The sequence below is a fragment of the Planococcus glaciei genome, assembly GCF_900099655.1.
Classification (GTDB): Bacteria; Bacillota; Bacilli; order Bacillales_A; family Planococcaceae; genus Planococcus; species Planococcus glaciei.
Window position 1 is genome coordinate 1 of record NZ_FNDC01000011.1, and the last position, 57,671, is coordinate 57,671.

Consider the following 57,671-nt stretch of genomic DNA (forward strand, 5'->3'; position numbering starts at 1 on the left):
CAATCGGAAACCATCGTTCCCCATTTTTCTTCGTACATCATGCCTTTTTTCGGTTTGATGATCGAAGATGGGAGTTCACTTTCATCGCCATACTTTTTGGCCGTCCGCCAGTTAATTTGAAGGGTATTCGCAATTCGATCGATGCTCAACCCTTTTTCATTTCGTAAGTGTTTGATACAATTGATATCGGACATTGTAAGCATTCCTTTCTAACCTCCACCTGTTATGAGTTCGCACTTTAACAGTAGAGGTTGACTTGGGCGGCTTGCAAGTCCATTTTTATTTGCATGAATTTCTCATGCAGAACTCTGTACAAATTCGTTGCAAAGTTCTGTACTTCTATTTTGCATTACACAAGTTTCAATAGTTTGATACATTCTAAGCCATTATCTATTTAACATAACATAAGTGGTAAAATTTTCAAATGAAATAATTGGCCGGAAAAGGCACTCGAAAAAAGTTTTTATTTGAGAGATGGGAATGTAACTTAATAGCAAGTAAGTTACATTCAGTACCTTGATTCCATTGTTTTCATCAGAAAACCATACCGAACTGGTTTTTTTAGAAAAAAAGATACTTTCCAAATCATTGTTTTGTAAAGCTTTAGAGATTGAATCTTAAAAAGATCTAGGTTTACATATCAGCAAGTTATCGGTAGTAGTAATCATGCTAATAGAACAATCTAAAGAAGAGCGGGGCTTATTTAACCCGGCTCTTCTTTGGATTGTAAGAAAAACGTTGCAGTTAAGAAAAACCACCTTCCTTAAATTCCTGAAAAACTTTCATTTTTTCAAATGGAAAGGAACGGTGGTGACAATAACGTTTTTCCGGTACAGCAGGGTGGTGCGAATCAGCAAGCCGGATTGGTTGTGCAGAAAGTTGTGCCAGCCTTTTTTCGGGATGAATTGCGGAATGAGGACGGTCACCTGGTAATTGGCTTCTTTGGCTTTCCGTTCCACTGAATCCACAAACCGATTCAAGGGGATGGAGATGCTTCGGTAGGGCGAGAAAAGCGTAACCAATCGGACATCCGGATGCCACTTCGCCCATTTTTCTTCAATTTTTTTCTCATCCTCCCGCTCAAAGGGAATGTAGACGGCGATAATCTGATCGGCTGAAAGCGAACGGGCATAGGTGATGGAGTGTTCGACGACCTGTGTGATGCCAGCAATCGGGATGATGAAGACATTGCCTTCGATGGGTACTGCAGTCGCTTTGTCTTGAATCCGCAATTGGTCTGCGACGGCATCGTAATGCTTCTTGATGCGGTAGAACAGAAAAATGATGGCGGGCAGAAAAACCAGCACGGGCCAGACCTGTGTGAATTTCGTTAAAAAGAACACCACGGTCACCGTCAAGCTGATCAAGGCCCCCGTTGCGTTAATGAATAGCTTCGTTTGCCAGCCTTTCGGCTTTTCCCGGAGCCATTTCACAATCATGCCGCTCTGTGACAGGGTAAAGGGAATGAAAACACCTACGGCATACAACGGAATCAATTGTTCGGTATGGCCGTTGAATGCCACAATCAACAAGATAGAGGCGAATCCCAAAATGACGATGCCATTGGAATAGCCCAATCGGTCACCCCGAACTGTAAACATCCGCGGGATGAATTTGTCTTTCGCCAAGTTGACAGCCAGCAGCGGGAAGGCAGAATAGCCGGTATTGGCTGCCAGGATCAAAATCAATGCGGTGGTACCCTGCACGAAGTAGTACAGGACGTTCCGGCCGAACGTTTCCTCTGCAATTAGGGACACGACCGTCGCTTCTGCTTGGGGCACGATGCCGTAGTAATATGCCAGAAAGACGATGCCTGAAAACATGGTGGCTAACAGAATGCCCATGGCTGTCAGCGTTTTCGCGGCGTTGGAGGAAGCCGGTTCCTTGAAGTTTGGGATGGCATTGGAAATCGCTTCGATGCCTGTTAAAGCGGAACTGCCGGAGGCAAAAGCCCGCAGCAGCAAGAACAAGCTAATGCCAGCGATCGGCGTGCCAACCGGCGTATGTAGATCCGAAGAAACTGTGCCTGTCAGGATATTGAATAAGCCAACACCGATTAAGAGAAACAAAGCCAGTACAAACAGGTAAACAGGATAGGCCAAAATCGAAGCAGATTCGGTTACTCCCCGCAGATTCAATAGCGTCAGAAGGATAACGAATGTCACCGCGATGGCCACATTGTGATCGTGCAAGGCCGGAAACGCAGAGGTGATGGCATCGGTGCCGGCCGACACACTGACGGCAACCGTGAGAATGTAATCCACCAGTAACGAGCCTCCCGCCAGCAATCCGGGATTGATGCCAAGATTTTCTTTCGAGACCACATAAGCGCCTCCGCCGTGCGGATAGGCATAGATGATCTGACGATAAGACAAGATGAGCGCCGTCAGCAGGAACAAGACCGCACAGGCAATGGGAAGCGAATACCAAAACGCGGCGGTACTTACCGTAATTAATACAATGAGGATTTGTTCCGGACCATAGGCGACGGAAGAAAGGGCGTCTGAAGAAAGAATCGCCAATGCCTTCTTTTTGTTGAGTTTCTGTTCTCCTAGCTGATCCGATTTTAATGGACGGCCAATCAACAGCTGTTTAAGAAAATTGAACATGGACTCCACCATCCCTAAAGTACGGCTTTTGATAAATCTAGCATAGTCCGATTTCCTTAAAATGCAAGCGAAATGAAGTTAACCGATTCACTAAAAAAACGCATTTTAACCACTATTCATTTACACTAAAAACATTGACATCCTTCAAGAATCAGCGTAATTTAGATTTGTCCAAAATATAAAAACCTACCTTTTAATCGCTGAATCAATTTGAACGGGGGACCCACAATCGATGAAATTCGTTTTCATCCGGGGTGAATCTTACTTGGTAAGAAGGGATACTCTCCATCCCTAATCCGGCAGCTAACCCCGTAAGCGTTACTTTGTAAGTTGAGAGAAGGGCCATAGGCAACGCCTAAGACCAGTCTATTTGTGCTGGTCTTTTTATTATGCAAATTTATCCGGGAAAGAGGAAGAAGGATGGAAAAACAATTTGTGGTCATCGGATTGGGGCGGTTTGGCAGCAGTGTCTGCCAGGAACTGTATGCGCTAGGGCACGAAATACTGGCAATGGACCGGAATGAGGAACGGGTGATCGCCATGTCGGATTACGCGACCCATACCGTCATTACCAACGGGACCGACGAGCGCGATCTGAAGGCCCTCGGCGTGCGGAATTTCGAGCACGCGATTGTCGCATTCAGCAATGATTTGCAGGCGAGCGTCCTGTGTACGCTCATGCTCAAGGAAATGGGAGTGCCCCATGTGTGGGTCAAAGCAGCCAATCAGCAGCATCAACTGATCTTGGAGAAAGTCGGCGCCGATCGCGTCATCCAGCCCGAAAAGGAAATGGGGGTTCGCATCGCGCATCATCTCGATTCCGACAAGGTGGTCGATTACATTGACTTATCCAACGACTACAGCATCGTTGAGTTGATCGCATCGTCCGCCATATCCGGGAAAACCTTGGTGCAACTGGATATCCGGGCCAAATACAATTGCACGGTATTGGGCATCAAACGGTTTGATGAGGTCAATATTGCGCCGTTGCCGGATGATGAAATCGTAAAAGGGGATATCCTGATCATGATGGGCCACAAGAAGGATTTGAAGAAATTCGAAGACAAAGGGCTTTAAGATCTTGCACTGCTTCCTGCACTTCCAATGTGACGAGCGAAACCTGTTCGTTCAACAACAGATTTACGATATATTTCTAAAAAAATGACCGAATTCATTTTTCAGACTAAGAGGTGTACACAATGAAGTTGATAAAAAAGAAAGGGAAATCCATCTCGCCTCCTTTCTTAATTGCCGGAAGTTTTCTGTTCCTGATCCTTCTTGGCACACTGTTACTAAAACTGCCGATTGCTACGACCGTTCCAATTACTTGGGCAGATGCGTTGTTTACGGCGACTTCTGCCACGACAGTGACCGGTTTAAGCGTCTTTGATCCCGGCACTACACTGACGGCATTCGGAGAAGTCGTGTTGCTGGTGTTGATCCAGTTTGGCGGCATCGGATTGATGACCTTTGCAACCGCCTTGCTGTTGTTATTCCGCAAGCGAATCGGGCTGCAGAATCGCCTGTACCTGCAAGAGTCTTTTTCCCAGAACTCCGTAGGCGGCATCATCCGGCTGGTAAGAACCATCCTGGCTTTTGTGGCCATTGTTGAAACGATAGGGATTTTGGCGCTTACGCTGTACTGGCTTCCTGACTATGGCTTCGAAGAAGCGTTGAACCTGAGCATCTTTCATGTTATTTCGGCCTTCAACAATGCCGGGTTCTCTTTGTTTCCAGACAATTTGATGAGCTTTGCAGGGGATCCGTTTGTGACGCTCCTCTTATCCAGCCTTTTTATCCTAGGGGGATTGGGGTTCACTGTCGTCATGGACATCTATCAAAAGAAATCGTTCCGCCAGTGGTCGCTACATACCAAATTGATGATTATAGGCACGGGCGTAATGAATCTGCTGGCAACATTGACCGTCTTGGTTCTGGAATACGGCAATCCGCAAACCATCGGGAACTTTTCTTTGTGGGATAAACTCACTGCCGCCTATTTTATGGGTGTCACTCCACGAACTGCAGGGTTTAACGTCGTGGACTACGGAGTCATGGAAGACCCAACGCTATTGTTTACCATGGCTTTAATGTTCATCGGTGCCGGAACGGCTTCGACGGCTTCCGGCATTAAGCTCAGCACGTTCATTGTGGTGGTGCTTGCCTCGATCGCTTTTTTGCAGACACGCAAAGAGCCGAATATTTTTGGCCGGTCCATCCGGCTGGAAGCCATCATCCGTTCACTAGCTGTCACGACCATCAGCATGCTTCTGGTGCTGTTGTTTATGTTCCTGTTGATGTCAGTAGAGAAGATCCCGTTCCTGCCACTGGCATTTGAAGTGGTTTCGGCATTTGGAACAGTTGGCTTGTCGATGGGAATTACCGCTGATTTGAGCAGCGTAGGCGAAGTGCTTCTTTGCATGGTGATGTTCATTGGGCGCATTGGACCATTGACCCTTTTCCTGATTTTGCTGAAACCGAAAAAAGAACATTACCGCTATCCGTACGATCAAGTGTATACCGGATGAATCAGTGGGTGTATGGGCGTTAGCCGATACATCCTTCTGTTTCGACTGGTAACTATTTATAGTTAAGAGGACTGATAAATATGTTTATCAGTTTACATATCATGCGGGTATCAGTAGCTTTTTAAGAATGCCCCTAAAATTAGAAAGGAAGTACTAGTAATGCCAAATATAAAGACTGACAGATTGACGTTAATTACTTTTACTATTGATATGATGAAAGCAGCCATTTCAAATAAAGAGCATTTGGAAAAAATAACGACTTATCGAGTTGCCGATCAATATCCGTCGGAAATGTATAAAGAAATACTTCCTTATAAAGTGCAACGGTTCAGCCAATATCCTGACGAAAATGACTGGGAGGGAATCATCATACACACTAAAGATCATACCATCATAGGCGACATGGGCATCAGAAGTAGTACTGAAGATCCAAAAGAGCTAGAGTTGGGTTATAGCATCGTTCCCCGCTACCAGGGGTATGGATATGCGACCGAAATGGCAAAAGCGATGGTGAAGTGCGGGCTGGAACAGCCTGGTATAGAGAGGATTATAGCGGGGTGTGATAACGATAACTTTGCTTCGATTCGAGTATTAGAAAAAGCTGGGTTAAAACGGTTTGAAGAAAAAGAGAATAAAATTCACTGGTCTACGTAAAGGGAATTAATTGCTAAAAATTCTAGTTTACATATGAGGGATTATCAGAAGTAGTAATTACTTTAATAGCAACATACAAAGGGGGGAGAGCACTTCTAATCAGCAATGCTTTTCCCCTTTTGTCTGCAAAAGTATACTTTTATGAATGGTATTATTTCCAAAATTAACTAGCTATTTCTTTTGTCGCTACGTATATTTAAAGAAATAGCCTTACTATACAAGTGAGGGGTATGGGATCAACAAGAAGGTATTAAGGAGATAGATATTAAAATGAAACGCAATAACAATTTAAAAGATCCTTCAAAAAGATATATAGATTTAGTAAATGAAGGTTATCCTTCACTTGGATTATTTCCGAAGAAGAAAAGATTGAGAGCGATAGAGTTCTTTAAAAGTAAACTAAATGAAGAAGAGTTTGTGATAGAAGAATTGGCTAGTGGCTTTATCTTAATCGGTTATTTATATCAGGAAATTAAAGACTATGAAAATGCTTCATTTTATTTTGATAAAGGCTACAGCTTGGGAAAAGATATTTTATTTTCTTACGATTCTGGTTTGAAAAAAACACTAAAAACTTATTTAAAAGCGAACCGAAAAGATTTATATGATTATTGGCGCGCAGATTTCTTAAAACGAGGTCAGTACGATAAAAAGTTTAATAGATTGTTGAACTCATAATTACTAACACTAATCGAATGTAATGATGCTGACTATAATGGCAAGTAAATTATAGCAATAGTTTTTAAGCAACTGCAGAACGCTCTGGAGGAAATGAAGAAAGCTTAGTCATATTGTAAATGGAAATTTCAAGATAAAGACTAGGGTTTGAATGTAACTTAAGTGCAGTTAATGAAGTTATAACTATCAAAATGTACAGGAATAAACAGAAAACAAGTATTTCCTATATTGTAGGGAGGAAACCATGATGAAGAAAAATAAAAGAAATATATTAGGAAATTTATCAATAATTGCAGCCATAGCGAGTATGATTTTCTTCTTTTTACCTATAGACGATGAAATAGATGCAATGATCATTGGTTTAATTTCGTTATTAGGGATAGGGTTTGCTTTAGGATCTAAAGAAATATGGTATGTCCTTATTGGCACTCTATCAAATATTGCAATGTTCGGCATGGCATATCTTTTATTAATTGGGACAGAATTTAGTTAGCTCCAATGTAGAAACTCAGACCGATAAAATCATGGGAAGTGCGTTCATATTAGAAGCCGCGAGTTTTGAAGAAGCAATCCGAGTGGCTTCTCTACATCCGACTGTGCAGGTAAGTTTAGCAGAACAGCTGGGATGGGAAATAGAGATCCGCGCAATCGACTCCTTCGACATGAAAGAATAGAGGGTTTACAGCTGCAATCCCTTAATTCTTTCATGTTTACTATGTTTTACAAGTAGAATACGCGTCTGCTATGAGGTATGAAGATTTGTTGCATACAATAGGCGAATACTCCGATGTTTATGTTGTGGGCAAAGGCTTTAAATGAACCTATGTGATTCCTTATGAAGAAGATTGGAGTCCACACTTTTATAGAAAAATCCAAGGGGATTTAAAAGATTGTATTAAATTGACGTTAAGAAGAGAGTATCCCGTTAAAAAGGCTTATAGAAAATTTAGTTTACATTTCCTGAGTTATTGGTGGAGAAGAAGCTTGCATCAGAGCCTCTTCTTTTTTTGTTCTAAAAAGTATACTTCTCAATATCCTTATTTCCCGATTTATTGTTAGCGCTAATTTCAGCTATTTTATGGTGGGAATTATTGTTAATATTGATGTACCAAGAATTTAATATTTCTTTTAAGATCTGCTGGTTAATCTATTTCAACAAAAAGTTAATGTCTCATGAGAAGGTACTTGATCGATAGGCACCTTCGCTTTTTTATTTTGAAGGAAAAGGATTATTAAGGAGATGTTCAATTGATTTTAGAGACAGAAAGATTTGAGGTTACTTCAGAAACAGAAAGACTAATCATACGACCGCTAAAAAAACAGGATTATCAAGAATGGCTAAGGGGATTTGAACAGCGAGCTCATTCCCAAAACCGGCATGACCAAGGAAAAATAGATATGAGCGAATATACACAGGACTGGTTTGAAGACTTGGTGAATAAACACCAGAAATTGGCCATAAACGACACGGCACACGTTTTTGGCATTTTCCGAAAAGAAGATGGAAAGCACTTAGGAATGGTTGATTTTTCTACCTTGGCTAGAAGCAGCTTTCAATGGGGAAGACTCGGTTATACCATTCACAATCAATACTGGAAAAAAGGATATGGCAAAGAAGCTGTAAAAGAAGCGTTGCATTTGGCTTTTACACAACTTGGATTTCATCGCATAGAAGCACATATCAATCTGGATAATCTTCCGTCCATGAAATTGGCAGAGAGCGCCGGGATGAAATTTGAATGTAAAAGGGAAGGGTTTCTCTTTGAGAACGGAGAGTGGACGGATCATTTGGTTTACTTTGCGAATCGGAAGGGGTAACTTCCTCTCCTGCTACGAGAGTAGACAGTCATCATTCAGTAGATGCAGTTTATAGCTGAAAGATTGGTAATGAATTTGGGAAATCGATGAATCAATGTATTGTTATTTTTTGATAGGAGTGGTTGGAGATTAGTGAAAAAAATAGTTCGGTTAAAGTAATCCCTCGCCTTATCCATATGGAAACTTTTCTTAAAGCATTAGCCTCACATCCAGAAACCAGCAGAAAAGATTTATTCCTAGAAATATTTAATCTTACAGAAGAGGAATTAGAAACGATATCATTCTTCGGCATACTTAATTTAGAGAGTTAGATAGGAATACTTGAAACGCAATTAAATATGTTGCAGAACCTTGCTTATGAAGACTTTATAAAGGATGAATTAACGCTTCTCCAAAAAGAATTCCCTGTTTCAAAAGCGATTGAATTTGAGTTGTTCATTCTTGATGAACAGGATCAATTTGTCAGAGAAAAGCTTGGAGGTGTTTCAGCATTCACTGACTGGAGTGGCAAGATATTTTTCGCAGTGCTTCCTGACGCTCAAGTTCGTTCAACCCTAAGATCAGTCATTAACCACGAATATCATCATCATTGGCGAACACATGCCTTAAATATCACCGAACAGAATCAAACATTAATGGACCGATTGATACTAGAAGGTTTAGCAGAACATTTTGTAAGAATCAGATTGGGCGATGTCTATATTGGTCCTTATAAAGATGCACTAACCGAAGAGCAAGCCAAAGATTTATGGGAAAGTACATACAAATCATGTCGCAACGAACTAGGTGAAAGAACCAACGTCTACATGTTCGGAAGCAAAGAAGAAAACTTGCCTTTCTGGGGCGGTTATTCCCTTGGATATTATTTAGTGAAATGGTATTTAGAGAAAAACGAAGGCAGCTCTATTGAATACATGACATCCTTGTCTAGTGAAAAATTTTCATTTTAAGCTTTAACTTCTGCACATTTAAATTCCTAAAAAACGCAAGAACAGAAATTGCGAGAAAAAATGGTACAATCAAAATTCTGCTCGATCAGGTTTTTAAGCTCGGTTTCCAAAAGGATGCAGGTTTATATAGCAGCACTTATCGGAAGGGAGGAAGCTAGCAGAGCTTTTTCCCTCCTTTTTATCCAGAAACGCGTATTTTTACGAACGTTACTTCTTAAAAAAATTCTTGCTATTTGTTATGGGAATTGAAAAAATGGCAGAATGCTTTGTTTTGAGAGCTTTCCTATCTTTGTCCTTCTATATGGATAAATATCGAAATGATTAATCATCAGTTGAAAAAGGGGCTGCTTTAGCACCGGCTTTAAATAATAAGGGGATAAGTGCCAATAAAGTCATTCCTACAATCAATGTAGCGAGTATTAACTCTTTCCAGATAATCAAATCTTCTACAAACATGTGATGAATAATCAAGGAATTTATTGGAATGTTAAGCAATAAGCCCGTAAGAAGCCCGGGTGCATATTTTTTCATCAGTATAGTTGCCATAAGATGGGGGAAGATAGCGTTCAAAATCATGGACCCTAAAAAGCCGATAAAAATCCATTTAGTTAAGGTTAATTCTGGTCTATAGACATAACCAAAGGCCGATAAATAAGCAAAAGCAGTTATAACAATAACCGCAAAATGAAATTCACTTGTGGTAACTGACTTTTGAAATTTGGAAGGTTGTTGAGACCATTTAGGCAGCCAAATTGCCTCTTCAATATTATGCAATGTAATAGCAAAACAAAAGAATAATGCGAGATACTCCATTTATCTGTTCCTCCTTTACGCAGCAGTGTACAAGATTTGTTCAATGAGGCCTTAACAATAAAATAAGTAATATTAAACCAACTCTATCATGTTACTTACCAAAAGCTACAATCTACTTATTAGATTCAAGTTTGCATATGAGGGATTATCGATAGAGGAGAAGAGCAATCTTCTTCTCTTTTTATCTAAAGAAGTGAAATTTTCCAAACGATTTTCTGTATGATTTAATATCGACAAAAAGAACCGAAAAAGTTCTTTTGCTTAGTCCTTATTTTATTATGCCCTTAAATCTTGCTCGTTTATAAATATTTATTTTTAATGAACTATCTATATTAAGGTCAATAGATAATTTGCCGTTCACATGTTTGCTGTATTTAACTAAGAATGCCTGCAATACTTTATCAGATGCAGATTAACGATTTCATTTGAGATGATTGCAACTACTTCGGAAAAATATTTGTTGGTAAGGATACATTGTTTCTGGTTTTTAAACGAAGATATAATTCTATGGGATAAAAATCTTTAAGAAGAAGTGAGCGCATACACTTCCTAAGATTATCTGGAAAGAGGATTAGGGATAAGAAAAAGATAATACTCAATACAGATGCATGATAAACTGTGGATAAATCAGACAAACAACGAGCAACCGTTAATGAATGAGGTGATAAAGTGAAGCTGTTTCGTAGAGGAAGAAACGAAAAGCCTGAACAGGATGAAAAAAATAACGAGATGAAAAAACTGACACGGGCTTCGCTTGAAAAACTTATGCTCCAGGCAGACAAAGAGATTGTTTTCTTATGCGTCGGATCGGATCTGGCCATTGTCGATTCAGTAGGGCCGTTAACTGGAACCTTGTTAGAAGAAAACAATCTTCCATATCGTGTATACGGCACCCTGAAAGCTCCGGTTCATGCACTGAATTTGGAAACTACCTTAAAGGAAATCCATCAGGGGCTTGGTGAGCATTTGCTAATTGTATTGGATGCCTGTATCGGCCAAGAAGAAGAAATCGGACAGGTCTTTCTGAAAACCGGTCCCCTATATCCAGGAAAAGCGATAGGTAACCCATTGCCTCCAGTTGGGGATTTTCATTTAATCGCCGTTGTAAATTGCCATGATCGAGACACATATGAGCATTATTTAACGGATACAAGACTTTTTACGATTTATGATATGGCGAAAAGAACATCAGAACTTATCCTCACCGCTGCTCGGAGCATTCAGGAAAAGCAGTTTAAAACCGATTAGGCTGTTTGTTGTGCAACGTCAAATCCTTGAGGTGTTCAGACGCTTTGATGAGAAAGTCAGGTTCACCAAAACTGCCCGATTTAAGACAATAAGCATGTATCTGCCAACAGCGAGTCCTGAAGGTACGCCGGTTGCAATTCTTTCTAAAATGAAGTTCCGCTGGATGACCGATTTTCTACTAACCGACTCGAAGCATCTCCCACGGCATTTACCAGTTTCTTTAAGTCCTCTTTATTGCTCGCTTGAACAGTGATATCAGTTAAAAGAAAGGAAACCATTTTGCTGATGGTCAATGGATCAATTTGCCGCGCTTCGCCAATCTGTATTGTCTGCAGAACTGCATCGGGATTGTTGTCGGTCATACCAACACGTCGCTGTTGCTTTTCAGCTTATTCAAAACTTCTACGCTATAATGAGTTTGAGGAATTGCTGAGGTAACCCAATTACTATTAGAAAAGAGCCAGAAAAATGACCGGAATAAATAAGATTCCTTTACAAACCAAAATATTAGGGCTGATCAGTGCACTGGTCTTTTTTATCGTGATTCTTCTCGCTGGCATATTTGCTTATCTGGAATCCATTGATACAAGAGCGCAAGTGGAACAATTGGCTTTGCAAACGGCAAAGACGATTGCTCTCATGCCCGAACTCCGGGAAGGCATTGAACAGAAAGATATAGATAGCCGTTTCCGGCCAATTGCCGAGCAAGTAAAAGACCAGGTCAATGCGGTGGATATCGTGATTGAGAATCGTGAAGAAATCATTTATTCACATGTGGACTCCACATTGATAAGCCAAAAGAGCATGGATCCCGCCAATTACCAAACATTGATTTTTGGGGGATCAAATAATTTTGAAGTGGCACGGAAGCAAGGTTCCGTGTTGACTGGAAAAGTTCCGGTTATTGCAGATTACGGCGAATATACGCAAATCATTGGAACGGTTTCCGTCGAATTTTTGGAACGGGATATTTACCAGAGCATTACTGAACGCATTAAAATGATTGGCCTTGCCTCATTGGCCGTGGTTCTGCTCGGGATCATTGGCGGAGTTTTATTAGCCAAAAGTATCAGAAACGATACGCTGGGACTTGAACCGCATGAAATTGCTTCGCTATATCGTGAAAGGAATGCCATTCTTTTATCCGTTAAAGAAGGAATTATAGCGATCGATGGAAAGGGATTCATCACCTTAATTAATCATTCTGCAAAATCCATGCTGAATCTGGATTCGGAAAACCTTCTCGGCCAGCCTATCAAGCATTTTCTGCATCATATAAAAATAGATGATGTACTGCGGACAGAAAAAGCGGTTACCAATGCCGAGGTTCCGATTAATGAAAAAACATTTATCTTTAATATCATTCCAATTATTGAAAACGGGACAGTGGCAGGAGCAGTTTCAAGTTTCCGGGATAAAACGGAATTGAAAAGTCTGATGAATACCATCACAGAAGTTCGCGAATATTCAGATGGCCTACGTGCACAAACACACGAGTACGCCAATAAATTATTTTTATTATCCGGGTTGTTGCAGCTGGATCGGCATCAGGAAGCTTTGGAATTTATTCAAAAAGAGTCTGTTATCCATCAGCAACAAAACCAGGTCCTTTTCAATCAAATTCACGATACACACGTCCAGGCTGTTTTGTTGGGAAAAATCAGCAAGGCATCTGAAAAGAAAATACTTTTTGAAATCGATGCCGAAAGTTATGTAGATCCGTTTCCAGTTCATATAGAGGCAGCGGATATTGCCATTATTATCGGCAATCTGCTCGACAATGCATTTGATGCGGTGGAGCATCAACTAGAGAAAAAAGTAGCTTTTTCAATTACTGGCGTAGGCAGCGAGATTATAATAGAAGTAACAGACAATGGAAAAGGAATCTCAAGCGAAGCACTAACGTCTTTGTTTACGTTGGGGTACTCCTCTAAGGGAGACAAAAGGGGATACGGTTTGTTCAATGTGAAACGTATTGTCGAATCATTAGGTGGGACGGTTGAAGTAAACAACGTGCGGGAAGGAAGAACTATTTTTACCGTCTATCTTCCTAAAAAACGAGAGGGTCAGCAAGGAGCGAAAATGAATGATTAAGGTTGTTATAGCAGAAGATGATTTTCGGATTGCTCAAGTACAGGAGCAGTTTTTGCAAAAGGTAACAGATGTGGAATTGGTAGGGAAAGCATTAAATGCAAAAGAAACGTTGGAACTTTTAAGTAAGCATGAAGTGGATCTGCTGCTGCTCGACATTTATATGCCGGATGAATTAGGTACGGAGTTATTGCCAAAAATCAGAGAAAACCATCCGCTGGTTGATATTATTATGGTGACGGCTGCAACGGAAAGAATGATGCTTGAGAAGGCGGTCAAATATGGCGTTTTTAACTACCTATTAAAGCCGGTGACTATGAAAAAATTTGTTGAGACGATTGAGGATTACAAAAGAAAGAAAAAATTGCTCAGCGCTGCAGAAGACGTGGATCAAATAATGATTGACCGATACTTTGGAAGTATGAATCAATCGGCCGCTATACAAAAAGATCTTCCTACAGGTGTCGATCGCCATACATTGGACAAAGTGAAAGATGTAGTGAAAAAGCTTAAAGGTGTTTCAATCGATGAAATGAGCGAAGAATTGGGGGTATCCCGGACAACTGCCAGAAGGTATTTGGAGTATCTCGTATTGATAGACGTCTGTGTAGCAAAACACGATTATGGCATTGTCGGAAGGCCTCAGAGAAAGTATTACCTTTTAGAATAAGGAACTGGAATTTATTTTTTCAAATTAATGAGGGATAAACATTGAGAAGAAAACACATAATAATTTCCGCTCTTTTTGCTATCTTATTGGCTGGATGTTCACAAGAAGAACCGGATATCAGCCTGGATGAAGTTACGCTTGTGGCTGGTTCGATTGGCGGAGGATGGGACATAACAGCGCAGATGATACGAGACAGTTTACTCAGTGAAAACTTGATTGACGGAGAAATTCAAGTCGTTAATCATCTCGGAGCAGGAGGAGAATTAGGCTGGAAATACACGCAGCAGCAAAAAGGGCCAGTATTAGCCGTCAATTCAAGCTTGCTCATTACAAATCATTTATTAGGGCAAAGCCAGTTGACCTATAAAGATTTTACACCACTCGCCATTTTGGCGACAGAATGGGAAGTGGTGGTTGTATCGAAGGATTCAAGCATAAAAAGTGCAAATAGCTTAATAGAGAATCTGAAAGATGCACCGCAGAATTTTAAAATCGGCGTTTCGCCAAGACTTGGGAATGACGATCAACTGTCATTCGTGTTGGCGAGCGAACAAGCTGGAGCAAAGCCGGAAGAACTTGACTTTCATATCTACGAAAATAGTGCCCAAGTAGTGGAAGCGTTGTTGGAAAAGCAGATAGACGTTGCGTCGATGACCTTATCGGAAGCAAAGAAATATTACGATCTGGACCAAGTAAAAATACTTGTGATTTCATCTGATGAAAGATTAAAAGAACTTCCGGAAATCCCCACATGGACGGAAGAAGGCATTGAAGTTGTTTTTGAACATTGGCGAGGCATTATGGGGCCGCCGAATATGGCAAAAGATGAAATTCAGTTTTGGGATGAGACATTTGGGGAAATGGTGCAAACAGAAGAATGGCAACAAACCATCGAACAGTATATGTGGAAAGATTTTTATATGAATAGCAGTGAAACAACAGAGTTTTTGGAAGAGCAAAGTAAGATGTATGAAGAATTGATGAAGGGCAGCGGCAAATAAGACAGCTTCTCACAAAGTTATAGAAGGAATAGTTGCAATGAAATAAAGCTTTGCAGCGGCTCTTGCCTCTTTTATAGCTAAAGTGATTAGAAACTTACTCCCGGCCGTATCTACAAATAATTTTCATGTCGAAATCAGCCTATTACTAAGGGCTTCAGTTTAAGGCATTAATACGCCTTAAGCTGAAGCCTTTTTGTGTTATTTTTTTACATTAAATCAGCTGGAATTTCAAGCTCTCAGGTATGATTCAACGCACTTTAATGTTTTGCTAACGCCATTGAATAAAAACGCGAATACTCCGACGATGGTTTTTATGTACGAAAAGAATTCAAAGGATTTAAATGACAAAAATTTGTAAACGTTTACATAGAGAATTCCATCCTCTATATTTATAAACAATATCTAATTGGCGAATTATTTCACAAGTTTAATGACTGACAATTTCGAAAAAATTTAAGGGGGAATAAATATGTTAGCTCTTTTGGGTTATTCAATGATCGCTGTATTTATGTTTTTGATCATCACAAAACGGATGTCTGCATTGGTTGCGCTGGTAACTATACCGACGTTGTTCGCTTTGCTTGGAGGTTTTGGTGCTGGGCTTGGCGATATGATGATGGAAGGGATCAAGCAAGTTGCTCCAACCGGGGTTATGTTGATGTTCGCTATACTTTACTTTGGCATTATGATTGACGCAGGCTTGTTCGATCCACTTGTCTCAAAAATTTTAGCGATTGTTAAGGGAGATCCATTGAAAATTGTTTTAGGGACGGCTATCCTGGCGATGCTTGTAGCACTTGATGGCGATGGCACCACTACTTATATGATCACCGTATCAGCCATGCTGCCGCTTTATAAGCGGATTGGCATGAACCCGCTAGTATTGACTTGTGTCGCGATGCTTTCATTCGGCGTCATGAACATGATGCCTTGGGGCGGACCGACAGCAAGAGCAGTAGCGGCACTGCAGCTGGATATGGCAGATGTATTTACGCCGCTCATCCCTGTAATGGCAGCCGGGATCTTATGGACTTTGTTTACGGCATTTGTCCTTGGAAGAAAAGAGCGGAAAAGATTGGGCGTTGCTGAGATTCAATATTCTGTGAAAGAGACACTTGCGTTAAGTGAAGTAAGCGCAGCCGCTATTCCGAATGACACGAAACGGCCAAAGTTGATATGGATAAATCTTATTTTGACCATTGCCTTGATAGTCTGTTTGGTTGCTTCTGTCTTGCCGTTGGCTACGCTGTTCATGATTGCTTTTGTCATCGCGCTGATGATCAACTACCCAAACCTGGATGATCAGAAGAAAAGAATTTCCAGCCATGCAGGAAATGTCCTTGCCGTTGTGGGATTGGTTTTTGCTTCTGGTATTTTTACAGGGATTTTATCTGGAACAGAAATGGTCGATGCGATGGCTAACAGTTTAGTAGCAGTGATTCCGGAATCGCTAGGCTCGTATTTTGCTGTTATTACCGCTGTCACCAGTATTCCATTCACTTACTTTATGGCAAATGATCCTTATTATTTCGGCGTACTGCCAATTTTAGCTGAAACGGCAGCAGCTTATGGCGTGGATCCGGTTGAAATTGCACGTGCATCCTTATTGGGCCAGCCAATCCATGCGATGAGCCCCTTGATGGCTTCTGCTTACTTGCTTGTCGGTATGGCGGGTGTGGAGTTCGGAGACCATCAAAAATTCATTTTTAAATGGGCGTTGGGGTCATGCTTTGTAATGATTTTCTTTTCGATTGCTATCGGCGTCATTACGTTATAAGCTCCCATACTAGAGAATGTCTCTGTAGAAAATATCAAGATACTCATCAGCTTCTGCGTTTGAATACATGCATCTCCCGGCCGATGAACTGGACTCGAAATGATAGACACTTTTAAAAGTGGCTCCATTTCGAGTTTTTTCTGTTTCTTAAGCATCGGTATACTATATTCGTCTGGTTGGCAGGAATATTTTTATAGGAGACAGTTTGTCTAATCAAGTACAACACTTCATCCATGAATACTTCGCCGTTCGCCGCTTCAGTCATTTCCGTGTCCGTTCATTGATCAGCCGTAGAGCCTCGTTTAATTCACTTTCATTGACGGTGGCGACACAGGCATTGCTCCTTCCGCCGCATTAAACCTGGACCAACCCTTCATGAAAGATGTCCATGAAGTGCATAAAGCGGCACCAAAAGCGACAATCTTCGCTGTTCGCATGGAAGTGGTCAACCACTGGAACCTCTCAAGTGCAGATTTGAAAAGATTTGCGGAAGAAAAAGGCATGGCTTCGAATGTAGTTATTCCAAATGATGGCGATTGCTATTATTATTAGCGGTAATTTCAGCTATTTTATGGTGGGAATTATTGTTAATATTGATGTACCAAGAATTTAATATTTCTTTTAAGATCTGCTGATTGATCTATTTCAACAAAAGGTTAATGTCTCATGAGAAGGTACTTAATCGATAGTCACCTAGCATCAAAAGATTGGAAAAAGCGCCGAAAAATGTTCAAGAACTATTGGACCCAGCCGTTCCTCTCCAATCTGTAAATAAGGATGGGGAAATGACCTATATCATTTATCAGGCAACAGATGAGGTAACTGCTTCTCTTGAAAAACAAGGAGATAAATTGAACGTGAAATTGAAAGCCATGCCCAAAGAGGATGGCGAAATTGAACAACATGTATTTAAGTTGAAAGTAGACAAGGATACGGAAATGATTGACATACTCATAAATGGTAAATCAACTCCCATTGCTATAATCACTGGTTCATAAAAACTTAGTTTTTGAAAGAATAAAATTTTACATTCTGGTAGTTATGTTGCATTCAGTTACTTGTATTATCTAAATTAAATTCAAAGAACTTCAACAAAAAAGGCGGCCTAACTCTAGTATGGAAAAAGCTCTGCAGCATGACCACTATGTTCAAGTAGCCATTTACTTATAAGTTTTAGGCAGTCAGGAGGCCCTAATGAACAAGAACGAATTTATGGAAGAGTTAAAGGAGATTGTTGAAGATCCATTGTTTATTGGAAATTCGATTGAGGATCTTACTGACGAAGCGGCGGAAAACACTTGGTCTATTTCGATGGGACAGGAGTTGGCAAATGATTTTACTATGGAAGAACTGGTTTCATTCTTTACCCAAGTTCAAACCAATAGAAAAGAGCAGATCGTCCATACTAGTGACCATCCCATGATTTTTTATGCATGGTTTGACTGGCAGACATCAAGCCTCAGATTCAGCTTGATGTCTGCATTTCAAGAAAAGTTGCCGTTTGGCAGCAAGTATAAAACGATTGCAAGTATAGAACCCATCATCGTTGAATTTCTACAATTTCAGTTTCACGATGGCTTCCCTTTTACCGAGATTCACGATGAGGTTCCTACCGAGACGGAAGAGAAAGAAAAAGTGAATGAACCGTTCAATGTTTATGTAGTAATACTTTCTAATGATAGAGAAACTTTGTAACTTGGCTCAATCTGAATGCAACTCATTGCTAATTAAATTGCATTCAAAATAGGGGAAAGCGACATCAAATTTCCTGAAATCGAAACATGAAGGAGATCTGGTTTTTGTCGTAAAAGGCTAAAACACAAGTAATTATGAAAGGAGAAAATCATGCTAGACGTTCATTTTAATGACTGGAGAAAAAATCGTACCCCGGAAGACAAAAAACGAAAGCACGAAATGAATATTTTTGAATTGATTTTTTCTAGGAAGGCTACAGAATTGGGACTGACCATAGAGGGGCATGAGTTGATCAATATTTTTTGTGTAGGAAATGAACGAAGTCCCTATTCTCTAAGCAAACGGACAGAAATTATGGAGATTGAAGTGAAGGTGCCTTATAATTTTCTGGAATTTCTTTGCTTGGAATCCACTGAAGCGAAATTCAAGGAATTTAAGCGCTTGATTCATTTATATGTAGTGCCAGTTTTACTGGAATATTCCCCTTTACCAAAGGATGTCATTTTGGAACTAGTGGACCGTTCACTTAATCAAATTCCGAATCAAAATTACGAAGCCGTGTTTTTAGCAGGAAAAACTCCGAAAAAGAGTCCTAGCCGGAAAAGAGTAGCGTTATTAAAAGGTGTGCATCGCGTCGAAGGGTTTCAATTGTATTGTGAAGTTTATGATGCAAGAGGGATGCGAATTGTAAACAAGCTTTTGGTGGAAGAGATAGGAGAACCAAATGCCTATTCCAGATTTTTAGGGAAACTGAAATGGCAAAGCGAATCGTTGATCGTTGTCAAATCTCCATACAGCAGCTGGCAGGCTACTATCGAAATTTAGACTATTTAATAAACCCTGTAAAAACGTTTTTTTAGTTTTGGATGTAATTTATTGGGAATTAAGTTACATTCAATCAAATACTCAAGGTAGGTGGTGAAGCCTTGTGATGGATTGGCAATGGCCGGAAGTGGATGCTTTAGAAAGTCAGGAAAAGTGGAATGAAGCAAAATCGTTCTTACTAAAGAACTGGCAGCAAGATCCGACTGACGTAAAAGTGACCATTCGACTGGGGTTCTTTTGTTGGTATCTCTTAGTCGAAGAGGTGCCTCTAGGAGTCGGAAATGTAGACTTGGATGAGTTAGCGACCATATTAATCCAAGCTACGAATTTTGGATTAGCTAATTTGAAGGATCATGAAGAGTTCCTTTGGATTTTCGGCTATATGATTTCACTATTTCCGTATTACTTTGGTGATTATGAAGATTGGGAAGAAAAAGGTAAATTGATGTTGAGACGTGCTCATGAACTATGCCCAGACGAGCCCGTGTATCAGTATTCTTACATAAGTTCCCTCACTTCCGATGATGTAGAGCTGAAGAACGGATTTCAACAATTAAAAACTGTGCTTGAAGACAGGTTTCAAGGAAAAGGGTTATTGTCCGAGTACTTCACAAGTATATGGCAAAACTGGCAAGGGATTTGAACCAGTCAAAAAGTTCACATCTAAAGAAGATATATGGAATTCGGATGGTTTTCTTGCATTCATATTCAAATTACTTGGTTATTATCAATTCTAATACTTTATTATGTTGACGCTGAAAGTGAGGAGAATTCTAAATGCGCGAGAAAAAAATCCGTGGGATTAAACGGAAGACGGAAAATATGGTCGGCCGGATCGAAGAAAACACACTGGCGTTCCCAACAGAATACTACAACGGCAACTGGCATATGCACTTACCGGTTGGCCAAGGTTTTATCAGCTCCGGTAAAACTCCGCGGAAGGTCAAGCGATTGTGCATGCAGACGTTAGTGGATCGAGCAGAATATCTAAAAGGGCTGCAGCCGCATAATGAAGAAAGATATCGGGTTGCTGTCTTATTTACCTTGCCCAGTCTATGGAATTCGCAAATTATCATCTTCAAAGGGGAAGATGATTTTAAAGATTTCTTTAACAGGGATAGCGATTATTATAAGTGGATTCCTCTCACAGATAACGGAAACATTCAAACTGACTGGAAGTTAACTATTCCGGACGATTTAGACATATCCGGTTTTAAAGAAGTTATTGATGACGAGGATGGTTATTATGAAAGTGAAATTTGGTTATAGGAGACATTAAATGACGAGCTTTTTAATGTAACATGATGCGAATTAAGTTACATTCAATAGAGCTTAAATTAGTAAGGGTAAATAAGAGAAATAGGATGGGAGGGAATCAACATGAAGAAGGAGATGGAAGAACTGATTGTGAAATCGTTCTTCGAAAAAAACGTTCAAGAAAGAGTGCTCCACGAATTGTTTACACCAAAGAAAAGGGATCATGCTTTAAATCGGCTTTGCCACGAATATCAGAGGATGTTGAAGGGGAAATACATGATCGAAATTCCACCTCCTAATTCGGATCCAGATGACATTTATGAGCTACTCATGAAAAACGGAGCTGAAAAGATGTGCTATTCCCTGTCTCACAGTGAAAAGGTAGATGGAAAAGAACTGCCTCTTCAAGAAGTTTTGGAACATGCTGTAGGCTTTGGTTTTCCGTCTATCATTTCGTGTATTCCGGGTGAATTAGCCTACTTTGAAGCGGAACAAGCAAATGGATCTCCACCCAGATTTATCTTAAAGCGTCCTAAAATGAATTGAAATGATAGCCTACAATCTTTCCGAGAAGCTAACCAGTCCTACTTGGGAAATCTTTTTTTCTTAGAAGAGTTGTAAGTGGCAAATGCAACAAATAAGAGAACCGCAATCCTTCCGTATGTCATTGCGGGCCTTAAAGGAACAATTCCAGTAATAGAAGCAAATAAACTTGATTGGAGTTGAGACAAATAGAAAGTTATTTTTAGAATATGACGCTAGGAAGATTTAAAGCGGGGGGAAGAAGTACCGTATACATCATGCAGGAATGAATTAGGCAGCAAAGCTTTATAGAGAGGGGGAGTTATATGCCGAAGATTGATAATATGCTGGCAATTATATGGATGCTTCGTTCGGGTGAAAAAATTACTGCAAAACAAATTTCAGAAAAGCTAGAGATGAATATAAGGACAGTTTATCGTTACATTGATACAATTTCAACAAGTGGCGTACCGATCATTTCAGAACCAGGTCATAACGGTGGCTACACTTTAATGAACAATTTTATTGAAGCACCACTTTTTTTTGATTTTGAGGAGCAAACTTCCCTAATCCATGCGGCAGTTTTTGCAGAAGAAGCTGGATATTATGGCGGTGAAGCACTAAATAGGGCCATTTCAAAACTTAGTAATTACTCAAATCAAGAGCAGAAAACAAAGGTAAACCAAAATTTAACCAGCCTTGAAGTAATCAATCGATCAAGTCCATTCTCTATAGAACCTTTTTTAAAAGAGCTGGAACAGGCCGTAGCTGACGGGTACTCAGTTAAAATTCGCTACCAGAAAAGCGGCGAAAAGCAATCAAATGATAGATTAGTCGATCCATACAGAATTCTTTATTGGAACAATAAGTGGTATGTCATTGGATTTTGTCATCTTAGGAATGAGATTCGTAGTTTTAGAGTAAATCGAATTGAAAGACTAATGCTAACCCAAAATGAGTTTAATCAGCCAGAAAAGTTTTCAGCGCATGACTTTTTTTTAGAAAATCTTCTTCCAGCCATAGAAGGTAAGAAGGGGATGACTTCTTTGGTTGTTCAGGGACATAAAACTGTATTAGATGATTTCTGCCAACATTGGTTTTTAGGACATTATTTACAGCAACGGACTTCAACTCAAGCAGTTTTTCTTCTGGAAAAAGATGTGATCCATACATATGTGCCTTATTTACTTTTACCGTATAATCAATCGATTAAGGTCATTGAACCAACAAGTCTTAAGAAACGACTGGTTGAAGTTCTGGCGGAACTAATAAAATTTCATGAAATATGATGACTTCCCTGACGCTAGATGTCAGGGAAGTTATTTTATACTAGCTCTATTAATTGGAATTGGAGTGATATGGAATGCTAACAAAAAAAGCTTTTCTCTATGTATTTGATACAATGTCGGACTGGGAGTATGGATATTTAATTGCTGAACTAAACTCGGGAAGATATTTTAAAAAAGATATAGCTCCTTTAAAAGTAATTACTGTAGGAGCCAATAAAGAAATAATAACGACGATGGGAGGGGTGGGCATTAAGCCAGATATTTCACTTAATGAATGTATTCTTGGAAGTAAAGATCTTTTAATTTTACCAGGAGGAACGACGTGGAATGAAGAGATTCATCAACCTGTCTTGGAAAGAGTCGGCGAAGCATTAAAGCAGGGCACTATTGTGGCCGCAATTTGCGGTGCAATCGAAGGCCTTGCGAATTTAGGATATTTAGATGTTAGAAAGCATACAAGTAACAACTTAGAGTATACCAAAATGGTATGTCCTAATTATAAAGGAGAAGAGTTCTATGAAGCGGAATCTGCGGTATCAGATGCAAATTTAGTTACTTCCTCTGGAATAGCTCCACTGGAATTTGCGGTGGAAGTGCTGGAAAAATTAGATGTTTTTGCAAAAGATGCATTGCGTTCTTGGTACAGCCTGAATAAGGCCCATCAATCCGAAGACTTCTTCCAATTAATGAATTCAATAAAAAAATAAATAAAGCAGCTGGAAAGCTCAATTCACTATTATGATTTGCAAGAAAGCTAGGTTTTATTTTTTAAATTCCTTATCGGTGTAAATTCACATTTAATTGATGCGCTCTCTGTTCTATCTTTAGTAATGAAAAATTCTAGTCAAAAAATACTGGATGACAAAGCAAATTCCAGTCAGTCACAAGTTTATATCTCTTCACTTATTGGTAGATGATATTTGAATGGCCAAGATAAGAAAAGCAGAGGAGTCACTCTCTTTTTAAGAGCAGTCCTCCGCTTTTGTAATCCCTTTATTTAATAAACCGACTCATTATCCAGGTTTTTTATCCGTTCTTTTTACGGAAATGGCGTTGGACAATGGCGGGATACCAAATGTTAAGGGCAAAATAATTAATTTAGCAAATAGAAAAAGATCTCAAATCGGCGGCTGAAAAGGAAGATGTGCAGCCACAGCAAGTATTCGTCTGGCGTCGGTAATTCCGTAAAATGGAAAATGAGGACCACTGCGATTTCGATATTTTTGATCCAGATTGAATTAATAAAGAGAACAGAAAGGTTATTAATCAACTGAACCCCAAATATAATTATTTCTTAAAGTGTATACCATGTGAGAGTCCGTTCAGTGGACGACCTTTTTCTTTATTGCATCAAATCGTTCATTTATATTGAAAAAATCTGAGCACAGACAGCGCCTTGTTATAAATGTTTCTCTTTACCGAAAAGGAGAATATTTTTCTCGATTTTAGTTCCAAATCAGATTCTAGCAGCAAATTTTTTTCGTACATGCCTAATCATAATTATTTCATCTGATCATTTTGAAAAGAATGATTTAAGAAGGAAATAAGCGTAAGAAAAGTTGCGAGGAGCTTTTAAGGGTAGAGGCTTTGGCAATTTTCTTTGTGCACTCGTACAGTGAGCTCGAACAGTGTGAAAGTCGGATTTTTAGTGGATGCTTCAAATAAGTCAGATGGATGCTCTTTAATTCTTTTAAAAACTTTGGTTAGTAAAACTTCGCTTTGATCTTTATCGCCTGTTAATTTATATGCAATGTTAAATAGGAAGTATTCATACTTGTTGTAGAAAGCCTCGAATGATGCTTTATCTTTAACCATATGGATAGTCCTTAATTCTTGGTTAGTAGTCATTCTCACGCTCCGTTGGGGTACTAATTAACTATCTATACCTTTACTTTTTAATTCATAAACGTGTAATTTTTTTACATTTATAAGGGAGTAAAAGCTCTATAAAGTTAATGAAAATATTGAACCATTTTTTAAAAAAGAATTACGAAAAATGGTATTAAATGTTCAGATGCGTCTTGAATATACTGGATGAATGAACCAATCCACACCGATATTATCGAATATGGATTTATTTTATTTGTAAGTAGGAATTTTCTTTTATAAAAGAGAACTTAAGGATAGAACAGAAAGGAAGAGAAAAAGAGAGGAAAAGAATATATCCTTTTAAAAGAAGAGCAATTGCCCAATGCATAGGACAGTCTTAAACAGCTAGCAATTCATTTGTCAAGAGAAATAAGGAAGGAGGCACAGCAATATGAAACTGGTACAAAAAGAATATAGAGGAAGTGAAATAGACGTCTATTTCACGCCGGCTCTTTGCATCCATGCTGCTGAATGTGTCAAAGGACTTCCGTTGGTTTTTGACACAACACGGCGGCCTTGGGTAGATCCGCAGCAAGGGAGTTTGGAAGCGATAGCTCAAGTAATTGAACGTTGTCCAAGTGGAGCACTTCAGTACGGACGAAAGGATGGAGGGCCAAATGAACAACCGGATGCACCGGCTACCATTGTTCCCACCGTATCCCAGCAATTAATTATGCGAGGAAATCTTCAGATAAGCCAGGTGGAGGATGACATAAAAACTTATCGCGCTGTACTTTGTGGATGCGGGCAATCAAATAATGTCCCCTTCTGCGATAAAAGCTCGAACTGTAAGGGAGAGAAAAGTTGATGGAAATCAAATCAGGAGAAAACAAATTTTATATTGGTGATGATATTAAGAATACGGATGCTGAAGTTCATTATGTTCCGGCTGGCGCTACTCGAATTATTGTTGACCATACACATGTTGGAGAGCAGCTTCGAGGCCAGGGTGTAGGCGAGCAATTAGTGGAGACCGTGATTGGTTATGCAAGGGAAAACAACTTGATGATTGTGCCCCTTTGTCCTTTTGCGAAGCATCAATTTGAAATACATCCCGAATATGCAGATGTTTTAGCCAAGTAACCACGAACTCCGTTTTTTTCAAATCACTTCTTTTATAGCAATAGATGAGACGAGTTTTGAACTAAATACAGGTCTTAGCTAGAGGCTAAACGGATAGCGATTCGTTTAGCCATTTGATTTAGTTTAAAACCAGTGCGACAAGTGATTAATCACTAAAGCGGATTGAAAAAGAGTAATTGGAGTGATAGTAAATGATTCATAAACGCGTGTTATGGTTGGAACTGTTTTTTGATTTGATTTTTGTTGCGGCTATAGCAAAAGCTACTCATGTATTGCTGCATTTGGAAAATGGAATAATTCCAGGGGAATACTTATTCAAATTTGTTTTAATTTTCATCCCGATCTGGTGGTCATGGGTAGGCCAGACACTTTATACGAACCGCTTTGGGGAAGACCGGCTGTCCCATCGTCTATTCATGATTCTTCAGATGTTTTTTATGGTTGTACTGACAGCTAGCCTGTCCCCTGATTTTGACAATTACTATATCCCATTTCTCATCGGTTATATTGGTGTACGCATGGTAACCGCTCTTCAATATATCTATACACTCCGATCCTTGAAAGGGCCTAGCCGTGCTGTGGCTAAACACCTGGGGTTCGGCTTTCTCATCGGAATTTTCATTTCGCTTTTATCCGTCTTTTTCGATTCTTGGCTAAGGTATTTCATCTTGTATTTGGGAATTATAATCGATCTCTTTATTCCAATCTTGAACAGAAAGCATTTGGAAAAAGTGCCGGTCAATACGCCGCATCTTTTGGAACGATTCGGGTTATTGACCATCATTTTGTTTGGAGAATCAATCGTCAGCCTTGTTGCCATATTCGAAACGGAAGCATTTTTATGGAGTGAAGTGATCCTTATTTTCCTTGCATTTTTAGTAATCATCGCCATGTGGTGGCAATATTTCGACAACCTTGAAAAGAAAATCGATAAAGAGGCTGTCACTTCTGGACAAGTCATCATTTATGGGCATTTATTCACTCTAATGTCTTTAAGCTTGTTTGCTGCAGTCATTCAGATGAGCTATCTATACGAAGTAGAACCGGTTTTTTTATTGGTTTTGACGTTTAGTACTGCTTTTGTATATTTCTCAGCAACGACAGCTGTGTTCCATAAGTACCGTAGGCCAGAACATCGTTTACAAGTCTGGCATCTGCTTTTGTTTCTCGCTATTTTAATTTCTTTCCTGATTTTCAATTTGCTCGTCTCAGTTTCTGTATTAGTCCTTTTAACGGAACTGCTGATCTTTTTCATTGTTTATACAGTCTTTACGACCAAATAAGAGCATTTGAATTATTGTACACACTCTATAAATTTTAGCAGAAGACAAATTTTAAACTTTTACAGGATAGTAAATAAAAATAGGATGAATCATAATGGCATCTGCACAATAATCAGTAGCCACTTGTTTATAAAGGAAAGGGAGAGGTTGTTCGATGCACCTCTCCTTTCTTTTTGCCCTTTAAAGAGTCTTATACGAACGGTTTTATTGCCACATCTGGCTAATTCTTTCTTCTTAATAGGTGCGTATTCTAAAAATTTAATATCTCCGGACAGGAACGATTGAATGAAGATGGAATACATGGCTACTTCCTAAGGCGCTCCAAATTTACTGGGTGATTGAGCAAAAGCATTATTCGGTTATTAGTAATTCAAGGAGAAATACAAAAAACTCCTTAGAGTTAATTGAGCCCAAATGAGAATTAGGAGTATTACATATCAAGAGGTTTTCAGCAACAATTTAAATACAGAGGGGAAAAGATGGCTGCTACAGCACATCTTTTCTCCTTTTTGTCTAGAAAAGTGTATTTTTATTCAAACGGCTGTTAATTAAAATTTTGCCTTTGTAAAGGGCGGATGGAAATTTAGATTTGAATAATCTTGCACACTTCCGCTAATTCCTTCCCCTCGCTCAACAGGCCCAAAAACTTGTTTAATGACGTTGCTACGTACTTATCTTTCCGATTCTTCTTGGCACCAGCATTATAGCGGAGCAGAATGATGCCGAGTCCAGCGGATATACATTCGAGTTTTACTTCTTTCGACTGCGCCAGGTAAGTCACTTTTATAATGTCTTTAGTTTGTGATTCAGTACTTATTAAGTAATCAAGAAATTTTGTTTAAAAATTTTAAAATTTAGATTGTTTTTAATGTATTGTTAAATTATAATACAAGACATAACAATTAGAGTTTTTGAGGAAGGGGGCTCAATTCAAATCTAACCTAATTTCAGATTCCATAGGTTAAAAAAGATGAGAGAACAAATCCGTTTGCCTTCGATAATATAATGGTTGATCTAGTCTCAATGCAGATAACTTGCGAGAAACTCGATGACTACTAATTGATGGAGAAGGCTACAGCTATGCCCATTTATCTTTGGATGAGGGCGTCCAAGATTGGCGAGGGTACTTAATGAGTCTTCAACATTACGGACATAAAGGACTTGTACTTTAGAAGTAATGGGGTCTGCTTATTATCAAGATCCTCAAGCGGCAATTATGAAATCCCTGAAAAAGATAAAAGAAATGAAAATCTAATCATTCGATTTGGAGGAACTCGTATGAACAATGGTGCGTTGACAAGAAAGCTAGGTTTTTGGGCAGCTTTAGCAATTGCAGTTGGAACGACAATAGGTTCAGGTATTTTTGTTTCATCAGGAGATGTTGCCCGGGCTGCTGGAACACCTTCGCTGGCGATTCTTGCTTGGATTATAGGGGGATTGATTGCTATCCCACAAGTTATGGTATTAGCAGAACTATCAACTGCCTACCCGCAAAATGGAAGCGGTTACGTTTACTTGAACAAAGCTGGATGGCGCCCTTTAGGCTTTCTGTATGGCTGGGCAACGTTTTGGGCTTTAGATCCTCCGTCCATTGCAATCATGGCATTGGCGCTTGTTTCTTACATAGCGACGTTTCTGCCGTTCTTTGATGGCTTGCCAGGGAAATTGCTGGGTATTGCGATCATTTTGATTATCACTTCTATTCACTATCGAAGTGTTAAAGAAGGCGGGTTATTCCAGGTTATTATTACAGCCGTTAAGATTATTCCCTTCTTAATTGTGATTGGTTTAGGATTGATGTACATGAATCCAGGGAATTTCTCATATACCCCACCTTCAGGCTCAGGTCCAACAAGCTTGATTGGAGGAATATCGGCAACTACTTGGGCATACACAGGAATGGCAGCCATTTGCTTTATGGCAGGGGAATTTAAAAATCCGGGCAAGGTTTTACCACGTGCCCTTATCGGTTCTATTTTGATAGTGATGTCTTTGTATACGTTGCTTGCGGTTTGTGTCATCGGCTTAATGCCATTTGAAAACCTACTCGCATCTAATGCAGCCTTATCAGACGCTGTAAAGTTCATACCAGGATTATCTGATATTGCTTCATCGTTTGTGGCGGTTACCGCCATTATTGTCATTTTAGGCTCTTTAAGTTCATGTATTATGTTCCAGCCACGTCTTGAATATGCGATGGCAAAAGATGGCTTATTCTTTCAGCGCTTTGCGAAAGTTCATCCGAAGTATGAAACACCGAGCTTTTCAATCGTAGTACAAGTTACGTATGCTTGCATTCTGGTCATGTTCAGCAACCTGACTGCTTTGCTGGGATATTTCACGCTTATTCAATTGCTCATCAATATCATGGATTTTGCTGCAGTCTACAAGTGCCGCAAACGAGGTGATTATAAGCCGGTTTATCGTATGCCAATGTGGAGAGTCACTACTATGCTCGCTATTCTAGGCGCAGCATGGCTTGCTTGGGGCACATTTACTTGGGCACCAATTGAAGGCATGATTGCCGCATTGATTGTAGTTGCGACAGGACTTCCTGTGTATTACTACTGGGAAAAGAAATATGGTGGCAGAAAGAGCGAAGAAGCAATGGGTTGGGACCTTAAAACTGAGAAAGTCAGTCCTGCTGAACAAAAATAGAAACTATTTGTTTAATTTGTTATATTAATTTATAATACAAGACATAACAAATAAAAAATGGAAGGAAGATGAAATTGCTGAAATACGATGAAGAACTATTTTTGAAACTGGTGGAAAAAGAAGGACTAGCTTATAGAGGGAAAATCGAAGAAATTGTAGACGAGATTTGCGAAAAAGGTTACAGCAACATTTTCCTTATTGGTGCAGGTGGAACTATCGCGATGATGTACCCTTATGAATATATTTTGAAAGCCAATTCAACAATTGAAGTGCAAGCACAAATAGCGGCGGAATTTATGGCGATGAACAATAGACGCTTCAGCGAAGACTCTGTTTGCATTTTCACATCTGTCTCTGGAACAACGGAAGAAACAGTGGCAGCAGCTAAATTCTGCCGGGAAAAAGGAGCAACAACGATCGCCTTAGTGGCAGAACCGTATACTCCGCTTACTCATGCAGTCGACCACTGCATTACGACTGGATCTGAAACGCATTCTTTTGATACCTTCTTCATGCTGTTACACATGGTCGTATTCCGTTTTATGCACAACAAAGGCGAATTTCCACAATACAAGAAATTCACAGAGGAAGTTGCACTGTTGCCAAAAGCGATCTTAAGCGCGGTGAAGGCATTTGATGTGAAAGCAGAAGAGTTTGCTATTAAGCATAAAGATACGGATTATCACATGATGGTCGGTTCCGGAAACTTATGGGGCAATACTTACTCTTACGCAATGTGCATTCTGGAAGAAATGCAATGGATCCATGCCAAGTCGATTCACGCAGCCGAATTCTTCCACGGTACACTTGAACTGGTTCTGGAAGACACCAGTGTTATTTTGCTGAAAGGCGAAGATGAAACAAGACCGTTGATGGATCGTGTTGAAAGATTTGCTGAAAAGATTACAAAACAACTTACTGTTATTGATACGAAAGATTTTGAAATGGAAGGAATAAGTGATGAATTCAGAAGCCACTTCTCTGTCAACATCAACTGGGCATTGTTAAGCCGCATCAGTGTATATTTGGAGCGCGAAAGAAATCACCCATTGACTCTTAGAAGATATTACCGACAAATGGCATATTAACAAGCTGATGGGCGCTACTTTGTAGTGCCCATTCCTTAATATCAGAGAAAGTAGGGAGAAAGATGAAAATTGTGACGCTCGGGGACAATTGCATGGATGTTTACCAAGTGAATGATCAGGCATATCCTGGAGGAAACCCAGTGAATGCGGCGGTATATTTAAAAGAGTTAGGCGCTGAAGTCGCTTATATCGGTTGGATAGGTTCTGATTCATACGGAGAATTGATGAGAGAGAAGATCCAGGGAAAAGGCGTAGATACTACTCATCTTTCAACAAAAAAAGGGAAAACGGCAGTTACGCAAGTCGAGTTACATGGAAACGACCGTTATTTCGGTGAATACGATGAAGGAGTTATGGCTAACTTCTGCTTAACAGAGGAAGAAGTGGAGTTTGTAGGAACGCACCAGCTTGTACACTCAGGGATTTGGGGACATGCTGAAGACAAGTACCCGCTGTTCAAAGAAACGGGGATTCTTACGTCCTTTGATTTTTCCGATCAACTAGGTCATGGATTGGTAAAAAGTCTTTCGCCATTTGTAGATTATTCATTTTTCTCTTATACAAAAGATGATGACTATATTCGCCAATTTTTGAAGGAAGTTAAAAATTGGGGGTCGCAAATTGCTGTGGCTACATTAGGCGAGAATGGTTCCCTTGCTTATGATGGAGAACGTTTCTATCGGAGCGAGACAGTGGAAACAAAAATAGTAGATACAATGGGAGCAGGGGATTCATTTATAGCAGGTTTTCTTTTCGGAACCTTAAAGGGACTTTCAATTGATGAATGTATGGAATTGGGATCAAATACTGCTGCCAAAACAATCGGCTATTTCGGAGCGTGGTGACGGGGATTGGAAATCTATGTATAATAGAGACTAAACAATCTATTGATGGATAAGGATGAGTTAGTATGAATTTAAATCCTTCAACCCCCCAGCCGTTATACATGCAGATTAGGCAAATGTTGAAGAATGATATTCAGCAAGGAAAATATCAGCCAGATGAACAAATTCCAACGGAAGCTGAACTATGTGATATCTATAATGTTAGCCGAATCACAATTCGAAAAGCTATTGAGGAATTGGTGAAAGAAGGAACTTTAACACGTGTTCCGCGTAGAGGTACTTTTGTTACAACTAATAAATTCCATAACGAATTATTATCTGTAAGCGGTTTCTCGGAGTTTAGCCATCAGTTAGGCATGATTCCGAACTCACGTATTTTAAGAAGCGAAGTTATACCAGCATCCGAGGAAGTTGCAGGTCATCTTTTAATTGACGTGGGAAGTCCAGTTTTAGAGCTGGAGCGACTCATGTACGTAAATGATCATCCTCTTTTTTATGATATTGCTCATTTTCCTTTAATTCGTTTTCCCGATTTAGAAAAGAAAATTGCAATGGACGAATCCACGTACAAAACCCTGTCCAAGGAGTATCAAACAGAAATTATTAGTAATGATAAAATCATCGATGTCATTGGTGCCACAACAGATTATGCAAAATTGTTGGAATGTGATGTTGGTGCAAACTTGTTTAGGATTTTAAAAATTGCTTTTGATGCAAATGACGAACCTGTTCATCTTTCTACTTTTATGTGCGAAACAAATAAGGTGAATCTAACAATTCATCGAGCAAAGTAAAGACATTCAGAAATAATGAAGGGCAATCTTTAGGTGAAACTCCAGCTGCACTGTTCGGGTCAGTCGAGGAGAACCGCTTGGGTGGGAAATAGAAATCCACGAGATCGACTCCTTCGACATGAAAGACTAAAGGGATTGCCTCTGCAATCCCTTTAGTCTTTCTCGGTATTTCAGCATCTGTTTTATTTTAGTTTAAAAAATCCTTTTCTCGTTTTAAAATCATTAGTCAAAGAAAGGGGAAGCAGAACACAGCTTCCTCAACATTGTCTTGCTGAATTTAATTAAGTCGAAGTTGAATTCATTCGTAAGTATAGTTAAAGAAATTGGTTATTACAATAACTGAATGAAGGGAGATATATGATTTCTGCGCTCGGCAATTGTAAGAAAAAAAGTTAAAGCATGGAATATATCTAATCTTTAAAACGATCCTTAATAGATGGACGAAAAATTAGAGTACCTATTATTACTTATAGAAAGACAGCAGGCTTAACACAGGCCGCTTTTTATTCTGGTTATTAATTAATGTGCTACCTATAAAAATTACTGAGATAAGAATAACTAGTTAGTCTGCTAATTAATTGTTGACAGCTAAATTTCGTGGTGATATATTTAGTGGGCTAAACATTATGGCTAGTGGAGGGAAATCTATGAAAGTCTCTGTAGATTGTGATATCCGTGAGTCTTTAGATAAAGTATCATCTAAAATGCGCCGGGACTATAGTGAAAGCTTAAGAGAACTTAATCTTTACGTTGGACAGGACAATTTGCTTGCCCGTTTATGGGCAGGGGATGGAATCACGCAAATGCAATTATGCGATCATTTGAAATGCGAGCCGCCGACAGTCACCAATATGGTTAAATCGCTGGAGCAAAACGGATTTATACTCCGCAAGCGCGATGGACAAGATGGCAGGGTTATGCGGATATATCTAACTGACAGAGGAAAAGAGTTAGAAGGTCCGGTTGATTTTAAATGGAAACAGCAGCAAGAGAAATTGCTGAATGGCATTTCATCGGAAGAACGCTTAGTTCTAAGAGATTTAATGAAGCGGATGGAGAGAAATTTGTTTTAAGTTCTCTCTAACTATTTACTTAGCAGGCTAAGTATTGGTAGATGAAACTAAGTTTCTTAGGATCTTTAATTTCGAGGTTAGTACAAATTAATTGTTTAGCAAGCTAATTAAATGGAGAGAGACATACTTTTTTTAAAGTTGGGAGGAAAATTATGAAGCTCGAGGAGAGCATACTTATATGCATAAAAGAACGTCCCGGAATAAGCGCAAAAAAGATTATTAGTTGTATAGACTCAAAAACAATCAATTTATCACCCGTGGAAGAATACAGTTCGGAAGGTTCTATCTATAAGCATTTGCGGACATTGAAAAGAAATGGAAGTGTTCATAATCGAGGGGACCGTTGGTACAGGATGAATTCCTTCAACTAGAATATGAACCAGCATTCTTCTCAGCCTCTGATAAACCTTTTCCCAAAAGTATTTTTCATTTAGAAAATGTACGGTTCATAAAATGAAAAATGTTGAGTGGCATAGAAATTAATTCTAAAAACTATATTGAGCAAAAGAGTCGTTAGCAAGTTTTACTCTAGAGAAAAAAGTGAACGCGATAATTCTATGCAGGCACAAGTAAAGGATTAGAGCCTATCAAAAATAAAGGAGATTACCAAGATGGCAAAACAAAAAGAAATGCAATTAGCATTACAAATGGTATCCGGCTACGGGGGCGAATTCAGCGCTTGGCGAATGCCGGGTACCGATCCAGCAGCCTATACCAATATGGACAGTTACGTGGAACGAGCGAAATTAGCGGAAAAAGGGAAGTTCCAGATGATCTTCATTGCGGATACGCCGGCGTTGCCAAATGATTTAGGAGCCCAAACTCCTATGTTTCCGATGGATCCGATGCTTGCGCTGCTGTCCGTAGCGAGGGAAACGGAAAAAATCGGCCTTGTTGCCACCCTCTCCACGACATTCAATTACCCTTACAATTTGGCGCGGCAGTTTAAAGCGCTGGATGTGATAAGCCACGGACGCGTCGGATGGAATGCAGTGACCACATCCGATCCGTCCGCGGCATCAAATTTTGGTGCGCAGCCGTTAAGCCGCAAAGAACGCTATGCCATGGCTCATGAATCGATTCAAATCGTGCAAGCATTATGGGGGAGCTGGGAAGAAGATGCCTGGACGCTGGATACAAAAGGCGGAAAGTTTGCCGACATGGCCAAAATACAGCCGGTCAATCTTAAAGGCCATTATTATGCATCTCGTGGTCCATTGCCGATTCCTCCTTCCGAACAAGGACAGCCAGTGATTTTCCAAGCCGGCGGTGGTTACGAAGGGCTGGACTTGGCTGGAAGATATGCGTCCGGTGTCTATGCGAACCCTTATGACATCGCTTCTGCCCATGAACATCGGCAAGCGCTTCGGGAGAGTGCAGTCCGTTTTGGGAGAAATCCGGATGACATCAAAATGTATGCCGGTTTTATGTTCTCCATCGGGGCGACGGAAGAAGAAGGGTTGGAACGGCGAAGAAAACTAATGAGTTTTAATCCTGAGGAGATTCCAAGCCGGGTCAGTTATCTTGGAGCCATGGTGGGGTTACGGCTATCGGTACATACAGTAGATATCGACCAGCCTTTACCGGAGGATTGGCTGGAACGTGCCTATGCTAGTCCACAGGATCCCCGTTCCCCTAGAGCTTTGGAACTGCTGAAGCAAGGGCTTTCCATTCGCGACGTTCTGGCGCATGGCGTCATCAATTACCATCCGGTTGTTGCCGGTACTGCAGTACAGGTAGCAGATTTTCTGGAAGAATGGTTTTTGGCAGGCGCGACGGATGGGTTTTCGGTTGTTCCGGATATTGCCTATGATGGTGTAGCCGATTTTGTGGAGCAGGTGGTTCCGATTTTGCAGGAACGCGGGCTTTTCCACAAAGAGTATGAAGGAAAAACGCTACGCGAAAACATGGGCGTACCTTATCAGTACGGGAGTGCTGAGACTAAGTAATCTGTAGAAAAGAAGATTCTGATGAATGACACATGTCAATTGCTTCAAACTTGAATAAACAAGGCTTTGCAAAAAAATAAACCATTATTAAGTTAATGAGGTTACTGGGAGAGAACAAATGAAAAAACAATACAATACAAAAGCGATTTTGGCATCGCTGCTCATCGTCGGGTTTGTCGGCATGTTCAGTGAGACCGCCTTAAACATCGCCATGGTGAATTTAATGGACGTGTTCCAAATTTCGGCGGCAACCGCACAGTGGCTGACGACCGGATTTTTGTTGACACTGGGAATTTTGATGCCGATCAGTGGCTTGCTGCTGCAAATGTTTACCACGAGACAGCTGTTCATTGGTGCGCTCATTAGCTTGATTACAGGGACATTAATTGCGGCACTAGCGGTCAATTTTGAGATGCTGATGGTGGCACGGGTGCTGCAGGCAATGGGTATGGGCTTATTGCTGCCACTCATGTTTAACACCATTCTGGTCATCTACCCACCTGAAAAACGAGGAGCGGCTATGGGATTTGTTGGCCTTGTCATTATGTTCGCGCCGGCAACCGGCCCGACCATTGGCGGTTTATTGATCGAATACTTAACATGGCATTACATTTTCTGGTTCTCACTGCCATTCCTGGTTATTGGGCTCTTGATTGGGCTGAAGTATTTGGAAAATGTGACTGAAGTGACAAAACCACGGATCGATTTGTTTTCAGTCCTACTGTCTACCATCGGTTTTGGGGGAGTGGTCTTTGGCTTCAGCAAGGCCGGTGAAGGAGAGGCGGGATGGGGCAGTATGGTCGTAATCACGTCTATCCTCATTGGGCTGATTGCTTTGTTCTTCTTCGTGCTGCGTCAGAACTCGATGAAAGATCCGATGCTGGACCTGAGGGTTTTCAAATTTCCGATGTACGTCGTTGGATTGCTTCTGGTGATGATGAGTATGTTGATTATTATGTCGAGCATGATCATTCTGCCGATGTTCCTACAGACAGGTGCCGGATTGTCTGTCTTTATTGCCGGGCTCATGCTATTGCCTGGGAGTGCGTTGAATGGATTGCTTTCCCCATTTATCGGCCGGTTATTTGATAAATATGGACCGAAATGGCTTGTCATTCCAGGACTCATTCTTGTTACAACGATGTTATGGTTTTTCACCACGCTCACTACAGCTTCATCGGTGGCATTTATCGTAGCCCTGCATATCGGGTTGATGGTTGGGATCGCGATGATCTGGATGCCATCCCAAACGAATGGGTTGAATCAGTTGCCGCCTGAATTATATCCGCATGGTACGGCAGTCATGAATACACTCCAGCAAGTGATCGGGGCAGTCGGGACGGCGGTAGCCGTCAGTATTTTGACAGGCGGTATGGAAAATTATCTGCATCACTCTGCATCACCGACAAAACCGGCAGAAATGGCCAATGCGATGGCTTCAGGTTTGCAAAACGTCTTTTTGTTTACTGTAATAATCGCTATTTTTGGCCTGATCATGGGATTCTTTATTCGCCGGGTAGTCGTGCGGCGGGAAATGATCAATTCGCCGCATTGATCGATTAGACATATTAAGAAACTCTAGTAAAAGAAACACAGGTACAATGTGGCGTGGCAGCAGAAGTACTTAACTGAATGGACTACCCAAAAAAGAAGACCCGCAGCTTAAATAATAGTTGCGGGTCTTCTTTTTCATGTTCACCCTTCTAACGAGTGGAAGATTCTTAAGTTTGCTTAATATTTAGCACCCTTTGGCTTCGGTCTTACTAAAAAATATTGATGCAACGAATACTAGGGATTTTTTGAATTAGGAATTATAGGTCTCCCGGTTAATTCTTACAATATCTTCATGTGTCATTCCAGCTGAGAACTTCTCCATTACTTTATCCCGCTGGATGGGTGCTTTTTCTTTATCGGCCTTTTTCAAGGCTTCGACTAGTTCTTCTTTTGTCAGTTCGGTACAGTAGGCAGGAGTTCCAGGCTGCTCTCTCCAAGAATCACTTAACGAACCGCCATCTACTGCATCGAAGCCAAGCTCATTCACTACGTCGATCATTACTTGTTTTTGTGATGGGTTATCCCCGGCAATTGCCATGGCAATACGGCCTTCCGTGCCATCAGGAGTCCCTTTATTTTCTAACGTATACGCTAACAGATTGTTGAATGCTTTAATAATGGGCCGTCCTAATTGATTTGAAACCCAAACACTTTCAACCATTCCATTTTCAATTTCCTTAATCTGATTGTCTCTAAAAGGATAATAGTTGGACGTGTCTGCAATGATGACGTCCTCCCCAACTTGATCGATGATGGGACGGATGCTCGGCATGACATGAAGAGGGAGGGAGAGTAGAAGAACGTCAATGTTGTTGATAACCTCTTCGACAGCTACAGGTGTTCCTGCAATGTCCTTGCCATCCAGGTGTTCAATATTCCGGGCATCAGCAATTTTAACCTCGTGCCCATTTTTAACTAATTTTTTTGAGATGCTTGCCCCTATTGGTCCCGCTCCTATGATTCCAAACTTCATTTTTCTTCCTCCTAGATTATTATTTTACCTACTACTTATCATGTTGGATTAAAACAAGTGAACTGACACTTAGACACCAAATATAGTTAGTAGGCTAAATAAATTGTAACATAGAATATTACTGAAAAGAAATGCAGACGTTTCAGTGAAATTTATAACTTCGGGAAATTATTTTGATTTATAAGAAATGAGAGTAGATCGTCCATTTACAAAATACCAATTCGATGTACATCCGAAATATGAAGGTGTACTAACCAAGCGACCATGGTTAAACCAGACAATTTATAATTACTCAGAATCTATGAGCTTTTAAATGAACTGGCCCAAAACATAAAAATGGTGTAAACCTATCGCAGGACATGTGTACGGTAAAGTACAGTGCTCATTATCTGCATCGAGTTGCAGGGAAGGATAGACGATTCACCTGCTGTCCGAGATTAACTTTCATTTAATAAAAAATGCACTCCATTGCCGGATTGATGCCTGGCAATAGAGTGCAGTCCTTAAAGGAGTCTTTGAAATTGAACTTCATTCATATAAGCGGGGTGTATTAATGAATGCAGCAAATAGAAATCAATAAACTTCTGTGAGTTCAGTATCTGAATAAACGGAAACCTGGACAATCGCTTTCCCCTCAGCAATGTTTTTGACAAAATGAGGTACACAGGCATTCCAGCTGAAAGAATCTCCCGCTTCAGCTACGATGGAATCTTCTCCTTGTTCAGCAAGGATTTTTCCTTCAAGGACCAGATGGGATTCCAAGCCTTCATGTGCATTGCTTTCTCCGGTAGACGCACCAGGAGGAAATTCGACAATCATCATCCGCAAACCTCCGATAGAAGATAAGTGCTCCACCTTCAAACTGTTGTACTTGGAGTAATTTCGCTCGTCTTTTCTTACAACCCGCATATGCTCCTGTTTTTCCAATAGCAAATAGGGTAGCGGCACCCCCAAGTAGTTTGAAATGGTTTGCAGCGTACTGATGGAAGGAGAGCTGTTGTTATTTTCGATGTTGCTGACAAAGCCTTTTGACAAACCGGTTTCTTCGCACATCTGCGCAATCGTGATCTGCTTGCGGTTGCGTATGCTCCGGATTTTCGATCCAATGTCCATTTTTTTCTTCACCTCATATGTTTCATTATAGAGAACTTATTTCTATTTTAGCAAACAAATTGTTGACAATCTAGCAGAAGGTTGTTATCTTATAAGAAATAAAGATTCTTATTAGAAAACAAAGAGCCGGGTGGCTATTTTTTTCTGCCTGTAAGTTTAGTAATAAGAATAATTTATCTCTTGAAGAATTCAAAGGGAAATAATAAAGAGAAAGGATGTTCAAAATGAATGCACCTTTGGCTTTTGAACTGAAAAAGCCCCATAATGCAGATCCGGATAGAACTTATCCCGCACTTTTTGTCATGCACGGTATGGGCAGCAATGAAAAAGACATGCTGAATTTGGTGAGTGGACTGGAAGATCATTTTTACATTTTCAGCATACGCGGCCCAATTGAACGTCCACCTGGATATGCTTTTTTTACAATTGAGCGATTGGGAAAACCCCATCAAGAAGTGTTTCAGGCAGCTGTCGATAAAGTTTCGGATTTTATCAGCTGGGCTGAAAGTGAATATCCGCTGGATGCAAGCCGGATTTACTTGCTTGGGTTTAGCCAGGGAGCCATTCTTTCAATGGCAATAGGATTGTCTTTGGGAAGCCGCATCCGGGGCATTGTTGCTTTGAGTGGGTACATTCCGGAGTTTGTAAAAACCGAGTTTCAGCAAAGTTCAATGGAAGGGCTGTCGCTGTTCATCTCGCATGGAGAACAAGACCAGGCTTTGCCTTTTGAATGGGGACAAACAAGCCGGAATTATTTCCATGATTTAGGGGCGGATGTGACGTTCAAGAACTATCCGTCAGCACATACTGTATCGCTGCAGAATTATAAGGATTTTGAAAAGTGGCTGCTGGATTCACTGGCATGACCCAAATAGTTAATAGAGGAGGAAATTATTATGACAAATAAAGTAGAAGCAAGTACCGTATTGTTGCGTGTTGTATTGGGAGTCAGTTTCTTTATCCACGGATTGGTGAAATTTCAAGGAGGGATCGGCAATACAGCAGGATGGTTCGACAGCATCGGCATCCCTGGTTCTTTGGCATATGCCGTGGCTTTAATTGAAATGATAGGCGGATTTGCATTGATCATTGGACTGGGTACACGCATCGTCTCGGCATTGTTGGCAGTGGTGATGCTAGGCGCAATTTTCACCGCAAAATTGCCGGCGGGATTCTTGGGCGACGGTGTGGGAGCAGGATATGAACTGGACATTGCTTTCATGGCAATCGCTATTTTCCTTGCAGTGAACGGCAGCAGAATGCTGGCAGTAGATGGCATCATTTCAAAAACAAAGCAACACAAACAGGAAACTAGCCAGTCAGTTTAATGGCTATAAAAGGAAAGGCATTTCCGGTTACCGTATAGGTAGCTTGGAAATGCCTTTTCTTTTGAAATTTTTGAATTTACGAATAGATCAACAGATAAAATCAATCTCGTTAATACATTCATGTGACTTCAATAATGGATAAATATGCTAAAGTGAAAAAAGGTAACATATAGCTAAAGGAGAATAAAAAATTTGAAGAAATTTTATGTGGCATCAAGCTTTAAAAATATTGAAGCCGTTCGTTATGTATCGAATCATTTAGAGAATAAAGGATATCTTCATACATATGATTGGACAAAAAATAGAAAAATCGTGGAAGGCAAGACAACTTCATTAAAAGTTTTAATGGAAATCGGACAGCAAGAAATAAAAGCAGTGGGCGAATCAGATTTTGTTGTCATCTTATTGCCAGGAGGAAAAGGAACCCATATTGAATTAGGGATTGCATTGGGACAGAAAAAGAAGGTTTTTCTCTACTCCAAAGACGGTTCCATCAACAATATTGAAAAAACAAGCACATTCTATCATTTGCCAGAAGTCGAAAAATGTTATGGAACTTTAGAGGAATTAGTGAATAAAATAGCTGCTTCAGAAAATTTAACCAGCAGATTTTAATTGCTGATGCATAAACATCAAAAGGATTATAACGCTCTGCGAAGGATTTGTTCATTTACATACCCTATCTAAATGAACAGAATAACCGTCTTTAAGGTACTATTAAACGAAGAATTAAAGGGAGAAGAATAAAAAAACACTTTGAATTGGCTAAAGGAGAAATTTTCAGGTTTACGTGAGTACTAAATAACGGTTACTGTTTGAAAAAAACGTGAGTGGGTGGAAGATGGGAATCAGAAGCAAAGTTAAAGATTTTATAGACAGCCAGTACAGATTGCCGAAAGGACTAATAGGAGCTTACATTGGTGAAAAAATGGTAGCACAGCATAAACCGGAAACGTTGTGGACGATTGAATTGTTGGGCATACAACCGGGAGAAAAGGTTCTGGGGCTGGGATGTGGTTCCGGTTATGCGATAAAACTCATATTAGAAACAAATAAGGAGATTGAAGTAGTAGGAGTGGATTTGTCTCCAGTGATGATTCGTTCAGCGGCCATTCGAAATAAGAAAGCAGTACAGAAAGAAAAAGCGAAATTGCGGCTAGGAAATGTGAAAAGTCTGGATTTCAAAGATAAACAATACGAAAAGCTATATAGCATCCATACCCTCTATTTTTGGGAGGATTTATCTGCCGCCGTAAAAGAAATTTTTAGGGTTTTAAAACCTGGCGGAGCTTGCGTCTTAACGCTTTCCAACGGCAAGGACAACGAAGAGTGGGATGAAATCAATCGCATGATCGAACATCAATTAATGCCCCTTATGAAGGAAACGGGATTTGCCGGAACAGAGTTGCTTAAAGGACCCAATTCAAGGGGATTCCATACGGCAGCAGTAACCGGCAAAAAGAAACTTTAGCCCCTCACTGGGGTTAGGTTCTTAATCGCCGCTTTCTGTCTTATCATTTGCCAACTCTTCTATAAAATCGTATGCAATTGCTTCCGTTTCTGCTTTGTAGAAAAACCCCTGGTATTTTACCGTGTCGCTTGAATGGATGGCCAGATCTTCCATTACCTCTCCTTCATTATCTAAAAAGATCGTTCTGTAACTAAATTCCTTCACTCCGATTGAAGGGACTCCTTTTTGAAAAGTGATGTTGTTCAAATTGTCGACAAGGTACCGGATGTCGCTTTCTTCCGTGATTTCTATTAATTTTATCGAATTTCCATTCAAAATTTCTATTTCAGCTATTTGGGCGGATTCTAAATCTAAAATTTTATTGGGTAGATAAGTCCATGCAAAAAGCAGGAGTAATAAAAGTGGAACCGCGATGAAAAGGCGTTCCATCCACCTTATTGTCTTCATAGTAGATGCCTCCTTACAGCATAGTGGCCTTTACAGATTTGTTTAGTATAATCAAGCAATCCGAAAGCATTGGCAATGATTGCACGGCTCCCCTTATACATAGCTTTCAAAGTTGGCCAAAGTAGTTCCAATGCGCGGCGAAAAGCATGGTACAGTTGTGAATCGCTGGATCGGCCCATCCCATTCATCTTTACGGATTTCTGCGTAGTTTCCCTGGGTATACGAAGAAATGACTTGGCGCCAAAATCTTTGTGCAGGAAGGTTGGTCTCCAACTCCGCAACTTCCCAGTTTCCAGGATATAAATCGAACAAGTAGCATGCTGCTCGTTTCCCGATGCCTTCTTTGCGGTATTTTTTAAGGATAAAGAATTCATTGATTTTGAAGTAGGATGAACGATGCAACCCCTCCAAAGCAATCTCTCTCACTAAGGCAAAACCCGCAAGTTTTCCGTCAGCTTTTATAAAAAATGGAAAGTGCCCCGGAACTGTCCAATAATAGTCCAGATACTTGTATCCATAAACCCCGTCTTCGTTTACATCTTCAGATTCAAATTCCGAAAAATCGTATTGATATAACTCCAGCAAGCTTTGCATAGCATCTCTTTGGGCCAACGTGGCCTGTATGATTTCAATTTTCATCATTCATCCTCCGTTCGTTCTGGTTAGCAGGTTTTTATATTTATGAAAAACCGTTCCAATCCTTTAACTTAAAACGACTTTACCGGAAACAAATGAAATCTAGATGAAAATTGAGTTGGAAAAATTTTTCTGATAAGAAAAATTACCGATTGAATGCCGTTTGCATTGATTTATAGTGAAAGTAAGGCTGGTGATTTAACTAGCAAATCAAAAATATAATAGGGTTTGAAATAAAGAAGGATTGCTAAAGAAGAAGCTTTTCTTAATCAGAGGAGGCAGGGTGAGGGCACCACAAGGACTGCTTGAATACCGGACAACCCAGGTAAAAGTAGCGGCTATCTTTGTTCAGGCAATTTGCAGGGTTAACTCATGGATTTAAAGTTAATATTTAGGGAATAATTTGAGAAATTGAATGAAAGATTTAGGAAGGAGGAGTTTTTTGTTTTCTAAAGTGAAATTCATTGCTTCAACAGCTATTTTGACTGGGCTTGTTCTTTTTCTTGCAAAAGTTGATGAAACCTTCAATATATACAATGCACCATTCATATTAATTATCGCGGGCTTGATTTTGTTGATAATTTCATCGCTGGCTACTAATAAAGAAAAAAGCTTGTTATGTAGAATTGGCTTGCATAGATTCGAGCAAGTGGGGCGAGATAACGAAGCGGCATTGTTTGTCTACAGGTGCAAACGATGTGGACAGGAAAAGAGCGTAATAAAAGCATTTTAATCGGATGGATTTTATTTGAGAACAAATTTTAAAAGCTATGTATTTCTTTTTAATTCCAATGCTACACAGCAATTAAGTTCTGTTCATTTACTTGTAATGACGAGTTTTCTAAAGAAAATATAGCGGCAGCCGAAACCGTACCCCAAGGTTATATGATGGGACTTTTCTGCCTTCAAGAGCCATCCCATAAAAATTGAAACTTATTAGAAGAGATGACAGAAAGATGAACTTAGAACATGAATTTTGCTTAGTACCTAAAACAGTGAATTATTTTGAACGGATAATGAGCGGGGAAAAAGATTCTGATACGATTGGCTCCGTAGCCATTCCAGACGACTTGATTCAATACATTATGGATTCGTTGAACTGGATTCCAAGTAAGAATCCAGCCAAATCGATGACAAGAGAAGAAAAAGGAATAAATTATCATGGAATCACCCTTTTTGATCAAACATCGGCAGCTGTTATGAAAAATGTTTTTGCCGCTTGGCACACTTTGTTTACAAATTCTCCTGAAAAACTGGAGCTGACGGGAGAATTTTTGGTTTCTTCCCGAAAAAATATATTGGGTGAATATGAACGTTTAGTTTTCAACAGGAATGACGTTCTTGATTTACTCGAAAGATTACTTTCTATGATTGACAGATTGGAAGAAGAGAACCTCTTTCTTTATCATTTGGGAATATGAATTAGAGTGTAACTTATTGGTATTTATTTCTCATTCATTATTTAACTTAAAAACTAGTCAGGAGAGATAAATTTGCACCCGACATTCCTAGGAGTCATCCTTTTTTCTTTATTGATTTCTTCTCTAATAAGTTATGTATTGGCAAAAACAACAGCAAACAAATGGACAAGAATTTTGGCAGTTTTTTGCATAAATGCACTTATCCTTTCGATAGCTTCAGCTTATCTTTACAAAATGGATGTTCAAACTTTTCATAAACAGACAGAAGGTTTGTTTGAATCATTAGGCATTGGGACCCTGCTATTTTTCATTCCAATAAATACGTTTGTAAATCTTCTTATTATGGAGTTCTTTATAAATAAAAGAAATCATTTAGCTGATGGGCGCTCAAACTGAAAGTTACATTGCAGTTAAATTCGAAGAGCAACAAGAAATTTTGAGATAGACTGTTGCATTCGATAGCCTACTCATCGGATTTTGATATAGGGGAAGAGAGGGAGATCAAGTTCTTCTCTTCCTCTTTTAGCTTCCAAGAAAATGTTCATCAAAATATTTCTTTCGAATAATAATGAAACTATTTCTGGAAATCCTGCGTCTATGGGGTGTTCAGGAAAGGGCGGTGCGTTCTGTGTCGAGGGACTTTGCAGAAAAAAGGTTAAATGAAGAACAACTAAAGCAAGTGATGAATTTGTACGGAGAATACTTGATCCGTTTAGCTTTTTTATATGTAAAGGACTGGGCAGTAGCTGAAGACATCGTACAGGAAGTTTTTATCGCTTATTATCGGAAATCGAATCAATTTGAAGAACGTTCCTCCCTTAAAACCTATCTTTCTAAAATCGCCATCAACAAATGCCACGATCATCTCAGGAGCTGGAAAAACAAACGTTCCTACTTAACAGAGGCGATGGGCCAGTTGGTTTCCCGGGCTCAAACCCCTGAAGAAGCATTTGATCAGCATTCGGCACAAGCTGTTCTAATGAGGAACGTATTGGAGCTGCCAATCAAGTATCGGGAAGTTGTCCTGCTCTACTATTACCAGGAGTTCACCACTAAAGAAATCAGCCGCCTGTTGAGTTGTTCGGAAAATACCGTGAAAACGCGGTTGAGAAGAGCAAAGGTTCTGTTGAAGGACAAGATAGATTCACAAGAATGGGAGGGGCTGCTTGATGAACAAATTTAAGCGGGATATGGATAAGTTTATCGGAGAAAGTCCCCACTTCAATGAAGCTTCGAAAGAGAAAATCTTATTGAGAATAAATGAAGAGAACAGACCGAGAAAATTAATTGGGAGAGGGTTCAACACTTTGAAAATTGCCGCTATTTTTACCGTTCTTTTAGCGGTTGTCGGATCTTTTCTTGTTGCTGCCCTTACCGAAAACGGAGAAGAGCTGCAGACTTCTCTCTCTCAACAACTGACAATGCCGGTTAAAAACTTTTCAGCTGTAAGCGAAAACTGGAAAGTAACCTATAGCCAAACGGAAGTCGAAGATGGCGTACGGTCAGCGTTTTTGACCGTCGAATATGCAGGGGAAGGATCGAAGCCGCAAGAAGCCTCTTATCAGTTTTTCTATAAAAAGGATCAAGAGTCGTTTGGAGGTTCTGTTACATTAAATGAAGATAGCAGTTACGCCAATGTTGATTTTGGGACGTGCACGACCTGCATCCTTTATACGGATCAGGATGAAATCCCAGGAACAATCGAGTGGGCAGGCCAACAGGAAAACCTGGTGCTGAAAAAAACCGATGAATCCAAATGGCAGGAAAGCCCTTTGTTTGAATCAGGGCCTTATACTATGATTGGCGAAGTGGGTAGAGCCGGTTTTATTTACGATGGCAGTGAAGTGTCTCGCTTCTATGAAAATAAAACACAAAAGTACATGTGGCATTTCTGGGGAAGCCAAGCAGAATTGACTGGTACGTTTAAAGTGCTCGGCGTCCATGAGAACAGCCCTGAAGAAATTGTGGTGGTTCCGGAAACAGAAACACGCCCTAGCCCGAATAACGGTGCGGACCACCACATCCCCACAATGATGGAATTGCCTGAAAAGGGCATGTGGAAGTTAACAGCGGTTTTCAATGATAAAGTCATCGGCACGGTATATGTAGAAGTGCATGAGAAGTAATTTAGAGAGCAATGACATCCGCATGAATGCTATAAAATTAAATGAATAAACACAATATATTAGTAACAATCGAAAGACAGGAAATTCGCTTATGAATTTCTTGTCTTTTTAGTTTGTTAAAGTTCGCTTATAAAAGAGGAGCCCTTTATTCATCGCATCCTTTGGAAACTTTTGTAAATCTATATCGTTATTAAAGAGTAGATAAATTTTCGTTCCATTGAATTTGATTTTAAAAGAAGGTCTCGACTAAACCTTAAATCTTTAAATAAATCTTCCTTAAAAATAAAAAGAGAATGGAGGCGTAATGATGTGGTTCATATTCGGACTTTTTGCAATAGCAGCCACTTGTTTAAATCTTTATCTGTATGCAATAGGCAAAGATTATAAATTGGCAATGGCAATTGGATTAGCATTTACCGCCCTAACAGTCGTTTCAGATTACAGTATGGTGTCCAATTGGGTAAAGGCGGAAGATTGGTCTGCTTTGATGGACGTAGTGCCTATCATGGCAGCAGCGTTATGGGTTTTGACCATCATATCGATTTTGCTAAATATAGCTCCTGTACTTTTAGAGAGAATAAGTAAAAAGTAATTCCGCCATTGAGTACAAACCATGATAATGAGGATGATAAAAAGGCTTAAACCAATCAGTTATTGGAAATTGCAGTTTTCTGGTGATTTTTCACGGAGGAATGGCAAATGGAGAGTGGATGCTTTCGTATGAAGTGGAACTTGGGAGCGTCACGCTGCAGATGAAGAGGGTACTATCCCACCCTATGACATGCTGACATCGGAAGAATGAAATTGTATCACTGCAATTTAATGATGCTGGACCTATGATGTTATTAAAAGAAAAAGTAATGGGGCCAGTATACAAGGTGAAATATTTATCCCCTGTTCTTAGTTACATAACAAATGCTAAATCGAAATCCAATCAAACTGATAAGGAGTTGCATTATGGCAAATTTAATGTTGGCATTCTTCCTTGTAGTTTTAATATCCCTGAATGTTCTTTTCTTCAGCTTGTCTAAAAAAGAAAAACTAGGTTTGATGGTTTCAGGTTTGATTTTAGTAATGCTTTCCCCTTTAGTAAACTTTACAATGAGCGCTTTGCTTCTTTTCTTTTATGACTGGAGTTCAGGAGGAACTGGGGAAGGAGCGGGTTACGGAGGAGCAATCTTAGCACTATTAACATTTGTTAATGGCCTGCTCCTTTTATTGATTGGATTCAATAGATGGCTTTTTGCAGTTATTAAAAAGAATTGAAACAGTAAATTTATTTAGGGATAAATTGTTTAGTGAAATTTCATATATTCATATATCATCACTTGTATTAAGGCAAGAAACGGCAAATATGCCTTATTTGGCTGACACGAATGCAGAAGTTCACCGGATTTACGTCAGCCTATTTTTGTTTTCATGCTTTCGTTAAAATTGTCTAAGCTAACTTCTGAAGCACACCAGTACAATAAGACTTATAATGAAATTAAGTATTCGATACATCACTTAAAGTACATATAAAAAATGCTTACTAAAGGAGCTGTCTAAATTGGTTGAAAAAAGAGAGACAGAAATAAAACGCTCTTCAAAAGCAGAAGATATTCTACTTCAGATCAATAGTAAAACGAAGCTGGGCGATTTGCGGAAAAACGCGAAAGACATTAAAAAAGACCACGAACTCGCTATGGAACTTTGGTCAACCGGAGAGTTTTTACCCAGGTTACTGGCTATCTTAATTATGGACAAAAAACTGCTTTCACAAGATGTTCTTAATCAGCTTGATCAAGATATGCAGACGCACACTATTGAGGAGCGAAATAACTTGATGGATTGGTTAATGGCTAATCAGCTCATGAAAGATAAGAAAAACATTGCCTTGATGGAGTCCTGGAGGAATAGTCCTTCTGCTCTCCAAAGGCGAGCTTTCTGGTATTATCAAGGGCGATTGAGATGGACTGGCCAAACGCCGCCTGACAACACCGCAGACTTGCTCGCTGCAATAGAAGCGGATATTGCGCAGGAAGAACCGGAAGTTCAATGGGCGATGAATTTCACCGCGGGCTGGATAGGCATTTATGATGAAAAGTATCGTGCACGCTGTATGAAAATTGGGGAGAAAACGGGTCTTTACAAAGATGAAATGGTATCCAAAGGATGTACGCCAAACTATTTGCCGGAGTTCATTTCAATCGAAGTTAATAAACGAAGCAATAATTAGTTGCCTTTAAAAAGTTTAGAACAAAGGAAAATTATACTTTTCCTCATACCATCTCTTTGATGTAAAAGAATAAAGGATATGAAAAATGGAAACTTGTAGAACAACAAGTTTCCATTTATATTGAATTCAATCAGTTTAAAGGATAGCGGCTTTTTGTTGCAAGAAAGCTTCGGTTGATGTTACTTCGGCGTACATGCCTTGAAGTGCACCGACAAACGCATAATGGACCTGTTCCGCTGAAACGACTTTGTCCTGGTAAGTCAACTCGCGAGTCGCACAGGCATCTTCGATCAAGGTTGTTTCGTAGCCCAAATCTACAGCGGCACGCACGGTTGCGTCGATGCACATATGTGTCATCATGCCCGCCACTACAAGCTTCGTTATTCCTTTTTCTTTTAATTGGCTTTCCAAATCGGTTTGCAAAAAGCTGTTCGCGAAATGCTTGATGATGATGCTTTCGTGTTCCATAGGCTGAACCGCTTCATGTATTTCAGCGCCTTCTGTATCCGGAAGAAAGAAGCCCATTGCGGGATCGCTTGCTACGTGCTGAACATGGAAAATGTTTTCTTTCTGATTTTTTCTGAACCAGTCAAGAACTTTCGCTGCATTGGCAGCTGCTCCTTCAGGATTGCTTAATTCCATCTTGCCGTTTGGAAAATAGTCTTTTTGAATATCGACAATAATCAAAGCTGTACTCATTTTTCCACCTCATTTATAATTTTTCCTACACGTTCATGATATACAGCTTCCACATAATTAGCGATAGGCTGATGAAGCGTTTTTGCATCATATCATTTCACCATGAAAGGAATCAACTATGGAACTAAACAATATTGATTTTCAGATCCTTCGCCTGCTGTCGGAGAATTCCCGTATCCAATGGAAAGACTTAGGCGAACAAATCCACATGACGGGTCAGGCAGTAGGCAATCGCATTAAGAAACTGGAAGACAGCGGCGTCATTAAAGCGTATTCGCTGATTGTCGATGAGATGAAGCTGGGGTTTTCATATACGGCATTTGTCATCATTTATATGAAAACAACGAATCACGAGCAGTTCACCGATTTTCTTGGGGAGCGGCAAGAAGTAATGGAAGCGCACCGGGTGTCGGGAGAAGGCTGTTATCATTTGAAAATAAAAGTGGCTTCCCAAGATCAGTTAAACCTGCTCTTGAATGCGATTCTAAATTACGGAAATTATACTTTGTACCTTTCCATAAAAGAAATTAAACAACGGCGTTCGTTCATTGACACCGTATGACTCACAGATTTTTATACAAAATAAAGGATTTTACCAATCCTAGCTTCGATTAAATAAAGAAAAAGGCTGGAATTCTTGATAAAACAAGAATTTCAGCCTTTTTCTTTTTCAGGACCTCTTCAATATTTGTATTGTTCAGTTGCTGGCGGTGTCGAGAAGTTTGAGGAGGAGGTATGTTTTCATTTCGCTTGATTGAATTCTCCCCATTTGCACATCTCTTGAATAATTGGCCAGAGGGTTTTCCCTTTCTGCGTGAGGCTGTATTCAACCTTTGGAGGAATCTGCGGGTATTCCTCGCGATGAACTAGCCCATCACTTTCCATTTCCTTCAATGTTGAACTAAGCGTCCGATAAGTGATTTTGCCAATCATGCGCTGAAGTTCGTTATAGCGCACGGCATTGTTGTTCGATAGACAGTAAATAATCAGCAGTTTCCATTTTCCATTGATGATGGAAAGTGTATAGCCAAAGAAGGTTTCCTGGTTGTCAGCTACATTAATTTTGGATGTTTTCATGTTCACACTATCCTTTCTGATAGTATATGCGAAAAAAGTGCATACTTGTTTGCGGATTTGTACTCACTATATAATACATTTAACTTCGAGTAAAGAGTTGCAGCATTTTTAATCGCGAAATTTCAAGCAGGTTACATCTTGCGAGTTCTTTAACATTCAACGGCGCCGAAAAAGGAATTAAATCGAAGTTCTAACTAAACCGTGGAACCCTGTAAGGAGGATAAGAAATGAGTTGATGCAATACCACTTAGCTTCTATAGACACATTACTGAAAAATGGAAGAAGCTGATGCCATGGCGGCAGAAGCATCGACGCCTAATACCAAGCCGTCAACCGGAACAAAAAAGACTATTACAACTTAGAAATGAGGATTTATCAAAATGATGAAATTCAAAAAAATGTCTGTCCTGACTATGACAATGCTCCTGGCTAGCAGCCTATTAACAGCTTGTGGAACCCCTCAGAACACCCAGTCGGATGTTGAAGGCAAGGGTTCTCAGCAACAAGAGCAGGAAATGACTGTCCAGCAAATACGAAATGCTACTGTGACAGTGGAATACAGCGGACAGAAGTTCCTGATTGACCCTATGTTTTCCAAAAAGGGTGAATTTGAATCTTTTGGTCCTGCCGAGCGAAATGATCGAAATCCAATCGTTGAATTGCCGATGCCCGTTGATGAGATTCTTGATGGTGTAGATGCGGTCATCGTAACCCATACACATGAGGATCATTTTGATCAAGCAGCAATTGAACAGCTGCCTAAAGACATGAAGCTGTTTATGCAAGATGAAGCAGATGCTGAATTAGCCAAAAAATCAGGATTCACGAATATCGAAATCATGGAAGAAGGAGTGGATACAAACTTTAATGGTGTTGAAATTACGGAAGTGGATGGCCGTCACGGGTATGGAGAAATGGCAAAGGCAATGGGGAATGTGATGGGAATCATCTTCCAACATCCAGATGAAAAAACTTTGTATTTAGCGGGTGACACTGTCTGGTATGAAAAAGTGCAAGAGAACATCGATGCTTATAAACCCGAAGTTATTATTCTTAATGGCGGCCAAAACCAATTTCTAGAAGGCGGCCCCCTTATTATGGGCAAAGAAGACGTCTATGAAGTATACAAGGCTGCACCGGAAGCTGCCGTCATTGTTAGCCATATGGAAGCAGTAAACCATTGGGGATTGTCTAGAGAAGAATTAAAGAAATTCATCAACGAAAAAGGAATTGAGTCTAATGTATTTGTGCCGGATGATGGAGAATCCTACTTGTATTAACAGGAAAAATGGAGTAAAGGAGCCTTTTAGACAACAAGGTGAAGACAGCCACAGTGGCAACATAGTGATGCAAACAAAAAATTTAGAGGTGAAAAGATGAAGAAATTTGATGTATCCGTGTTATCCGTTGCTCCATTAAGACAAGGAGAAACCATGAAACAAGGAATTGATTCTGCGGTATCGTTAGCGAAAGCGGTCGACAAGATGGACTATAAACGAATTTGGTTTGCTGAACACCATAACCACGATGCCTATGCCAGTGCTGCTACCGTATCAATCGTGCAGCACATATTGGCCAATACAGAAAACATTCGGGTAGGTTCGGGAGGCATCATGTTGCCGAACCATTCTCCGGTAGTCGTAGCAGAACAATTTGGAACCCTTGAAACCTTGTATCCAGACCGGGTAGATTTAGCGTTGGGCCGGGCGCCGGGAACGGATCAAAAAACTGCTGACGTGATTCGGCGTTCGAATCATAATGGCGTGTTTTTCTTTGAACGGGAAGTCCGGGATATCTTGCGTTATTTGGGGGATGAAGAAGGCCAAGGAGAGGTGCGTGCTTTTCCTGGCCTCGGGACCCATGTTCCGGTCCTGATTTTAGGCTCCTCAACGGGTTCGGCTAAAATTGCTGCGAATCTAGGTCTGCCTTATGCATTTGGAGCACAATTTTCTCCCGAAGTTATGGAGGAAGCGCTCGCGATTTACCGGGAAAATTTCCGGCCGTCTGCTTATTTACAAGAGCCTTATGTGATTGCTGCCATCAATGTGATTGCAGCAGATTCAATGGAAGAGGCAGCTTTTATTGCCGCCAGTCATTTGCAGGTGTATATCGATATTTATACAAATAACTTAAGCCAGCTTATCCCGCCGACCAAGGACTTTCTTGAGTCGTTGTCTCAAGATGAATTGGAAATACTTCACCACCGGCTTGGATATACGATCATGGGCGATGAAGAAACGATCCGCAGCGAAGTGATCAACTTCCAACAGGCCTACCAGGTGGATGAAATCATAGCCATATCCAATATCTATGAACTTGAAAAGGAAATTCGTTCCTATGAAATTTTCAAGCAGGTTAGCGAAGCCTTATTTGAATAGAAGGCAATATTCCGAGACGTTATCTTTATAGAAGTGTTTACTCGAATAATTGCAATGTAATGGAGGAAGATCGCTGCTGAATCAGCACAGATCTTCCTCTCTTTGGTTTTCCAAAACTAAATTCTTTCATTTCACCTTTATTCTGAAATGCTTGATTTTTGCCGCTGCAAAAAATAGCATTTTTATTAGGACATGCAGAAGTCAAAGTAGGAGTGGTAAAGTAAGTTCAACAAGATGAAAGAGGTGAACCGAACTATGGACGGATGTGTATGGCCGCAAAACAGTGAACTTATGCAAGCCTATCACGATGAGGAATGGTGCAGACCCACTAGGGACGACCGATATATTTTCGAGATGTTAACGTTGGAGGGGGCCCAAGCCGGTTTATCTTGGAGTATTGTTTTAGCAAAGCGCAATGCTTATCAAACTGCTTTTCATCAGTTTGACATCACATTTTGCGCCGGATTGAATGATACAGATTTAGAAGAGATAAAAGAGAATTATCAAGTCATCAAGCATTTTTCAAAGCTTCAATCGATTCGCACCAATGCGCAGGCAGTCTTAAAGATTCAAAAAGAATACGGGAGTTTTGCTGACTTCTTATGGAGTTTTGTCGATCATAAACCGATTGTGAATAGTTGGGAGACTGATGCGCAGATGCCTGGGCAATCTCCTTTATCTCTCCTGGTCAGTAAAGATCTTAAGAAGAGAGGCTTTAAATTTGTAGGACCGGTTACCACTTATTCCTTTCTGCAGGCCATCGGTATCGTGGATGATCATATGAAAACCTGTAAGTTTCATACTTCAAATAGATAGACGGAAAAATTGGTACGGAACTTAAACTAACAACCGACAGATCAGCAGCAAAGGAATTAGAGGATTCTCAAACCATGAACCAATAGAGCAATCGGATTCTAATAATCAAATTATACTTTGTTTTTTAGCCTCAGCTCTTATCTGCACAGAAAGACGTCAGAAATTAAATTAATCAATATTCAGTAAAGGGCATCCTGCAAAGCAGTTGATGTCTTTTTTGCTCGTATAATAATTTCTGGTGATAGTTTGACTGTATTGTCGAATAGCTTCCTAGTCGGGTGAGGTTTACCATTATTCGGTTTCATCGCCTTTTGTCTGTCTATTCATCATGTTGAAAGAATTCTCTCAAGTGGGAAAAACATAGTAGCAGCAATTTATTTTTTAGAAATTCTCTCAACACCTTTACATACTATAGGGGGGTATAGTATATTGTTCTTGTAAAGTTGTTAGAGTATCTGAAAGCACCTAGATGGTCCATAACAGAGTTTGTCAGGGTAAAGAAGTTGGCAAAAATTTTTGCACCCTCATATACCCCTTACATGTATATCGTAGTTTAATTTTCTTGCTGCTTTGAAAATTTGCTGAAAGGAATATAGAAACAACTATTGTTTCGGCCAAATAAACAAATATTATACATGGTGGATACCAACTCGATCGACAGCAATCACGTGAAAACCAAAATAGGTCACTGAAAGTGAACTTTCTGTAGACTAACTGGAAACTAGAAGGAGATGTACTTATGGCTACACAAACACAAACGATTCAACAACCAGATCCAAAACGCTGGAAAGCATTAGCTCTTTTGTGCTTTGCAAACTTTCTTGTGATGATGGACTCGGCGATCGTCCAAATTGCTTTGCCTTCCATTAAAGAGACACTCGGGTATAGCCAGGAAAGCCTGCAATGGGTGATGAGTGCCTTTCTTCTTTTCTTTGGCGGATTCCTGCTGCTTGGCGGCCGCTTAGCGGATTTATTCGGCAACCGGCGCATTTTTAATCTAGGCGTTATTATTTTAATCATATCTTCGTTATTTGCTGGTCTTGCTTGGAGTGAAACAAGCCTGAACGTAGCACGAGGCGCCCAAGGATTGGCCTCTGCTTTCATCGCACCAGCGGCATTGTCGTTAATCATGCTGCTGTTTTCTGCCAACCCGAAAGAGATGGGAAAAGCCCTGGCTTTCTGGGGACTTTCCGGGGCTGCCGGCGGCGCACTGGGCATCGTGCTCGGCGGTGTGATTACAGAAGTGTTCGGATGGCGCTGGACGCTACTGATTTATGTACCGCTCAGTTTCATCGTGCTAATCTTGTCACCCAAGCTTTTGCAAAAGAGCGTACGTAGAGCAGCCGGCCGCGTCGATTATCTTGGAGCGGTGTTAGTGACTGTTTCGCTTATGCTGATTGTTTATGGAATCGTCATGGCGGAACAAAGCGGCTGGCAGTCGTTCAACACCTTATCGTCTTTGTCAGTCGGCGGCGTCCTATTCCTTGTTTTCCTGTTGGTTCAAGCCAAGAAAAAAGAGCCGTTGGTGCCGTTAAGTATTTTCAAGTCGCCTAACCTGACCATCGGGAATATTTCTGTATTCCTGATTGCGGCATCGTGGTTCCCATTGATCTATATTTTGGTGCTGTACTTGCAGCAAGTCTTGCAGCTTTCACCGCTCGGCGGAGCGATGGCCTTATTGCCGATGCCGATCTTGATGGCCATCTTCATGATTGCGGTAGCGGAAAAACTGATGGCCAAATTGGGCATCAAGAAAACAATGATTGTTGGGTTTATCATTCTCGGAATCGGGTCCATCCTGTTTTCTCAAACAGCAACAATCGAAGGGGATTACTGGACGAACGTCTTACTCGCGTCGCTATTGGCAGCACTGGGCAACGCCTTAGCATATCTGCCGGCAACCACAGCATCTGTGGCAGCAGTTGAATCGGAAAGATCGGGGCTGGCATCTGGTCTGTACAACACGTTTTATCAGATTGGGTCTGCTATCGGATTGGCCGCCATGGTAGCGATTGCCGGCGTGGCGACCGCTTCAAGCGGTTCCGCTGATCCAATCGAGGCATTGAATGCAGGGTTTCAGCAAGCATTCTTCTGGTCTGGAATCGTAGCATTTGCCGGTGCAATCCTGTCGTTTATATTTGTACGTAGACCTGAGTTCGCACAAATTCCTGCAGAGGAATAGGTAGTAAAAAATTACTTTAAAAAATATGTAAATGGATTAGTATACGAATCAGTTGCTTTGACATACAAAAAAAATTTAAGTAAGATACGGGTAGAGGGTATATGTATACGGGAAGATAATAATGAAAGAAACGATGAAACCAACAGTCCAACTAGATCAACTTTGAGAGAAAAAATCTGAGGAGGAATACGGATGAACAAAACATTGAAAGTAAAAGGGGTGTCTTGTGGACATTGTGTAAATGCGGTTGAATCGAGCGTGGGCCAACTTCATGGCGTCTTATCGGTAAAAGCGGACCTTGATAAATGGGAAGTAGCAGTTGCATTTGACAATAATAGAACGTCATTAACTGAAATTCAGGAAACAATTGAAGAACAAGGATATGAAGTTGTATAAGAGTGCTAATTAGCACTCTTTGTTTTTAAAATAATTATACCCACAGGGCGTATAGAGTGGAGGCGTACTTAATGGCTAAAAATGAAAAAGACCATACCCATCATCAGCACGAACAGGTAGATCATAGTAAGCTGGATCACTCCAAACATGTTGGGCATGCCTATCATGAAGCACAAGTGGAAGAAGGCGTTCATGGCCACAGCAATCCATCACAGAACCATGATCATCCTACTCATTCCGATCACAGCGGGCATAATCATGGACATGATCATCATGGGAACTTCAAAGAAATTTTCCTGAAGTCGCTGCCAGTGGGCATCGTTATTCTGTTATTGTCACCGATGATGGATTTTCGGCTTCCATTTCAATTCACTTTCACTTACTCGGATATTGTAGTCGCTGTATTAGCAACGATTTTATTGGTTTATGGCGGGAGACCCTTCTTTCAGGGTGCAGTAAGCGAATTCAAGCAGAAAGCCCCAGGCATGATGGCCCTTATCTCTTTAGGGCTATCCGTTTCCTATCTGTATAGTATTTATGCAGTGCTGGCCCGCTATGTAACCGGCCAACACATTATGGATTTCTTCTTTGAATTTTCCTCATTGCTCTTGATCATGCTCCTGGGCCACTGGATTGAAATGAAAGCTGTCGGCGAAGCAGGAGACGCACAAAAATCACTCGCTGAATTGGTGCCGAAAGATGCACATGTGGTTTTGGTAGACGATTCGATCGAGACACGCCCAGTCGCCGAGTTGAAAGTGGGAGATCTTGTGCGAGTGCAGGCTGGAGAAAACGTTCCTGCGGATGGCATCATCAAGCGAGGAGCCTCTCGCATCAATGAGGCATTGCTGACAGGAGAATCCAAACCCGTTGAAAAAGGGGCCGGAGATAAGGTGATCGGCGGTTCCACGAACGGTGAAGGCATCTTGTATCTTGAAGTGCAGGAAACGGGTGACCAGTCGTTCATTTCTCAAGTCCAAACCTTGATTGGCCAAGCTCAAAATCAGCCTTCGAGAGCTGAAAACTTGGCCCATAAAGTAGCCGGCTGGCTATTCTATATCGCCATTGCGGCAGCCGTCATCGCGTTTGGAGTTTGGCTGTATATAGCGGATTTCCAAACTGCCATTCTCTTTACGGTCACGACGCTGGTTATCGCTTGTCCGCATGCTCTCGGCCTTGCCATTCCTTTAGTGATTGCACGAAGCACCAGCCTGGGTGCAAGCCGCGGGTTATTAGTGAAAGACCGTGAAGCATTGGAATTGGCAAATAAGGCCGATGTGATGATCCTGGATAAAACCGGTACGTTGACTACCGGGGAATTCAAAGTATTGAACATGGAAACGCTGGTTAGCCAATATAACAAAGCTGATATCACAGCCTTTATGGCAGGGATTGAAGGCGGATCAAGTCACCCGATCGCCCAATCGATTGTTCATTACGCTGAGGAGCAAGGGATTCAGCCTGTCCGCTTCGATAAGATAGATATCGTGCCCGGTGCAGGTGTGGAAGGGAACGCCAATGGACGCAACTACAAAGTGATCAGCCAAAAGGCGCTCGGAAAAGCCGTTGCGGTGGATGTTCCAAAAGGAGCCACATTAAGCATACTGGTTGAAGATGGGAAACCGATTGGTACGGTCGCATTAGGTGATGAATTAAAGGAAACGAGTAAAACGCTGATCCGGGCATTGAAGCAGAACGGTATTCAACCGATTATGGCTACTGGCGACAATGAAACGGCCGCCCAGGGCGTGGCGGAGGAACTGGGCATT

At 40.4% G+C, this 57,671-nt stretch carries 59 protein-coding genes, 1 pseudogene and 1 riboswitch (1 of these 61 running past the window's edge); of the genes and pseudogenes, 50 read left to right on the forward strand and 10 right to left on the reverse strand.

All coding sequences use genetic code 11. From position 1 onward, the window contains the following. Both BLQ32_RS13165 and BLQ32_RS13170 read right to left on the reverse strand, forming a co-directional pair. Window positions 1-203, reverse strand: a pseudogene (locus BLQ32_RS13165) (IS21 family transposase); the annotation flags it as partial. A 579-nt stretch (window positions 204-782) separates the two neighbouring features. Then, window positions 783-2,609, reverse strand: coding sequence for an APC family permease (locus tag BLQ32_RS13170; protein WP_074510668.1), 1,827 nt, complete (start codon window positions 2,607-2,609; stop codon window positions 783-785). A gap of 188 nt (window positions 2,610-2,797) precedes the next feature. Next, window positions 2,798-2,942: riboswitch (cyclic di-AMP (ydaO/yuaA leader) on the forward strand. Between the two features lie 87 nt (window positions 2,943-3,029). Here BLQ32_RS13170 and BLQ32_RS13175 point away from each other — a divergent pair. From BLQ32_RS13175 to BLQ32_RS13205, 7 genes are all read left to right on the forward strand, one after another. Then, a complete protein-coding gene (locus BLQ32_RS13175; RefSeq protein ID WP_074510669.1) occupies window positions 3,030-3,686 on the forward strand; it encodes a potassium channel family protein in 657 nt (218 codons plus the stop codon). A 122-nt stretch (window positions 3,687-3,808) separates the two neighbouring features. After that, window positions 3,809-5,137: a TrkH family potassium uptake protein gene (locus BLQ32_RS13180; RefSeq protein ID WP_074510670.1), complete on the forward strand. Its 1,329-nt coding sequence runs from the start codon at window positions 3,809-3,811 to the stop codon at window positions 5,135-5,137. A 159-nt stretch (window positions 5,138-5,296) separates the two neighbouring features. Further along, window positions 5,297-5,791, forward strand: coding sequence for a GNAT family N-acetyltransferase (locus tag BLQ32_RS13185; RefSeq protein ID WP_074510671.1), 495 nt, complete (start codon window positions 5,297-5,299; stop codon window positions 5,789-5,791). 270 nt (window positions 5,792-6,061) lie between these two features. Then, on the forward strand, window positions 6,062-6,469 hold the full coding sequence (locus BLQ32_RS13190; RefSeq protein ID WP_074510672.1) for a hypothetical protein: 408 nt from the start codon (window positions 6,062-6,064) through the stop codon (window positions 6,467-6,469). A 247-nt stretch (window positions 6,470-6,716) separates the two neighbouring features. Beyond that, on the forward strand, window positions 6,717-6,962 hold the full coding sequence (locus BLQ32_RS13195; protein WP_074510673.1) for a hypothetical protein: 246 nt from the start codon (window positions 6,717-6,719) through the stop codon (window positions 6,960-6,962). Between the two features lie 755 nt (window positions 6,963-7,717). Continuing rightward, on the forward strand, window positions 7,718-8,287 hold the full coding sequence (locus BLQ32_RS13200) for a GNAT family N-acetyltransferase (protein WP_074510674.1): 570 nt from the start codon (window positions 7,718-7,720) through the stop codon (window positions 8,285-8,287). A gap of 338 nt (window positions 8,288-8,625) precedes the next feature. Next, entirely contained in the window at window positions 8,626-9,237 is a 612-nt protein-coding gene (locus tag BLQ32_RS13205) for a DUF2268 domain-containing putative Zn-dependent protease (RefSeq protein ID WP_244890361.1), read from the forward strand. 321 nt (window positions 9,238-9,558) lie between these two features. On the opposite strand, the gene BLQ32_RS13210 is transcribed toward BLQ32_RS13205, so the two are convergent. Next, the gene (locus BLQ32_RS13210) at window positions 9,559-10,050 is read right to left on the reverse strand and encodes an HXXEE domain-containing protein (protein WP_074510675.1); all 492 of its coding nucleotides are present in this window, start codon (window positions 10,048-10,050) and stop codon (window positions 9,559-9,561) included. Between the two features lie 669 nt (window positions 10,051-10,719). Here BLQ32_RS13210 and yyaC point away from each other — a divergent pair. The 14 genes from yyaC to BLQ32_RS13275 all read left to right on the forward strand — a co-directional run bounded on the left by yyaC (window position 10,720) and on the right by BLQ32_RS13275 (window position 23,132). Next, the gene (gene yyaC, locus BLQ32_RS13215) at window positions 10,720-11,298 is read left to right on the forward strand and encodes a spore protease YyaC (protein ID WP_083335335.1); all 579 of its coding nucleotides are present in this window, start codon (window positions 10,720-10,722) and stop codon (window positions 11,296-11,298) included. Between the two features lie 468 nt (window positions 11,299-11,766). Beyond that, complete coding sequence (locus BLQ32_RS13220) at window positions 11,767-13,392, forward strand: ATP-binding protein (protein WP_074510676.1); 1,626 nt, start codon at window positions 11,767-11,769, stop codon at window positions 13,390-13,392. Further along, window positions 13,385-14,059: a response regulator gene (locus tag BLQ32_RS13225; protein ID WP_036809024.1), complete on the forward strand. Its 675-nt coding sequence runs from the start codon at window positions 13,385-13,387 to the stop codon at window positions 14,057-14,059. The genes BLQ32_RS13220 and BLQ32_RS13225 overlap by 8 nt, the downstream gene beginning before the upstream one ends. A 140-nt stretch (window positions 14,060-14,199) precedes the next feature. Continuing rightward, window positions 14,200-15,060, forward strand: a complete 861-nt coding sequence (locus BLQ32_RS13230) for a tripartite tricarboxylate transporter substrate binding protein (RefSeq protein ID WP_244890362.1) — start codon at window positions 14,200-14,202, stop codon at window positions 15,058-15,060. A gap of 469 nt (window positions 15,061-15,529) precedes the next feature. Then, the gene (locus BLQ32_RS13235; RefSeq protein WP_036809017.1) at window positions 15,530-16,837 is read left to right on the forward strand and encodes a CitMHS family transporter; all 1,308 of its coding nucleotides are present in this window, start codon (window positions 15,530-15,532) and stop codon (window positions 16,835-16,837) included. A gap of 375 nt (window positions 16,838-17,212) precedes the next feature. Continuing rightward, window positions 17,213-17,389: a hypothetical protein gene (locus BLQ32_RS19870; protein ID WP_175557116.1), complete on the forward strand. Its 177-nt coding sequence runs from the start codon at window positions 17,213-17,215 to the stop codon at window positions 17,387-17,389. 155 nt (window positions 17,390-17,544) lie between these two features. After that, window positions 17,545-17,835 carry a hypothetical protein gene (locus tag BLQ32_RS13240; RefSeq protein WP_074510678.1) on the forward strand — a complete coding sequence of 97 codons (291 nt, stop codon included), beginning with the start codon at window positions 17,545-17,547 and terminating at the stop codon, window positions 17,833-17,835. Window positions 17,836-18,031: 196 nt separating this feature from the next. Continuing rightward, a complete protein-coding gene (locus BLQ32_RS13245; RefSeq protein WP_074510679.1) occupies window positions 18,032-18,532 on the forward strand; it encodes a hypothetical protein in 501 nt (166 codons plus the stop codon). Window positions 18,533-18,682: 150 nt separating this feature from the next. After that, window positions 18,683-19,357 carry a hypothetical protein gene (locus BLQ32_RS13250; RefSeq protein WP_074510680.1) on the forward strand — a complete coding sequence of 225 codons (675 nt, stop codon included), beginning with the start codon at window positions 18,683-18,685 and terminating at the stop codon, window positions 19,355-19,357. Window positions 19,358-19,463: 106 nt separating this feature from the next. After that, a complete protein-coding gene (locus tag BLQ32_RS13255; RefSeq protein WP_244890366.1) occupies window positions 19,464-20,000 on the forward strand; it encodes a hypothetical protein in 537 nt (178 codons plus the stop codon). 134 nt (window positions 20,001-20,134) lie between these two features. Next, entirely contained in the window at window positions 20,135-20,626 is a 492-nt protein-coding gene (locus BLQ32_RS13260) for a DUF3916 domain-containing protein (protein WP_074510682.1), read from the forward strand. A 111-nt stretch (window positions 20,627-20,737) separates the two neighbouring features. Then, the gene (locus BLQ32_RS13265) at window positions 20,738-21,160 is read left to right on the forward strand and encodes a hypothetical protein (protein WP_074510683.1); all 423 of its coding nucleotides are present in this window, start codon (window positions 20,738-20,740) and stop codon (window positions 21,158-21,160) included. A 302-nt stretch (window positions 21,161-21,462) separates the two neighbouring features. Next, complete coding sequence (locus BLQ32_RS13270; protein ID WP_053168341.1) at window positions 21,463-22,425, forward strand: helix-turn-helix transcriptional regulator; 963 nt, start codon at window positions 21,463-21,465, stop codon at window positions 22,423-22,425. Between the two features lie 74 nt (window positions 22,426-22,499). After that, complete coding sequence (locus tag BLQ32_RS13275; RefSeq protein WP_074510684.1) at window positions 22,500-23,132, forward strand: type 1 glutamine amidotransferase family protein; 633 nt, start codon at window positions 22,500-22,502, stop codon at window positions 23,130-23,132. 865 nt (window positions 23,133-23,997) lie between these two features. Here the strand turns inward: BLQ32_RS13275 and BLQ32_RS13280 are convergent. Beyond that, on the reverse strand, window positions 23,998-24,273 hold the full coding sequence (locus tag BLQ32_RS13280) for an RNA polymerase sigma factor (RefSeq protein ID WP_074510685.1): 276 nt from the start codon (window positions 24,271-24,273) through the stop codon (window positions 23,998-24,000). A gap of 412 nt (window positions 24,274-24,685) precedes the next feature. Between BLQ32_RS13280 and BLQ32_RS13285 the strand changes: the two genes are divergently transcribed. The 10 genes from BLQ32_RS13285 (at window position 24,686) to BLQ32_RS13345 (ending at window position 36,622) form a co-directional block, all read left to right on the forward strand. Further along, on the forward strand, window positions 24,686-25,102 hold the full coding sequence (locus tag BLQ32_RS13285) for a (4Fe-4S)-binding protein (protein WP_074510686.1): 417 nt from the start codon (window positions 24,686-24,688) through the stop codon (window positions 25,100-25,102). Continuing rightward, on the forward strand, window positions 25,102-25,377 hold the full coding sequence (locus BLQ32_RS13290) for a GNAT family N-acetyltransferase (RefSeq protein WP_053168207.1): 276 nt from the start codon (window positions 25,102-25,104) through the stop codon (window positions 25,375-25,377). The genes BLQ32_RS13285 and BLQ32_RS13290 overlap by 1 nt, the downstream gene beginning before the upstream one ends. Window positions 25,378-25,568: 191 nt before the next feature. Further along, window positions 25,569-26,660 carry a low temperature requirement protein A gene (locus BLQ32_RS13295; protein WP_074510687.1) on the forward strand — a complete coding sequence of 364 codons (1,092 nt, stop codon included), beginning with the start codon at window positions 25,569-25,571 and terminating at the stop codon, window positions 26,658-26,660. Between the two features lie 1,278 nt (window positions 26,661-27,938). Beyond that, on the forward strand, window positions 27,939-29,318 hold the full coding sequence (locus BLQ32_RS13310; protein WP_074510690.1) for an amino acid permease: 1,380 nt from the start codon (window positions 27,939-27,941) through the stop codon (window positions 29,316-29,318). Window positions 29,319-29,392: 74 nt separating this feature from the next. Beyond that, a complete protein-coding gene (locus BLQ32_RS13315) occupies window positions 29,393-30,406 on the forward strand; it encodes an SIS domain-containing protein (RefSeq protein WP_074510800.1) in 1,014 nt (337 codons plus the stop codon). Window positions 30,407-30,468: 62 nt separating this feature from the next. Beyond that, window positions 30,469-31,251 (forward strand): fructoselysine 6-kinase, encoded by a 783-nt coding sequence (gene frlD, locus BLQ32_RS13320; protein ID WP_074510691.1) that lies wholly within the window; start codon window positions 30,469-30,471, stop codon window positions 31,249-31,251. A gap of 65 nt (window positions 31,252-31,316) precedes the next feature. After that, window positions 31,317-32,045, forward strand: coding sequence for a GntR family transcriptional regulator (locus tag BLQ32_RS13325; RefSeq protein WP_074510692.1), 729 nt, complete (start codon window positions 31,317-31,319; stop codon window positions 32,043-32,045). A gap of 647 nt (window positions 32,046-32,692) precedes the next feature. Next, window positions 32,693-33,118 (forward strand): MarR family winged helix-turn-helix transcriptional regulator, encoded by a 426-nt coding sequence (locus BLQ32_RS13330; protein ID WP_036809001.1) that lies wholly within the window; start codon window positions 32,693-32,695, stop codon window positions 33,116-33,118. A 611-nt stretch (window positions 33,119-33,729) separates the two neighbouring features. Then, window positions 33,730-35,067: an NtaA/DmoA family FMN-dependent monooxygenase gene (locus BLQ32_RS13340; protein WP_074510694.1), complete on the forward strand. Its 1,338-nt coding sequence runs from the start codon at window positions 33,730-33,732 to the stop codon at window positions 35,065-35,067. A 118-nt stretch (window positions 35,068-35,185) separates the two neighbouring features. Next, window positions 35,186-36,622 (forward strand): DHA2 family efflux MFS transporter permease subunit, encoded by a 1,437-nt coding sequence (locus BLQ32_RS13345; RefSeq protein ID WP_036808992.1) that lies wholly within the window; start codon window positions 35,186-35,188, stop codon window positions 36,620-36,622. A 249-nt stretch (window positions 36,623-36,871) separates the two neighbouring features. Here BLQ32_RS13345 and BLQ32_RS13350 read toward each other — a convergent pair whose 3' ends face one another. Continuing rightward, window positions 36,872-37,594, reverse strand: a complete 723-nt coding sequence (locus BLQ32_RS13350) for an NADPH-dependent F420 reductase (RefSeq protein WP_074510695.1) — start codon at window positions 37,592-37,594, stop codon at window positions 36,872-36,874. A gap of 573 nt (window positions 37,595-38,167) precedes the next feature. Then, entirely contained in the window at window positions 38,168-38,707 is a 540-nt protein-coding gene (locus BLQ32_RS13355; protein WP_074510696.1) for a helix-turn-helix domain-containing protein, read from the reverse strand. Window positions 38,708-38,931: 224 nt separating this feature from the next. Between BLQ32_RS13355 and BLQ32_RS13360 the strand changes: the two genes are divergently transcribed. From BLQ32_RS13360 to BLQ32_RS13375, 4 genes are all read left to right on the forward strand, one after another. Next, window positions 38,932-39,573, forward strand: coding sequence for an alpha/beta hydrolase (locus BLQ32_RS13360; protein ID WP_074510697.1), 642 nt, complete (start codon window positions 38,932-38,934; stop codon window positions 39,571-39,573). Window positions 39,574-39,603: 30 nt separating this feature from the next. Further along, window positions 39,604-40,035: a DoxX family protein gene (locus tag BLQ32_RS13365; protein ID WP_139150548.1), complete on the forward strand. Its 432-nt coding sequence runs from the start codon at window positions 39,604-39,606 to the stop codon at window positions 40,033-40,035. A gap of 192 nt (window positions 40,036-40,227) precedes the next feature. Beyond that, window positions 40,228-40,650, forward strand: a complete 423-nt coding sequence (locus tag BLQ32_RS13370) for a nucleoside 2-deoxyribosyltransferase (protein ID WP_074510699.1) — start codon at window positions 40,228-40,230, stop codon at window positions 40,648-40,650. 226 nt (window positions 40,651-40,876) lie between these two features. After that, window positions 40,877-41,506: a class I SAM-dependent methyltransferase gene (locus BLQ32_RS13375; protein WP_083335336.1), complete on the forward strand. Its 630-nt coding sequence runs from the start codon at window positions 40,877-40,879 to the stop codon at window positions 41,504-41,506. Between the two features lie 21 nt (window positions 41,507-41,527). Here BLQ32_RS13375 and BLQ32_RS13380 read toward each other — a convergent pair whose 3' ends face one another. Beyond that, window positions 41,528-41,953 (reverse strand): hypothetical protein, encoded by a 426-nt coding sequence (locus BLQ32_RS13380; protein WP_139150549.1) that lies wholly within the window; start codon window positions 41,951-41,953, stop codon window positions 41,528-41,530. 93 nt (window positions 41,954-42,046) lie between these two features. Then, the gene (locus BLQ32_RS13385) at window positions 42,047-42,592 is read right to left on the reverse strand and encodes a GNAT family N-acetyltransferase (RefSeq protein ID WP_342342127.1); all 546 of its coding nucleotides are present in this window, start codon (window positions 42,590-42,592) and stop codon (window positions 42,047-42,049) included. A 439-nt stretch (window positions 42,593-43,031) separates the two neighbouring features. Between BLQ32_RS13385 and BLQ32_RS13390 the strand changes: the two genes are divergently transcribed. The 8 genes from BLQ32_RS13390 (at window position 43,032) to BLQ32_RS13425 (ending at window position 48,354) form a co-directional block, all read left to right on the forward strand. Continuing rightward, on the forward strand, window positions 43,032-43,322 hold the full coding sequence (locus BLQ32_RS13390; protein ID WP_074510701.1) for a hypothetical protein: 291 nt from the start codon (window positions 43,032-43,034) through the stop codon (window positions 43,320-43,322). Window positions 43,323-43,545: 223 nt separating this feature from the next. After that, on the forward strand, window positions 43,546-44,010 hold the full coding sequence (locus tag BLQ32_RS13395; RefSeq protein WP_053168259.1) for a hypothetical protein: 465 nt from the start codon (window positions 43,546-43,548) through the stop codon (window positions 44,008-44,010). Between the two features lie 72 nt (window positions 44,011-44,082). After that, a complete protein-coding gene (locus BLQ32_RS13400) occupies window positions 44,083-44,406 on the forward strand; it encodes a hypothetical protein (RefSeq protein ID WP_074510702.1) in 324 nt (107 codons plus the stop codon). A gap of 232 nt (window positions 44,407-44,638) precedes the next feature. Continuing rightward, window positions 44,639-45,193 (forward strand): sigma-70 family RNA polymerase sigma factor, encoded by a 555-nt coding sequence (locus BLQ32_RS13405; protein WP_244890364.1) that lies wholly within the window; start codon window positions 44,639-44,641, stop codon window positions 45,191-45,193. After that, window positions 45,180-46,136 carry a hypothetical protein gene (locus tag BLQ32_RS20045; RefSeq protein WP_235783867.1) on the forward strand — a complete coding sequence of 319 codons (957 nt, stop codon included), beginning with the start codon at window positions 45,180-45,182 and terminating at the stop codon, window positions 46,134-46,136. The genes BLQ32_RS13405 and BLQ32_RS20045 overlap by 14 nt, the downstream gene beginning before the upstream one ends. 307 nt (window positions 46,137-46,443) lie before the next feature. Continuing rightward, complete coding sequence (locus tag BLQ32_RS13415) at window positions 46,444-46,728, forward strand: hypothetical protein (protein WP_074510703.1); 285 nt, start codon at window positions 46,444-46,446, stop codon at window positions 46,726-46,728. A 365-nt stretch (window positions 46,729-47,093) separates the two neighbouring features. Next, on the forward strand, window positions 47,094-47,402 hold the full coding sequence (locus tag BLQ32_RS13420; RefSeq protein ID WP_074510704.1) for an inner-membrane translocator: 309 nt from the start codon (window positions 47,094-47,096) through the stop codon (window positions 47,400-47,402). 283 nt (window positions 47,403-47,685) lie between these two features. Then, window positions 47,686-48,354 carry a DNA alkylation repair protein gene (locus BLQ32_RS13425; RefSeq protein ID WP_074510705.1) on the forward strand — a complete coding sequence of 223 codons (669 nt, stop codon included), beginning with the start codon at window positions 47,686-47,688 and terminating at the stop codon, window positions 48,352-48,354. Between the two features lie 135 nt (window positions 48,355-48,489). Here BLQ32_RS13425 and BLQ32_RS13430 read toward each other — a convergent pair whose 3' ends face one another. Continuing rightward, window positions 48,490-49,053, reverse strand: a complete 564-nt coding sequence (locus tag BLQ32_RS13430; RefSeq protein ID WP_074510706.1) for a cysteine hydrolase family protein — start codon at window positions 49,051-49,053, stop codon at window positions 48,490-48,492. 118 nt (window positions 49,054-49,171) lie between these two features. On the opposite strand from BLQ32_RS13430, the gene BLQ32_RS13435 reads away from it, so the two are divergent. Further along, window positions 49,172-49,615, forward strand: coding sequence for an Lrp/AsnC family transcriptional regulator (locus BLQ32_RS13435; protein WP_074510707.1), 444 nt, complete (start codon window positions 49,172-49,174; stop codon window positions 49,613-49,615). 179 nt (window positions 49,616-49,794) lie between these two features. On the opposite strand, the gene BLQ32_RS13440 is transcribed toward BLQ32_RS13435, so the two are convergent. Further along, on the reverse strand, window positions 49,795-50,130 hold the full coding sequence (locus BLQ32_RS13440; RefSeq protein WP_074510708.1) for a winged helix-turn-helix transcriptional regulator: 336 nt from the start codon (window positions 50,128-50,130) through the stop codon (window positions 49,795-49,797). Between the two features lie 515 nt (window positions 50,131-50,645). On the opposite strand from BLQ32_RS13440, the gene BLQ32_RS13445 reads away from it, so the two are divergent. The 6 genes from BLQ32_RS13445 to BLQ32_RS13470 form a co-directional block, all read left to right on the forward strand. Then, entirely contained in the window at window positions 50,646-51,410 is a 765-nt protein-coding gene (locus BLQ32_RS13445) for an MBL fold metallo-hydrolase (protein WP_074510803.1), read from the forward strand. A gap of 96 nt (window positions 51,411-51,506) precedes the next feature. Next, window positions 51,507-52,508, forward strand: a complete 1,002-nt coding sequence (locus BLQ32_RS13450) for an LLM class flavin-dependent oxidoreductase (protein ID WP_074510709.1) — start codon at window positions 51,507-51,509, stop codon at window positions 52,506-52,508. Between the two features lie 255 nt (window positions 52,509-52,763). Beyond that, window positions 52,764-53,324, forward strand: a complete 561-nt coding sequence (locus BLQ32_RS13455; protein ID WP_074510710.1) for a DNA-3-methyladenine glycosylase I — start codon at window positions 52,764-52,766, stop codon at window positions 53,322-53,324. A gap of 739 nt (window positions 53,325-54,063) precedes the next feature. Then, the gene (locus tag BLQ32_RS13460; protein WP_074510711.1) at window positions 54,064-55,506 is read left to right on the forward strand and encodes an MFS transporter; all 1,443 of its coding nucleotides are present in this window, start codon (window positions 54,064-54,066) and stop codon (window positions 55,504-55,506) included. A gap of 192 nt (window positions 55,507-55,698) precedes the next feature. Next, window positions 55,699-55,902 (forward strand): copper chaperone CopZ, encoded by a 204-nt coding sequence (copZ, locus tag BLQ32_RS13465; protein WP_074510712.1) that lies wholly within the window; start codon window positions 55,699-55,701, stop codon window positions 55,900-55,902. A 71-nt stretch (window positions 55,903-55,973) separates the two neighbouring features. Then, window positions 55,974-57,671 carry the 5' portion of a heavy metal translocating P-type ATPase gene (locus BLQ32_RS13470; protein WP_074510713.1) on the forward strand. The gene runs 423 nt beyond the window's last position, so 1,698 of the gene's 2,121 nt are visible here — the first part of the coding sequence; the start codon lies at window positions 55,974-55,976; its stop codon lies beyond the right edge, outside the window.

Bases quoted from the DNA above. Each gene is read 5' to 3' on its own strand.
- BLQ32_RS13220 (WP_074510676.1), top strand. From the start codon at position 11,767: ATGACCGGAATAAATAAGATTCCTTTACAAACCAAAATATTAGGGCTG.
- BLQ32_RS20045 (WP_235783867.1), top strand. From the start codon at position 45,180: ATGAACAAATTTAAGCGGGATATGGATAAGTTTATCGGAGAAAGTCCC.
- BLQ32_RS13385 (WP_342342127.1), bottom strand. From the start codon at position 42,592: ATGAAAATTGAAATCATACAGGCCACGTTGGCCCAAAGAGATGCTATG.
- BLQ32_RS13415 (WP_074510703.1), top strand. From the start codon at position 46,444: ATGTGGTTCATATTCGGACTTTTTGCAATAGCAGCCACTTGTTTAAAT.
- BLQ32_RS13280 (WP_074510685.1), bottom strand. From the start codon at position 24,273: ATGACTACTAACCAAGAATTAAGGACTATCCATATGGTTAAAGATAAA.
- BLQ32_RS13395 (WP_053168259.1), top strand. From the start codon at position 43,546: ATGAACTTAGAACATGAATTTTGCTTAGTACCTAAAACAGTGAATTAT.
- BLQ32_RS13195 (WP_074510673.1), top strand. From the start codon at position 6,717: ATGAAGAAAAATAAAAGAAATATATTAGGAAATTTATCAATAATTGCA.
- BLQ32_RS13380 (WP_139150549.1), bottom strand. From the start codon at position 41,953: ATGAAGACAATAAGGTGGATGGAACGCCTTTTCATCGCGGTTCCACTT.
- BLQ32_RS13350 (WP_074510695.1), bottom strand. From the start codon at position 37,594: ATGAAGTTTGGAATCATAGGAGCGGGACCAATAGGGGCAAGCATCTCA.
- BLQ32_RS13330 (WP_036809001.1), top strand. From the start codon at position 32,693: ATGAAAGTCTCTGTAGATTGTGATATCCGTGAGTCTTTAGATAAAGTA.
- BLQ32_RS13420 (WP_074510704.1), top strand. From the start codon at position 47,094: ATGGCAAATTTAATGTTGGCATTCTTCCTTGTAGTTTTAATATCCCTG.
- BLQ32_RS13445 (WP_074510803.1), top strand. From the start codon at position 50,646: ATGACTGTCCAGCAAATACGAAATGCTACTGTGACAGTGGAATACAGC.
- BLQ32_RS13450 (WP_074510709.1), top strand. From the start codon at position 51,507: ATGAAGAAATTTGATGTATCCGTGTTATCCGTTGCTCCATTAAGACAA.
- BLQ32_RS13185 (WP_074510671.1), top strand. From the start codon at position 5,297: ATGCCAAATATAAAGACTGACAGATTGACGTTAATTACTTTTACTATT.
- BLQ32_RS13285 (WP_074510686.1), top strand. From the start codon at position 24,686: ATGAAACTGGTACAAAAAGAATATAGAGGAAGTGAAATAGACGTCTAT.
- BLQ32_RS13205 (WP_244890361.1), top strand. From the start codon at position 8,626: ATGTTGCAGAACCTTGCTTATGAAGACTTTATAAAGGATGAATTAACG.
- BLQ32_RS13180 (WP_074510670.1), top strand. From the start codon at position 3,809: ATGAAGTTGATAAAAAAGAAAGGGAAATCCATCTCGCCTCCTTTCTTA.
- BLQ32_RS13430 (WP_074510706.1), bottom strand. From the start codon at position 49,053: ATGAGTACAGCTTTGATTATTGTCGATATTCAAAAAGACTATTTTCCA.
- BLQ32_RS13290 (WP_053168207.1), top strand. From the start codon at position 25,102: ATGGAAATCAAATCAGGAGAAAACAAATTTTATATTGGTGATGATATT.
- BLQ32_RS13440 (WP_074510708.1), bottom strand. From the start codon at position 50,130: ATGAAAACATCCAAAATTAATGTAGCTGACAACCAGGAAACCTTCTTT.
- BLQ32_RS13275 (WP_074510684.1), top strand. From the start codon at position 22,500: ATGCTAACAAAAAAAGCTTTTCTCTATGTATTTGATACAATGTCGGAC.
- frlD (WP_074510691.1), top strand. From the start codon at position 30,469: ATGAAAATTGTGACGCTCGGGGACAATTGCATGGATGTTTACCAAGTG.
- BLQ32_RS13435 (WP_074510707.1), top strand. From the start codon at position 49,172: ATGGAACTAAACAATATTGATTTTCAGATCCTTCGCCTGCTGTCGGAG.
- BLQ32_RS13360 (WP_074510697.1), top strand. From the start codon at position 38,932: ATGAATGCACCTTTGGCTTTTGAACTGAAAAAGCCCCATAATGCAGAT.
- BLQ32_RS13355 (WP_074510696.1), bottom strand. From the start codon at position 38,707: ATGGACATTGGATCGAAAATCCGGAGCATACGCAACCGCAAGCAGATC.
- BLQ32_RS13345 (WP_036808992.1), top strand. From the start codon at position 35,186: ATGAAAAAACAATACAATACAAAAGCGATTTTGGCATCGCTGCTCATC.
- BLQ32_RS13225 (WP_036809024.1), top strand. From the start codon at position 13,385: ATGATTAAGGTTGTTATAGCAGAAGATGATTTTCGGATTGCTCAAGTA.
- BLQ32_RS13265 (WP_074510683.1), top strand. From the start codon at position 20,738: ATGAAGAAGGAGATGGAAGAACTGATTGTGAAATCGTTCTTCGAAAAA.
- BLQ32_RS13190 (WP_074510672.1), top strand. From the start codon at position 6,062: ATGAAACGCAATAACAATTTAAAAGATCCTTCAAAAAGATATATAGAT.
- BLQ32_RS13455 (WP_074510710.1), top strand. From the start codon at position 52,764: ATGGACGGATGTGTATGGCCGCAAAACAGTGAACTTATGCAAGCCTAT.
- BLQ32_RS13365 (WP_139150548.1), top strand. From the start codon at position 39,604: ATGACAAATAAAGTAGAAGCAAGTACCGTATTGTTGCGTGTTGTATTG.
- BLQ32_RS13295 (WP_074510687.1), top strand. From the start codon at position 25,569: ATGATTCATAAACGCGTGTTATGGTTGGAACTGTTTTTTGATTTGATT.
- BLQ32_RS13270 (WP_053168341.1), top strand. From the start codon at position 21,463: ATGCCGAAGATTGATAATATGCTGGCAATTATATGGATGCTTCGTTCG.
- BLQ32_RS13310 (WP_074510690.1), top strand. From the start codon at position 27,939: ATGAACAATGGTGCGTTGACAAGAAAGCTAGGTTTTTGGGCAGCTTTA.
- BLQ32_RS13245 (WP_074510679.1), top strand. From the start codon at position 18,032: ATGAACAAGAACGAATTTATGGAAGAGTTAAAGGAGATTGTTGAAGAT.
- BLQ32_RS13340 (WP_074510694.1), top strand. From the start codon at position 33,730: ATGGCAAAACAAAAAGAAATGCAATTAGCATTACAAATGGTATCCGGC.
- BLQ32_RS19870 (WP_175557116.1), top strand. From the start codon at position 17,213: ATGAAAGATGTCCATGAAGTGCATAAAGCGGCACCAAAAGCGACAATC.
- BLQ32_RS13175 (WP_074510669.1), top strand. From the start codon at position 3,030: ATGGAAAAACAATTTGTGGTCATCGGATTGGGGCGGTTTGGCAGCAGT.
- BLQ32_RS13375 (WP_083335336.1), top strand. From the start codon at position 40,877: ATGGGAATCAGAAGCAAAGTTAAAGATTTTATAGACAGCCAGTACAGA.
- BLQ32_RS13460 (WP_074510711.1), top strand. From the start codon at position 54,064: ATGGCTACACAAACACAAACGATTCAACAACCAGATCCAAAACGCTGG.
- BLQ32_RS13170 (WP_074510668.1), bottom strand. From the start codon at position 2,609: ATGTTCAATTTTCTTAAACAGCTGTTGATTGGCCGTCCATTAAAATCG.
- BLQ32_RS13260 (WP_074510682.1), top strand. From the start codon at position 20,135: ATGCGCGAGAAAAAAATCCGTGGGATTAAACGGAAGACGGAAAATATG.
- BLQ32_RS13210 (WP_074510675.1), bottom strand. From the start codon at position 10,050: ATGGAGTATCTCGCATTATTCTTTTGTTTTGCTATTACATTGCATAAT.
- BLQ32_RS13325 (WP_074510692.1), top strand. From the start codon at position 31,317: ATGAATTTAAATCCTTCAACCCCCCAGCCGTTATACATGCAGATTAGG.
- BLQ32_RS13250 (WP_074510680.1), top strand. From the start codon at position 18,683: ATGCTAGACGTTCATTTTAATGACTGGAGAAAAAATCGTACCCCGGAA.
- copZ (WP_074510712.1), top strand. From the start codon at position 55,699: ATGAACAAAACATTGAAAGTAAAAGGGGTGTCTTGTGGACATTGTGTA.
- BLQ32_RS13235 (WP_036809017.1), top strand. From the start codon at position 15,530: ATGTTAGCTCTTTTGGGTTATTCAATGATCGCTGTATTTATGTTTTTG.
- BLQ32_RS13255 (WP_244890366.1), top strand. From the start codon at position 19,464: ATGGATTGGCAATGGCCGGAAGTGGATGCTTTAGAAAGTCAGGAAAAG.